This is a genomic window from Thomasclavelia ramosa DSM 1402 (genome assembly GCF_014131695.1).
GTDB lineage: Bacteria > Bacillota_I > Bacilli_A > Erysipelotrichales > Coprobacillaceae > Thomasclavelia > Thomasclavelia ramosa.
In genome coordinates, this window is record NZ_CP036346.1 from 2881819 (window position 1) to 2939489 (window position 57671).

Below are 57671 nucleotides of genomic sequence, written 5' to 3' on the forward strand. Positions count from 1 at the left end.
TGAGCATTCCTCTTGATAAAATATTAACCAGCCGTTTCTCTTCACAAGAAATCCTTGTTCTTTCACTTAAAATAGTATTATAATGCATGCCAATAATTTGTAGGATTTTTTGATTGAAATGAATAATTGATAGATTATTACGATAATCACTAAGACGCTGACTAACCACATCAATAACTTTTAAAATTCTTTTTAAATCAATAAACTCAACACTATCTAAATCTATTAATTCTTGAATTAAATTTGAAAATTTTGTATATGTTTTTTCTTCGAATAAGTCATCATTATGAAGTTCAACTAGAAAAGTAACTAAATCAATTACGCGTTTGCGGGCTTCAATAATAAAAATACTGTGGTTATTATTAAAAATATACTCCATTAAAATATTAACGATTTTATCTTTGTCGCTCTTTGTATAATTAACTATTTGACGATATAATCGTTCTTCTAAATAACCCACTTTAGCAGCCGAATCTCGTTTAATAAAATCTACATCGACAAGTGTTGTGAATTCAGCTGGAATTTCTCCTCGCAATGATAAAACCCCATCCATGACAGCATAAAATCCTAACTGTGCTGCTTCGGCACGGATAGTTGCTAGAGGCGGGTTTACTTTTGATGCTTCTTGAACATCATCAAAACCAACTACTTGAACATCTTCACCAATTCGAATCCCTCGTTCTTTTAAAACTTGATACGCATCAAAGGCAAGATTATCACTTGCACAAACAATAGCATCCAAATCAGGATTCAAATCCAATAATTTCTTGGCATATTCAGGATAACCACGTTCAAATGTTGCTGTATGAATAATTCTTTTTTCGTCAATGACGATTCCGTGACTTTTTAATGTTTTTTTATATGCAGCTAATCGCTCATCCGACCCTTTATTTTCATAAGGACCAGCAATCATCCCAATTTTACGACATTGCTGTTCTTGAATTAAACTAGTTACTGCATCCTCTATCCCTTTAGCATTATCAAATGTTACTAGTGAATTATTTCCAAATTTATGGTTTAAAGTAACAATTGGCACACCTTCAAATTCTTTTACGAATAATTCTTTTAAACGATTATTCCCATGAACGATACTTGAGACACTTATAATTAATAAATCTAAATCTTTTGTCTTGGAAAATTTATAAGTTGTATTTTTTTGAAACTCATACCTTGAATTCCCGTAGATGTTTGAGCTTCCTACAAATCCACCAAAAAATACAACTAAATTAACATCCAATTTTCCAGCTGCATAACTCGCTCCCCGCCAAATTTCAGTAGTAAAGATATTATCGCTATCATCTACCAGCAAGCCAATTTTTAATTTATTGTCCACAAATACCACCAGCCTAATTTACATACTTAGTAATGAAATTCGCTAATGTCTTTCTAAATTCATCGGTTTCTTCTAATTCATATAAATAACGTTCATCTTTTAAAACAAATAATACTTTGCTACCACGGTTCGCATTATATAATGGATAGACCATACTTAATGGTACAAAATCATCTTCTTTCATGTGGATATATAATGTTGGAATATCATTATGTTTGACCATTTCAGCATAATCTTCTTTAATATTAACTTTAATTTCCTGTTTAATCTTACGCCTAATTAAACGCATTGTTGGAAATTTTGGTACTTTATAATCCTTAATCATTCGATAGCCTAAAATATCATACACACTTGTATAGGCTCCATCACTAATAATAGCTTTAACATTTTTTAATAAATGTTTACTAGCTGCTTTTAAAATAGTATTAGCACCAGCTTCTTTACCATATAAAATTATTTCATGCTCTTTTCCGTATGTTTTTAACAAATATTCGTTCCAGCAAACAAGATCTTTTACATCTTTAATACCTAGTCCACGGATATATCCATCACTTTGACCATGGGCACAAGCATCAACTAATAAGATATTCCAATCAGGGTATCGTTCTTTAAAAAACGGTACATATAAAGTCATATCTTTAGCCTCCAGAGCAAATGGATGCAAGATTACTAAAGTTTTTTTCGCATCAACTGCTTCAATAAGGACACCTCTTAATCTAATACCTTGGTGATTTTTTATATAAATGCTTTGCGCATCATATTTTGTTTCTAAAATACTTGGTTTATCATCTTCTTTATGATGGCGGTATAACATTGCTTTAACGGTTTTATTAGCAAAGGCATTTAAAGCTCCAGCCCCGGATGCTAACCCAGCTAAAACTGCTAATGAGGTAACTACTTTTTTTCCTTTTTTATCCATTTTTACCATACTCCTTATAATTTTCCATTAATAATCGATTGATGTTACTAACTTGTTCAAAAGAGCTTAGACGGTACTCGTCATGTTCCATTCTTCCTGCATAGAAACGAATGGCTTTTTCTAACTCTTCACGAATTGGTTCACGATACTCTGGTGGGAAAGTAGAAATCGGGAAGCAAACAAAAACAAATGTATTATAATCTTTTGAAAATAAATTAATCAATAAATCATATCCTTCGTTTTGTACGATTGAATTTCCGATAGCTAATTGTAAATCATGATTTGCAAAAGTCAGCATATCATTCATCACAAAACGAATAACATCCATAGCAGCATTACGATAACCATCAGCATCACTTTCAAAAATTGCTTTTAAATATGGAATGACGATGTTACTGTCACCCTCCTTTTGAAAACGAGCATCAACATAATTAAAGATTGCTTTAGTAACCCGATAATGGGATAAAACCAAATTACCAAAATCTGTCATGATTGCAAAAGCAAAACGCTGTGAATTACATAAACGCCAAATTGCTTCTAATAATGGTTCCTTAACTTGATCATAGAAAATATCCAAGTCATCAAAAACCATCCTAATAATGATTCTAAAATAATATAAATGATATTGATATTGGGTATCTAAATATTTAGCCGTCGTACCATCCCATTCATACTCATAAATAATTTTATCTAATAAAAGATTCAATGAATCCATAAATCGTTTATAATTACCATTTCGTATCAACCTTTTTAAATAAGGCATAAAGAAATCATAAAACTCATCAATTGTCTCTTGATTAGTTCCACGATGATATTCTAAATAATCTAAAATATTACGATAATCTAATGGTTCTAACATATTCTCTGTATTTTTACTATTTATATAATGTTGAAAAACATGACAATGTAAAATTGTTCGATATTTATTGAAATAAATTATTTGCTTTAAAGCATCCTTAGTAATATATTCCTCTTCCTGTTCATGAAGATCAACTGAAAATACTGTCTTCACTTCTGGTCCCGCATAATCTAAAGTTACAAAGACATTGATTTCTCTAAATTGCGTATCACGAATATAATAATGGAACTTATGTTCAAATTTTTTTGTTTGAACACAACTATGACAGCGGTACTTACCTTGATAATTACTCTTATGCTCTTCTAAATATTTGTGTATACACTCACGTGCCATGACTTCACCTCCTAGTTCCTATGTAACATTTTACCACTTATGTACCAATAATTAAACCAATACGAAAAAATAAGTACCCAATTATTACAATTAAGTACTTATTAAATATTAGCTATGTTTTTTCATAATAACCGATACATCTTGTAAACCAAGTATTGTTAATAAAAGATAATTTTGATAATCAATATCCTCACCTGTCTTAACTGCAGTAACTAGTTCTCCCACTCCATCAGTTGATTAACCATAAAAAAGTATGATTCACTTCAATAATCTTTATCCAGATTGAAACTTCTTGATCTTCTTTTGTTCTTACAAAAAATTTCAATACTACCATTATATACTTAAACAACAGCATATAATATCTTATTTATGCTTGTAAATCATTAGCTATAATACCCTAAAATATTGTCGCTCCTTTATTAATTATTCGTGATAAAAGATGGAACCTAACGCTCTTAGATTCCATCCTTATTTACCTTTTTTAAATTCAGGTATATTAATTACATTTAATTTGTGACGCCATGCAAACTTCTCCAAAGCTTCAAAATCATCCTGATTGAAATCATCAGGACTATGCGCATCAATTCCAAGAATCACTTTACACCCTACCTCTCCAACAATATCAAAAAAGTGACTATTGGGATATGGATATTGGATTTCGTCCCCGACTTTACGATAGCCACGGCGAATCCCACCAGCATTAACTTCTAAAGGAACGTCTTTTTCTAATGCTTTTTGACATATTTCCCGGGTAATATTTTCACATAACTCGTCGAAATATACTTTTCCAACCATAAATAAGTCAGGATGAGCTACATAAGAAAATAAATTAGTATCTAATGCCTTCAACAAATCGTTTTTATAACTAATTATTTCTTCATCACTAATATCCATCTTACCATAATAACGAGTATGAACAGTGTACTTATTAAAGTGATTTCCTAAAATCAAATAATCTGCTTCTCCTGAATTTAATAATCCTTGATAATAATCTAAATATTCTTCAAAATACTCAGCTTCAAAACCTTGATATATTGTAATTTGATCACAATATTTTTCCTTTAGCCGCTTTACTTCTTCAAGATGTAACTGCTTATCTTTATATGGCATTCGCATTGCAGGACCATTAGTAATGATTGCTTTACAAGCAACCGCAAACGAACGAAAATGATTAAGAGTATAACGCATTCCTTTAAAGATATGTTTACGATAACGTGGTAAAGGAACATGCTCACTAAAGCCTAAAACTTCAATACCTTCTTCAATTGCTGATTTAACCATTGCTTCTTCATTGCCAACCGCATGACCGCAGCGGAATGTATGTGTATGAAAATTAGTTTTCATCATAAAACACCTCATGTAAGTATAGTCCCTGGGGCTTAGCCTTAAACAAACACTTCTGTTCACCTTTGCTATCTAATAACTCTTGTAATCGTTCTTTAGTAACCCGTTTTGCCCCAACTTGAATTAGTCCACCAACGATATGCCGAACCATATAACGTCTAAATCCATTTCCAACTAAAATAAATTTAATAATCCCCTTTTCATTAGTAATCGACAACTCATATAGTTCTCTAATTGTATTACCATACTGATCATAGCTACAAAATGATGCAAAATCATGCTCACCAATAAATATTTTAGCTGCTTCTCTCATCAATTCTAAATCTAATGGTCGTCCATATTGAAAAATATAATTCGTTTCAAATGGACTATATTCTTTTGTACTTAATAAATAATGATATTCTTTTTTTATTGCACTATAACGACTATGAAAATTCTCATCAACAAAGTATGAATCTAAGATATATATATCATTTGGTAAAAAATGATTAATTGCCCGTTTCCACTGCGCTTCAGGCATTTCTCTTGTAGTATCAAAATGAAAAACTTGTTTAGTTCCATGAACCTTTGCATCGGTTCTTCCTGAACCATGAATAATAATCTCTTCTTTGCATATATTTTTTAATGCCTTTTGGATCTCGCCCTGTACTGTTCGTAATTTATTTTGCACTTGAAAGCCATGAAATTTACTTCCGTCATAGCTTACACTACATTTAACCCTAACCATTACAAAACAAAGCTCATTATAATCACAGTACCGGAAACAACTATTGTAAGTGCAAAGGCCATTGTATCACTGGTCTGCCAGTTTAATGATTTATAACGAGTACGCGATGCTTCAGGATTATAATTACGACTTTCCATTGCATTGGCAAGATCCTCAGCTCGTTGAAAAGCAGAGATAAATAAGGGAATAATTAGAGAAACAATCGCTTTAATTTTTTCCGAAATAGTACCTTCATTAAAGTCAACACCGCGGCTTGCTTGAGCTTTCATGATACGCTTAGCTTCATCTAATAAATCTGGAATAAAACGTAAAGCAATTGATATCATCATCGCCAATTCATGAGCAGGGAAACCAAAACGCTTAAACGGATTCAATAGATTTTCAATTGCTAGTGTTAAATCGAGCGGTTTAGTTGAAGATGTTAAGATAGTTGTCAAAGTAATAATTAAAATTAAGCGAATAAAAATATACGCTGATTGAATCAATGCCCCCGAATAAATCTTAAGTGATCCAATTGTGAATAATACACTTCCTGTATTGATTAAAAAAATATTAAAAATCATTAAGAAGAGCATCATAAAAACCATCGGTTTAATTGCTTTTAAAATATGTTTAATAGAAATATTTGATAATCCTGCAACTAACAAAACAAATACTCCCATGATACCATATCCAATAAACCCTGCATCAAAGAAAATAGCAATTAAAAAGATTAGTAGAGCTCCTATTTTTAATCGGGGATCTAATTGATGGATTAAAGAATTAACAGGAATATATTTACCAAATGTCATATTATCCATTTAATTCACCGCCAATCGCTGCAATGAGCTGTTCAATATTATTAATTGAAGAATCAAGATTAAATCCTTGATTATTTAGTTTTATGATAAAATTAGTAATGATTGGTAAATCGATCCCCAAGCTATTTAAATACTCACTATCCTTAAAAACATTAGTGACTGTATCATGTTTTTCAACTTTCCCGTGATTCATTACTACTACTTCATCACAATATTGTAAAACATGATTCATATCATGAGTTACTAAAATAATAGTTTTACCACTTTCATTTATTCGTTTAAATAAACTCATCATTTCATTAGTCCCTTGCGGATCTAATCCAGCAGTTGGTTCGTCCAAAATTAAAATATCCGGATTCATTGCCAAAATTCCAGCAATTGCTACTCGGCGTTTTTGACCACCTGACAAATCAAAAGGCGATTTATTTAAATAGCTTTCGTCTAATCCTACCGTTTTGAGAACGTTATGAGCAATTTTTTTAGCCTCTTCTTCACTGACTCCAAAATTCATAGGTCCAAAAATAATATCCTTTTCGATTGTTTCTTCAAATAATTGATATTCAGGAAACTGAAAAACTAGCCCTGCTTTTTTACGAAGTGGTTTTAATTTACTTGGTTTGTCGGTTGCTGTAATTAGATATTCATCAATATTGATACTCCCGCTTGTAGGTAGTAACAAAGCATTGATATGTTGAATCAAAGTACTCTTTCCGCTACCGGTCTGTCCAATAATCGCTGTAAAGCTTTGATCAGTAATTTTTAAATTTACTCCTTTTAAAGCATGGTAAGCAAAAGGGGTATTTTCACTATAAATATGTTCTACTTCTTTAAATGTAATTGACATAATTCTGTAATTAATACCTCCTCTTGTAAAGACATGCTAGTCCTAATGTTTAATTTTTCTAAACCCTTAGCTACTTTTAAAGCAAATGGGATATCTAATTCATATTTGACCAAATTGGCTTCATCACTTAGGATATCCTTAGGATTACCACTTGCAACAACTTCACCAGCACTCAACATAATTACCTGATCAGCATTTTTAGCTTCTTCAATATCGTGAGTTATAGAAATAATCGTAATATCTTTTTCTTTATTTAATTCCTTAACTAGACTATTAATTTCACGCCGTCCCATTGGATCTAACATGCTTGTTGCTTCATCCAAAATAATGATTGTTGGAGCCATTGCTAAAATACCAGCAATTGCCACTCGCTGCTTTTGCCCCCCAGACAATTTAGTTGGCTCATGATCAAGAAAATCACTCATACCTACTTTAGCTGCATAAGTATTAATGATTTTATCCATATCACTTTGTGGTACACATGTGTTCTCTAAACCAAAGGCTATATCATCACGAACTGTTGCCCCAATGAACTGATTATCAGGATTTTGAAAAACAATTCCTATATTATCTCTGACTTTATATAAATTTTCCAAATTAAGTTCGTATCCATTAATAATAATTGAACCGCTCTTTTTTTCTAGTAGTCCAATTAGTAACTTTGCAATCGTACTTTTTCCGCTACCATTATGTCCTAAAATAGCAACATAATCTCCTTTATTTATATCAAAAGAAATATGATTGATCGTCTTTAGACCAGCTTCATATTCAAATGATAAATCTTTTATTTCAATGATTTTATCCATCTTTTTCACCACCCGTTTAACTACTCCTAAACATTCTATTATTATTACTTGACTTAGTCAAGCAAAGTAAAAGAAAAAAGACCCGAGGGTCTTTAACAATTAAACTAAAGCGATGATTGCCATTGGGGCATTGTCACCTTTACGGTTGTAAGTCTTTAAGATACGAGTGTATCCACCATTTACATCACTATATTTAGGTGCAACATCATCAAATAATTTTTGTACTGCAGTTTTTCCAGTTTCAGCATCAACTACATTGTGTAATACAGCAGCAGCTTGACGTCTAGCGTGTAAGTCACCGCGTTTACCTAAAGTAATTAATTCTTCAACAACAGAACGAACTTCTTTAGCTCTAGTTTCTGTAGTTTCTAATTTACCGTACATAATTACTTCTGTTGCAAGAGAACGTAACATTGATTTTCTAATATCAGAAGTACGTCCTAATTTTCTATTTTTAGCCATGAGATTAGCGCTCCTTCCTTCGTACTCGCGAATTAATCGATAGGTTTAAACCCTAACCCTAATTCAACTAATTTTTCTTTTACTTCTTTTAACGATTTCTTACCTAAGTTTCTTACTTTGATCATATCATCTTCAGATTTAGCGGCAAGATCTTGAACAGTTTGGATACCTGCTCTTTTTAAACAGTTGTATGAACGTACTGATAAATCTAATTCTTCAATCGTCATATCTAATACTTTATTAGTTGTATCACTTTGAGCTTCAGACATAACTTCCATATTCACAGCCATATCAGTTAACTCTACAAACATATTTAAATGTTCTACTAAAATCTTAGCAGCTAATGAAATAGCTTCATAAGGTTTTAAAGCTCCATTTGTTTCGATTTCTAAAGTTAATTGATCATATTTGGCACTTTCCCCAACACGAGTTGGTTCAACTGCATAAGATACTTTTTCAACTGGTGAATAAATTGAATCAGTAGGAATAATACCAATAGTATTAATTTCCTTCTTATTTTGATCAGCACTTACATAACCACGATCTTTTTTAGCATATAATTCCATGTATAAGTGAGCACCTTGAGCAACATGAGCAATTTCCATATCATTAGAAATCATTGTTACTTCTGAAGGGCATTGAATGTCAGCACCTGTTACAGTAGCAGGTCCCTCAACATCAATAATCATTGTAGCCGATTCATCACTATCCACATCAAAGACTAATTTCTTAAGATTTAAGATAATTGATGTAACATCTTCGACAACACCATCTACTGCAGAAAATTCATGGATAGCACCTTGAACTTTAATTGCATATACAGCAGATCCAGGTAAAGAAGATAGAAGAACTCGACGAAGTGAATTCCCCAAAGTTGTACCGAAACCTCTTTCTAAAGGTTCAATAACAAATTTACCATAATTATCTGTTTCATCATAATTAGCTATATTAAAATTTGCTTTTTCAAACTTTTGCATCTATTTCCCTCCTCACTAGGAATTATTATTTTTTTTGATCATACAATAATTATCCACGAGGACGTTTTGGTGGACGGCACCCGTTATGTGGAATTGGAGTAACATCATTGATTGCAGTTACTTCTAATCCAGCAGCTTGTAAAGCTCTAACAGCTGCTTCACGTCCTGGTCCAGGACCTTTAACACATACTTCTACAGATTTTACTCCGTGATCCATTGATGCTTTTGCAGCAGCTTCAGAAGCCATTTGCGCAGCAAATGGAGTAGATTTTCTTGAACCTTTAAATCCTAATGCACCAGCACTAGACCATGTTAATACATTACCATGTTCATCAGTAATTGTTACAATAGTATTATTGAAAGTTGAATGAACATGTGCTACACCTTTTGCGATATTCTTTTTTGCACGTTTTTTACCACGTACTTGTTTAACTTTTGCCATTTCTAGTTCAACCTCCTATCTATTTTTTCTTTCCTGCGATTGGTTTTGCCTTACCCTTACGAGTACGAGCATTTGTTTTAGTCTTTTGACCACGAACAGGAAGTCCTTTACGATGACGGATTCCTCTGTAGCTTCCAATTTCCATTAAGCGTTTAATGTTTAAAGCTACTTCTCGACGAAGGTCACCTTCAACTTTAATTGATTCTATTTCTTTTCTAATTGTACCGATTTCATCTTCAGTTAAATCTTTAACTCTAGTGTTCTCGTTAATTCCAACTTTTTTCAAAATTTCTTGAGCTGTTGGTTTACCGATACCATAGATATAAGTTAATGAGATAACCACACGTTTGTCACGTGGGATATCAACTCCAGCAATACGAGCCATTTTATTTCCTCCTAATTAACTACTAATTAACCTTGTCTTTGTTTATGTTTAGGGTTTTCGCAAATAACCATTACGCGCCCTTTTCTTTTAATTACTCTGCATTTATCACACATTGGTTTTACAGATGGTCTTACTTTCATCTTGTCTACCTCCTTTTGGAAGATTTAAGTTTTATTTATGTCTAAATGTAATTCGCCCACGTGTTAAATCGTATGGAGAAATTTCTACCGTAACCCTGTCCCCCGGTAAAATGCGAATGTAATGCATACGGATTTTACCAGAAACGTGAGCAAGGATTTCTACTCCATTTTCTAACGCTACTTTAAACATTGCATTTGGTAATGTTTCAAGTACCGTTGCTTCTACTTCAAGAACGTCATCTTTCTTTGCCATAGGTTTTCAACTCCCTTAAATTAAAGTTTTGTTAAGATTTCATACCCGTCATCAGTAATGACGATCGTATGTTCATAATGAGCCGCTAAAGAGCGGTCTTTTGTTACAACTGTCCAATCATCTTGTAATACTTCCGTTTCACATCCACCTAGATGTGCCATCGGTTCGATTGCAAGTGTCATACCTGCTTTAAGTCTTGGACCACGACCAGCTTGACCATAATTAGGAACAGCAGGATCTTCATGTACCTCAGTACCAATCCCATGCCCTGTATAATCTAACGGTGTAGTACATCCATGATCTTCAAGGTATACTTGCACAGCGTGAGAAATATCTGATAAGCGATTACCAGGTTTAACCTGTTCTAATCCAGCGTATAATGAAGCTTCACAAACTTCCATCAGCCGTTTAGCTTCATCGCTGATTTTACCGACTGCATAAGTCCACGCGCTATCTCCGTGATATCCTTTATAACAAGCCCCAACATCAACTGAAATGATGTCACCTTCTTCTAATTTTCGATCACTAGGAATTCCATGTACGACTACTTCATTAATTGAAGTACAAACACTGTTTGGAAATCCATATAAGTGAAGAAATGAAGGAGTTGCATTATTATCACGAATCACTTTTTCGCAAATCTCATCAATTTGTTTTGTCGTAATTCCTGGGACAATAACTTCTTTAAGCTTTTCATGCACTAATGCAACAATTCTTCCAGCTTCAGCCATCAATTCAATTTCTCTACGGTCTTTAGTAACAATCATTATTTAACCTCCAGGCTAGCTTTGATATCCTTAAAGACGTCTTCCATAGATTGATCACCATTTATATTAGTGATTTGTCCTTTCATTGTATAATAATCAATTAAAGGACTTGTTTGTTTTTCATAAGTATCCAGTCTGACTTTTACAGCATCTTCGCTTTCATCAGGCCGTTGATACAACTCACCACCACAAACATCACATACCCCTTCAACTTTAGGTGGATTATATTCGATGTGGTAACTTGCACCACATTCTTTACAAGTTCTTCTTCCAGAAAGTCTTGGTACTAAACGATCTAATTCGATATCTAAATTGATTACGGCATCAATTTCAAATCCAAATTCTTTAGCAATACTTTCTAACTCACGAGCTTGAATAATAGTACGAGGGAAACCATCAAGAATAAATCCATTTGGAAATTCATTTTCTTGAAGATATTCTCTAACCATTTGAATAGTATAATCATCAGGAACTAAGTGACCAAATTGCATGAAGTATTTTGCAATAACTCCATATTTAGTTTGCTCCTTAAGTGCTTTTCTAAAAATGTCTCCTGTTGAAATGTGAGTAAGTCCATACTCTTTCACTAAATTAGCTGCTTGAGTACCTTTTCCCGCTCCAGGTGGCCCCATTAGAATAATGTTCATATAATTGCCCCTTCTTTCTTATACTATCGACGAATATAACCGTGATATTCTTTTCTTGTAATATGAGTTTTAATTTGTTTTACAGTTTCTAGTGCAACCCCAGTAACGATGATTAAACCTGTACCACCAAGTGATAAAGATGCGTTTGCTGTTTGTGACCAGATAACTGGTGTAATAATTGGAATTGCTGCAATGATACATAACGATAATGATCCTACCACAGTTACTCTGTTTAAAATTGTCTTAATGTGTTTCATTGTATCAACTCCAGTTCTAACTCCCGGAATTGCTCCACCGTTTTTCTTTAAATCATCACTGATTTTTTCAGCATCAATTTGTAAGTTAGAATAAAAGAATGTAAATCCAATAATCATCAAGATATATAAGACGAATCCAACTGGTTCTTGATAATTAAAGATTGTATTGATCCATTTAGTAACATCGCTAGTTTCCATAAAACTAACTACTGTTCTTGGTGCTGCTAATACTGATGAAGCAAAGATAACTGGAATAACCCCTGAACTATTAATTTTAATAGGCATATGAGTTTGATCTTTAGTTCTCATTGTTGTATTAGAGCTTGTTGCATAAATTATTGGTATTTTTCTAACGGCACCTTCATTGAAAACAACAAAGATCACGATTGAAAGATAAACTACCACAAATAATGCATACCAGGCAATTCCAAGCCACATATCCCCAGCTTTACCAGAAGTATCAACTAAGTTGTTGAAAGTTGAAATAAAACTGCTCGGTAAGTTTGAAACAATCCCAGTGAAGATTAATAATGATACCCCATTACCAATCCCTTTATTTGTAATTTGATCCCCTAACCATACTGCTAACATACTACCTGCCATCATAATTAAGACAACATAGATATATGTCCAGATACTAGAATCTGCAAGAATCTTGTATCCATTATCGAAAGCGTAAGTTAATACGCCACCTTGTAATGCTGCTAAGAATAATGTTACATATCTTGTAACCCGGTCTTTTTTCTTTTTACCGGTATTACCTTCTTTACGCCATTGGCTCAATGCCGGAATAACATCCATTGACAATAATTCAATAATGATTGAAGAAGTGATGTAAGGTGAAACTCCTAGCGAGAATAGAGAGAATCTCTCTAATGTTCCCCCACCTAGTAAGTTCATAATCCCAAAAATCCCATTAGTGGCATCACTAGAACTTAATGCTCCAGTGTTGACACTCGGAATAGTAATTGCAGCTCCCAGACGATAAACAAATAGAATCCCCAGAGTGAAAATTACTTTTTGACGAAGTTCACCTTTTTTGAAAACATTTTTCAAAAATGTAAACATCTTAGATCACCTCGGTTTTTCCACCTGCAGCTTCGATTGCGGCAAGAGCAGATTTAGAAAACTTATGAGCTTTTACAGTAATAGCTTTTTCTAAAGTTCCATTACCTAATACTTTAACACCATCTAATTCTTTTTTGATTAACCCAGCTTCTTTTAATGCTTTAGGACATACAACAGTCCCTGCTTCAAAAGTATTTAACTGATCTAAATTAACAATAGCGTATTCTAATTTATTAAAGTTTGTAAATCCACGTTTTGGTAAACGCATGAATAATGGAGTTTGTCCCCCTTCGAATCCAGGTTTCTTTCCACCACCAGATCTAGCGCCTTGCCCTTTTTGTCCTCTACCAGCAGTTTTACCAGTACCAGAACTTGTACCACGTCCAACACGTTTTCTTGTTTTACGAGCACCTTCAGTGTATTGTAATTCGTGTAGTTTCATTAGTTTACACCTCCCTATTTTTCTTCTACTTTAATTAGGTGTCCAACAACTTTGATCATTCCTTGAATGAATTCGTTGTTTTCTTTTTCTACGGTTTTATTTACTTTTGTTAAACCTAACGCTTTAAGAGTAGCCCGTTGTTTTGGTAAACAACCAATTGGACTTTTTTTAAGCGTAATCATAACTGTTTTTGCCATTTTTTACGCCCTCCTATCCAAAAATTTCTTCTACTTTTTTATCTCTTAATTCAGCAACTTGGTTTACAGTTTTTAATGAAGCTAAACCTTCCATTGTAGCTCTAACCATGTTAATAGGTGTTCTAGAACCTAAAGATTTAGATAAAATATCACTATAACCAGCTAATTCTACAACAGCACGAACTGGTCCCCCAGCGATGATTCCAGTACCTTGAGAAGCAGGTTTAATAAATACTCTACCTGATCCATAAATACCAGTAACTTCATGAGGAATAGTTCCATGAACTGAAGGAACGTTGATAACATTTCTTTTTGCATTTTCAGAAGCTTTTCTGATTGCATCAGGTACTTCGTTTGCTTTACCAGTACCGAAACCAACTCTACCTTTTCTATCTCCGATTACAACTAATGCAGCAAAGCGGAATTTACGCCCACCTTTTACTACTTTAGTTACACGGTTAATAGTAACAACACGTTCTTCAAATTCTTTTTCTTCTCTTCTAGGTCCATTGTTTCTTTGACCTCTTCTAGGTCCGTTGTTTCTTGGTCCATTGTTTCTTGGTTTACGTTGTTCCATATTGACCTCCTTCTAGAATTCTAATCCAGCTTCTCTAGCAGCTTCAGCTAGGGCTTTTACACGACCATGATAAACGTATCCACCACGATCAAATACTACTTTTTTGATATTCTTTGCGATTGCCGCTTCTCCAACAGCTTTACCTACTGCAGTTGCAGCAGCGATGTTAGAACCGTTTTCTAATTTCATATCAACACTAGATGCACTTGCTAAAGTAACACCGTTAACATCATCAATAACTTGCGCATGAATATGAGCATTTGAACGGAACACGTTTAAACGTGGGCATTCAGGAGTTCCACTGATTTTAGCACGAACTCTAGCATGTCTTTTTAAACGAACATCATTACGAGATTGTAATTTTGACATCTTATTTTGCTCCTTTCGAAACTACTTCTTACCAGCAGTTTTTCCTTCTTTTCTGATGATTCTTTCATCACTATATTTAATCCCTTTACCTTTATAAGGTTCTGGTTTTCTTACTTCTCTAATTTGAGCAGCAACTTGACCAACACGTTCTTTTGAGATTCCAGATACAACGATTGTTGTATTGTTAGGAGTTTCAATTGTAACTCCTTCTTCAGCTTCAATCTCTACTTGATGAGAATATCCAATGTTTAACACTAAAGTATTCCCTTTCATTTGTCCACGATATCCAATCCCAACTATTTCTAATTGTTTTTTGAATCCTTCATGAACTCCTTCAATCATGTTTGCAAGCAATGCTCTTGTTGTACCATGTAATTGTTTATGAGTTTTTTGTTCACTACTTCTAGCAACAGTGATTACATTATCTTCTTTGTTAATTGTAATTACTGGTGAAAATTGTCTTACTAAAGTCCCTTTAGCTCCTGTAACAGTTACTGTATTATCAGCAGCGATATCAACTGTAACTCCTTCAGGTACATTAATAATTTTATTACCGACACGAGACATCAGTTTGCACCTCCTGAATTGTATTTTTTATTACCAAATATATGCAAGAACTTCGCCACCAACTTGTTTAGCGCGAGCTTCTTTATCTGTCATCAAACCTTGAGAAGTTGATAAGATTACGATACCTAAACCATTTAATACTTTAGGAATTTCGTTTACTTTAGCATATACACGTAATCCTGGTTTAGAAATTCTTTTTAAATCAGTGATTACTCTATCATTTCCTCTATATTTTAAAGTGATATTAATGTTTTTGATTGGACCTTCGCCCTCAACTTTATATCCTTTAATGAATCCTTCGTTTTTCAAAATTTCAGCAATATCAGCTTTTAATTTTGATGCAGGCACCATTACTGTTTCGTGATGTTGTCTATTTGCATTACGGATTCTTGTTAACATATCTGCAATTGGATCTGTCATAACCATTTGCTAATCCTCCTTCCATCTGGATAAAATCTAATTACCAGCTTGCTTTCTTTACACCTGGAATTTCACCTTTGTAAGCTAATTCGCGGAAGCAAATTCTACAAAGTTTGAATTTTCTAATTACTGAATGTGGTCTTCCACAACGTTCACAACGTGTGTATTCACGCACTTTGTATTTTTGAGGACGTTGTTGTTTCACTTTCATTGATGTTTTTGCCATATTTTTGTGAGTCCTCCTTATTTCTTGAACGGCATTCCTAATTGAGCTAATAACTCGCGACCTTCTTCATCGCTCTTAGCTGTAGTTACGAATACGATATCCATTCCTCTTAATTTGTTTACTTTATCGAAATTGATTTCTGGGAAAATTAATTGTTCTTTAATACCTAAAGTGTAATTTCCTCTTCCATCAAATGAGTTATTTGATACACCTCTAAAATCTCTTACACGTGGCAATGAGATATTTACTAATTTATCTAAAAATTCATACATTCTTTCACCACGTAAAGTTACCTTACATCCGATTGGAGCACCTTCACGTAATTTAAATCCAGCGATTGATTTTTTAGCTCTAGTGATAACTGGTTTTTGTCCAGTAATTAATGTTAATTCATTAACAGCTTCATCTAATAATTTAGAGTTAGAAACTGCATCACCAACACCGATATTTAAAACGATTTTTTCAACCTTTGGAGCTTGCATGCTAGAAGAATAATTGAATTTTTCTACCAATGATTTTACTACGTCGTTTTGATAACGTTCCATTAAACGGTTCATTCTTTATCCTCCTCCATTATTTCTTTTTCTTTTTATCTACTTCTGCTCCAGTTTTTTTGTTAACTCGAACTTTTGTTTTCTTACCGTCTTTTTCAACGATTTTATATCCAAGTTTAACAGGAGCTTTAGCTTTTGAATCATAGAATGCAACATTAGAAACATGAATAGGAGCTTCTCTTGTTACAATTCCACCTTCAGGATCTGCTTGTGAAGGTTTAATATGTTTAGTTACAGTATTAACTCCTTCAACGATTACTTTGTCTTGTTTTGCAAGAACTTGTAACACTTCACCTTGTTTTCCTTTATCTTTACCTGCGATAACTTCTACAGTATCACCTACACGGATTTTCATGTTTTAAGTTCCTCCTATAATACTTCTGGAGCTAATGATACGATTTTCATGAAATCAGCATCTCTTAACTCTCTTGCAACTGGTCCGAAGATACGAGTCCCTTTTGGAGATTTATCTTCTTTTATAATTACACAAGCGTTGTCATCAAATTTAATATAAGAACCGTTTTCTCTTCCGACTCCATATCTACTTCTTACGATAACCGCTCTTACTACTTCACCTTTTTTTACTGAACCACCTGGTGCTGCCTGTTTAACTGTTGCTACAACAACATCACCGATGTTACTAAATTTACGATTAGAACCACCTAAATTACGGATTACTAATACTTCTTTAGCTCCAGTGTTGTCAGCGACTTTAAGTCTACTTTCGTTTTGGATCATTCTTGGTTACCTCCTTTTAGAGTTTTAATATATATTAAACAGTTTCTGCTTTTTTAACGATTTCTACTAAACGGAAACGTTTTGTTGCAGATAATGGTCTTGTTGACATGATTTTTACTGTATCGCCAACACTAGCGATATTTTCTTCATCATGGGCATGAAACTTAGTTGTTGATTTCATACGTTTACCATATAATTTATGTTTTACATGTGTTTCTACTTGCACTGTAATAGTTTTATCCATTTTAGTAGATACAACTGTACCAGTATAAACTTTACGATTGTTTCTTTCCATTGTATCTCCTCCTATTGGTTCAATTCTCTTTCTCTAATAATTGTTTTAATTCTAGCGATAGATTTACGAACCGTTCTAATACGTGCTGTGTTTTCTAAACTTCCTGTAGCTTGTTGGAAACGAAGTCCAAATAGCTCTTTTTTGTATTCTTCTACTTTAGCAAGTAAAGCAGCGTTATCTAATTCTTTGATTTCTTGAACTGTCATGACTATTCACCCTTTCCAATGATTTTACATTTAATAGGTAATTTATGAGATGCAAGTCTTAAAGCTTCTCTAGCAAGTTCTTCATCAACACCTGCAACTTCGAAAAGAACACGACCAGTTTTAACAACTGCTACCCATTCTTCTGGAGAACCTTTCCCAGATCCCATACGTACTTCTAATGGTTTTTTAGTTTTAGCTAAGTGAGGGAAAATTCTAATCCATACTTGTCCACCACGGTTTAAACGACGGTTGATAGCAATACGAGCAGCTTCGATTTGACGAGAAGTGATCCAAGCACCTTCAGTTGCTTGTAAACCATATTCACCAAATGATACTTCAGTTCCGCCTTTAGCTTTACCTTCATATTTAACACGATGAGGTCTTCTGTATTTTGTTCTTTTAGGCATCAACATGATTATTTATCCCCTTTCTTCTTTTCAGGAAGGATTTCTCCCTTACAAATCCAAACTTTAACTCCTAATTTACCATAAGTAGTATCTGCTTCTGCAGTAGCATAATCAATATCAGCTCTTAAAGTATGAAGAGGGACATTCCCTTCAGAGTAACCTTCAGCACGAGCCATATCAGCTCCACCTAAACGTCCTGAAACACTTGTTTTAATTCCTTTAGCTCCAGCTCTCATTGCTCTTTGGATAGCACGTTTTTGAACTGTTCTAAAAGAAGCACGATTTTCTAATTGTTCCGCAATATTATTAGCAACTAATTGTGCTACAACATCAGGGTTTTTGATTTCCACAATATTGATAAACACTTGTTTATCTTTTACCATTTTACTAACTTCTTTTCTTAATGCATCAACTGCTTCACCATCTTTACCGATTACAACTCCTGGTCTAGATGTGTGAACAAAGATAGTAACACGATTTTTTGATCTTTCGATTTCAACTTTAGCTACAGATGCAGTCTTAAGTTTTTTTAATAGGTATTCACGAATCTTGATATCTTCATGTAATAAACCTGCGAAATCTTGATCGTTAGCATACCATCTTGAATCCCAATTACGGTTAACACCAACTCGTAATCCGATTGGACTTACTTTTTGACCCATAATGTGACCTCCTATCTTTCTTCTACCACACAAGTGATGTGGCTAGTTCTTTTTAAAATTCTTGTTCCGCTACCTTTAGCTCTTGCAGCGAATCTTTTTAATGTAGGACCTTCGTCTACATAGATTTCTTTAATATATAACTTTTCTGCTTCTGCACCTTCGTTATAAACAGCGTTTTGTGCAGCAGATTTTACAACTTTAATGATTGCAGGAGTTGCACTTTTATTTACGTATTCTAACATACCAAGTGCTTCTTTTACTTGCTTCCCTCTCACTAAGTCAACGACTAATCGAGCTTTTTGAGGTGAAACACGAATCATTTTAGCTTGTGCTCTTGCTTCCATGTTTTAAAATCTCCTCTCTCTATTTTCCAGCTTTTTTATCATCAGCCCCGTGACCGTGATAAGTTCTTGTTGGAGCGAATTCTCCTAATTTATGACCGACCATATCTTCAGTTACATAAACTGGGATATGTTCTCTTCCGTTATACACTGCAAATGTATGCTCAATAAATTGAGGGAAGATTGTTGAACGTCTAGACCAAGTTTTGATAACTTCTTTTTTACCAGCAGCGTTTAATGCTTCAACTTTTTTCATTAAGTGTCCATCAACAAATGGTCCCTTTTTTAAACTACGTGCCATTATTTCTTCCTCCTCTTATTATTTAGAATTTCTGCGACGTACAATTAATTTAGTAGACGCTTTCTTATTTTTTCTAGTTTTAACACCCATTGCTTTTTTACCCCAAGGTGTCATTGGAGCTTTACGTCCGATAGAAGTTCTACCTTCACCACCACCATGAGGGTGATCGTTAGGGTTCATTACAGAACCACGTACTGTAGGTTTAACACCTTTCCATCTCATACGTCCAGCTTTACCATAGTTAACTAATCCGTGGTCTTCGTTTCCAACAACCCCAACAGTAGCTCTACATACAGCTAATAATTTACGTACTTCACCAGATGCTAATCTTACGATTACATATCTTTCTTCTTTACCTAAGATCTGAGCAGACACACCAGCAGAACGTGCGATTTGTCCACCTTTACCAGGTTGCATTTCGATATTGTGGATTACAGTACCTTCAGGCATATTTCCCATTGGTAAAGCATTTCCTACTTTAATATCTGCGTTTTCACCAGATACGATCTTACTTCCAACTTCTAATCCTTTTGGAGCTAAAATATATCTTTTTTCACCATCTGCATAGTTAATTAATGCGATGTTTGCTGATCTATTTGGATCATATTCGATAGTTGCTACAGTTCCAACGATATCATCTTTATTACGTTTGAAGTCAATAATACGATATTTACGTTTATGTCCTCCACCATGATGACGTGTTGTAATAACACCTTGGTTATTACGTCCACCGTTTTTGCTTACTTTTGCAACTAAAGATTTCTCAGGTTTATTTGTTGTAATTTCTTCATAAGTTAATGAAGTCATATTACGACGACCATTCGTCACTGGCTTATAAGTTTTAATTGCCATCTTTAGTTTCCTCCTAGTTATCTGGAATTATGTATTCCAATATTTTAGTTAATTATTCCTCACCGAAATAATTGATTTCGTTACCTTCAGCTAATTTAACGATAGCTTTTCTTCTACGATTAGTTTTACCTTCGTATCTACCCATTCTCTTAGTTTTAGGTTTAACGTTCATAACATTAACACTTTCAACTTTCACACCAAACATTGCTTCAACAGCTTGTTTGATTTCAACTTTATTTGCATTAACATCTACATCAAACGTGTATTTGTTTTCGTTTGCTTGAAGAGTCATTGTTTTTTCAGTAAGTACTGGTTTTTTTAATACATCTGTAATGTGTGCCATTATCCTAGTACCTCCTCAACAGATTTAATAGCAGCTTCAGTCATGATTAACTTGTTGCTGTTTAAGATATCATAAACATTTACATGTTTTGCATCTAATAATTTAACGCCTGGGATGTTGTTAGCACTTCTAGCAACGTTTGGACAAATTTCGTCAACAACGATCAATGTCTTAACTGGTGCTTCTAAATTTGCTAATACTTTCACCATTTCTTTTGTTTTTGGAGCGTCGAATTTAATAGCTTCTAAAGCCATGAATTCATTATCGTTAATTTTAGTAGATAGTGCTGATTTAAGCGCTAATCTTCTAACTTTACGATTTAATTTAAATTTATAACTTCTAGGTGTTGGACCAAATACAACTCCTCCTCCACGCCATTGTGGTGCACGGATTGATCCTTGTCTAGCTCTACCAGTACCTTTTTGACGCCATGGTTTTTTACCACCACCACGAACTTCAGTACGGTTTTTTACTTTATGAGTACCTTGTCTTAATGATGCTCTTTGTAATAAGACCATATCAAATAATGCTTGTTTATTTGGTTCAATCCCAAATACAGCTTCATTTAATTCTAAATCTTTTACTTCAGAACCTTCTTGGTTATATACTTTAACTGTAAGCATATCGAATCCTCCTTCCCTAAATTATTCAGCTGCTTCAACTGGTGTTTCAGTTGCTGCATCTGCTTCTTTAGTTTCTTCTACTACTGGTGTAAAGTCTACTAATTCATGAGCTTCGTTTACTTTACCAGCTGCTTTAATTCCAGATTTTACAATTACTAATCCTTTTTTAGGTCCAGGTACTGACCCTTTGATTAATAATAAATTATTTTCTACATCAACAGCTACCACTTCTAAGTTTTGTACTGTTCTTGTTACATGTCCCATTTGTCCTGGTAATTTTTTACCTGGAGCAATTCTGTTTGGAGCGATTGGTCCCATTGAACCAACAATTCTATGAGCTCCTGAACCATGTCCTTTAGGACCGATTCTTTGACCATGTCTTTTAATAACACCTTGATAACCTTTACCTTTAGAAGTTCCAGTTACATCTACAACTTCACCTGCTACGAAGCTATCAACAGTAATTTTATCTCCAACTTCATAACTCATCATTTCGTCATAACGAAATTCTTTAATGAAGCGCTTAGGAGCTGTGTTAGCTTTTTTCACAATACCTAATTCAGCTTTATTAGCTAATTTTTCTCTCTTATCTTCGAATCCAACTTGGATTGCATCATATCCATCAGTAGCAACTGTTTTCTTTTGTAATACAACGTTAGCATCAGCTTCTACTACAGTTACTGGGATTAATAAACCATCAGTTGTGAAGACTTGAGTCATTCCAATCTTACGACCTAAGATTCCTTTCATGAGTTACACCTTTTACCTTTCTTATAATTTAATTTCGATGTCTACACCACTTGGTAATTCTAATCTTGTTAGAATGTCAACTGTTTCTTGTGTAGGATTCACAATGTCGATTAAACGTTTGTGAGTTCTGATTTCAAATTGTTCACGAGAATCTTTATACTTGTGAACCGCTCTTAATACTGTATAAATTTCTTTTTCAGTTGGTAGAGGTACAGGACCTACTACTTGAGCTCCAGATTTCTTAGCAGCACCAATAATTTTTTCTGCTGAGTTATCTAGAATTTTGTGATCAAATGATTTTAATCTAATTCTAATTTTGTTATTTGCCATGATTTTTCTCCTTTCAACTTATAGGATGTGACTTACTCAATACGAATTCCCTGAAACATGCCGTTTCATGACAACGCCTTTCGGTGTTTCAGCAACCTCGCACATCTTTGCAACGTCAACGGTAGTATTTTAACAAAAAAAAGCCCCTATTGCAAGGCTTTTTTTCATTTATTTTAATTAATTTTTCTTCATTTAATCATGCTATTTTTAATCTACTGAGCAACCTGTAAGTTATATTCAATCACTCGATATTCACCATGACAATCAATAATGGTGATCGAGCAATTAGCTGGACCATCCATATTAACAAAATTATGGTCAATGTTAACTACTGTATTTAAAATCGTGCCCCCGTGAGTCGCAATTAATATATTCTCGTCAGGATATTGAGCAGTTATCTCATCTAGTTTTGTGAAAATTCGTTTCGTAAAATCAAAACCGCTTTCTCCTTCTAAAGAAGTCCATCCTTCATTTAACAGTAATGATACAAAATTATCATGTTTCATTCCTTTAAATAACTGACTACCATCTTCACCTTCAACTACTCCAAAATCAATTTCTTTGAATTCTTTACATGGGTAGATCGGATATTTTCCACCAGTTGCATATGTCGCAGTATCCAATGTCCTTTCACTTGTTGAACAATAAACAGCTGCAAAATTTATTGTATCTAAATATTCCTTAACAGCTTTAGCCTGGGCTATTCCTTTAGCTGTTAATTTAGAATCACAACTTCCTTGGATTAGATTTTTTTGATTAAATAAAGTTTGCCCATGACGTAATAAATAAATTCGTGTCATTCTAATACTCCTATCTGATAAAATTAGTTGCTATTTTTAGTTCTGCATCAGGTAAACCATGTTTTTCTTTACCTAAAGCAATACTTTTGAGTAAGAATGCCATATTATTACCTAATACTTTCATTGTCTGCATTCCTTCAAAATCTTGTTTTACTTCTTCGGGTGTATTACCATGTACGCTATTCCAATATTGCGAAGATACAATCGGCATTTGAGCGATTGTAAAATATTTATTTAATTGATCAAAAGTAGCACTGGCACCGCCTCGGCGACAACTAACTACAGTGGCACCAACTTTAAAACGTTTATCGAATCTTGAAGCATAGAATAGACGATCCATAAAGGAAGCAATCATTCCAGAAGAGCTTGCATAATGAACAGGACTTCCTATCACAATTCCATCAGCAGCTTCAAATAGTTTTAAACACTCATTAACAGCATCACTGTTATCTATACATTCACCTTTCTCATGGCAAACACCACATCCCATGCAACCCCTAATAGCTTTTGTTCCAATATGAAATATTTCAGTATCAATACCATTAGTATTTAATGCTTTAGCAACTTCATTCAAAGCTGTAAAAGTACAGCCATTTCTTCTAAAACTTCCATTAATTAATAATACTTTCATACCACATCCTCCATCTTTAATAAATATAATAGCGCAATCTATAATAATTGCAAAGAAAAAAGGATACGCAGAGGTATCCGTAAATAAAAAAAGAACCGGCAGCTTGCTATTGTCGCACCTTGGTACTATCTTCGCCGTTATGATGCTTAACTTCTGTGTTCGGTATGGGAACAGGTGTGTCCATCATGCTATCGCTACCAGATCTTCTTTTCTAAGCAATTCCTTTCGAGAATCACTCAAAACTAGATAATAGTTTTCTTGCGTCTTTTGTCTTCCACTTTGTCTTCTTTCAGTTTCAAGCCTTAACCCTTTTTCTCTAGGTTAAGTCCTCGACCTATTAGTATCAGTCCGCTGAACATGTCGCCATGCTTACACTCCTGACCTATCAACCTTATCGTCTTTAAGGGGTCTTACTTACTTGCGTAATGGGAAGTCTCATCTTGAAGTGGGTTTCACACTTAGATGCCTTCAGCGTTTATCCCTTCCATATTTAGCTACCCAGCTGTGCCACTGGCGTGACAACTGGTGCACCATTGATATGTCCATCCCGGTCCTCTCGTACTGAGGACAGATCTTCTCAAACTTCCTACGCCCACGACAGATAGGGACCGAACTGTCTCACGACGTTCTGAACCCAGCTCGCGTACCGCTTTAATGGGCGAACAGCCCAACCCTTGGAACCGACTTCAGCTCCAGGATGCGATGAGCCGACATCGAGGTGCCAAACCTCCCCGTCGATGTGAACTCTTGGGGGAGATCAGCCTGTTATCCCCAGGGTAGCTTTTATCCGTTGAGCGACGGCCTTTCCATTCAGCACCGCCGGATCACTAAGCCCGACTTTCGTCCCTGCTCGACTTGTAGGTCTCGCAGTCAAACACCCTTATGCCTTTGCACTCTGCGCTTGATTTCCATCCAAGCTGAGGGTATCTTTGGGCGCCTCCGTTACTCTTTGGGAGGCGACCGCCCCAGTCAAACTGCCCACCTGACACTGTCCCGTTGCCAGTTCCATGGCATCCGGTTAGAACTCCAATACAAGAAGAGTAGTATCCCAACATTGACTCCTCACACACTGGCGTGCATGTCTCTCAGTCTCCTACCTATCCTGTACATCTTGCATCAAAGTCCAATATCAAGCTACAGTAAAGCTCCATGGGGTCTTTCCGTCTAGTCGCGGGTAACCTGCATCTTCACAGGTACTAAGACTTCACCGAGTCTACAGCTGAGACAGCGCCCAAATCGTTACGCCTTTCGTGCGGGTCAGAACTTACCTGACAAGGAATTTCGCTACCTTAGGACCGTTATAGTTACGGCCGCCGTTTACTGGGGCTTCAATTCAATGCTTCGCTTGCGCTGACACATCCTCTTAACCTTCCAGCACCGGGCAGGCGTCACCCCATATACGTCGTCTTTCGACTTAGCATAGAGCTGTGTTTTTGGTAAACAGTCGCTTGGGCCGTTTCACTGCGGCTCATATCTCTATGAGCACTCCTTATCCCTAAGTTACGGAGTCATTTTGCAGAGTTCCTTAGCTATAGTTCTCTCGCTCACCTTAGGATTCTCTCCTCACCCATGTGTGTCCATTTTCGGTACGGGTTACTGTATGATTATCACTAGAAGCTTTTCTTGGAAGCTGGCTTCACGGACTTCTGTACTTGCCGCAGCTTTCCATACGCCTCACGCCTTTGCCTTTCGACAGCCGGATTTGCCTGGCTGTCGGCTACCTCGCTTGCACCTGCATTTCCATCAGCAGGATCCGCTAGCCTTCTCCGTCACTCCATCATTCATACCGTAAGTACAGGAATCTCTACCTGTTGTCCATCGACTACGCCTCTCGGCCTCGCCTTAGGTCCCGACTTACCCAGAGCGGACGAACCTTCCTCTGGAAACCTTGGGTTTTCGGTGCGTGGGATTCTCACCCACGTTTCGCTACTCACACCGGCATTCTCTCTTCTATGCGCTCCACGGCTCCTTACGGTACCGCTTCTCCGCACATAGAACGCTCCCCTACCACTCACGCTTACGCGTAAATCCATAGCTTCGGTAATATACTTAGCCCCGGTAAATTATCGGCGCAGAGTCATTCGACTAGTGAGCTGTTACGCACTCTTTAAAGGATGGCTGCTTCTGAGCCAACCTCCTAGTTGTCTGGACATCTCCACATCCTTTTCCACTTAGTATATATTTTGGGACCTTAGCTGATGGTCTGGGCTGTTTCCCTTTTGACAATGGACCTTATCACCCACTGTCTGACTGCCGAGTATATCTTTGTGACATTCGGAGTTTGATTATGTTCAGTACCCCGAGATGGGGCCATCACATATTCAGTGCTCTACCTTCACACGACTTTACCTCGACGCTAGCCCTAAAGCTATTTCGGGGAGAACCAGCTATCTCCGAGTTCGATTGGAATTTCACCCCTAGCCACAACTCATCCGCCAACGTTTCAACGGGGGTCGGTTCGGTCCTCCATCGGGTTTTACCCCAACTTCAACCTGGTCATGGCTAGATCACTCGGTTTCGGGTCTACGACATGCAACTTTCGCCCTGTTAAGACTCGCTTTCGCTTCGGCTCCGCATATCCTGCTTAACCTCGCTCCATATCGTAACTCGCCGGTTCATTCTACAAAAGGCACGCTATCACCCTTTAACGGGCTCTAACTTCTTGTAAGCATATGGTTTCAGGTTCTATTTCACTCCCCTCCCGGGGTTCTTTTCACCTTTCCCTCACGGTACTGGTTCACTATCGGTCACAGAGGAGTATTTAGCCTTACCAGATGGTCCTGGTGGATTCCGACAGGATTCCTCGTGTCCCGCCGTACTCAGGTGCTGTCTCGTGCTTCTTCACTATTTCGGCTACGGGGCTGTCACCCTGTTTCGCCGGACTTCCCATTCCGTTCGCCTATAATGATTTCTTGCTCTTTGCCGACAGTCCTACAACCCCGATCCTAAGATCGGTTTGGGCTCTTCCCCTTTCGCTCGCCGCTACTTAGGGAATCATTCGTTTATTTTCTCTTCCTTCAGGTACTTAGATGTTTCAGTTCCCTGAGTCTCGCCTCTCTGAAGCTATTTATTCACTTCAGGATACCTGGTCTCTACTCCAGGTGGGTTCCCCCATTCGGACATCGACGGATCGTTGCATGCTTACTGCTAACCGTCGCATTTCGCTGTTTGCTGCGTCCTTCTTCGCCTCTCTGTGCCTAGGCATCCGCCATACGCTCTTTCTTACTTTACCTATTTTGGTGTTTGCTTGATTACTATTTTCAACTATTTACTAAAATCCATCCATCCGTTTCGATTTATGTTTTTTAGTGATGAAAATTCTTAGTTTTCGACTTTTCTAGAAAGACCTCAATAATAACAATTACTATTTCGATCTCATTTTCTATTTCTATCGCAATTTATTTTCTATTATCCAGTTTTCAATGATCTCTGAGTCATACCTGAGTATCACTCAAAACTAAACAGTATCTTCGAAACATCACTTCTCTTGTGCATCATCTTCGATCATGCGTTTCTCCTTAGAAAGGAGGTGATCCATCCCCACGTTCCCGTAGGGATACCTTGTTACGACTTCACCCCAATCATCAATCCCACCTTAGACAGCTCCTTCCTTGCGGTTAGGCCACCGGCTTCGGGTGTTATCAACTCTCGTGGTGTGACGGGCGGTGTGTACAAGGCCCGAGAACGTATTCACCGCGACATGCTGATTCGCGATTACTAGCGATTCCAACTTCATGTAGTCGAGTTGCAGACTACAATCCGAACTGAGAATGGTTTTATGGGTTTTGCTTCACCTCGCGGCTTCGCTTCCCTCTGCACCATCCATTGTAGCACGTGTGTAGCCCAGGTCATAAGGGGCATGATGATTTGACGTCATCCCCGCCTTCCTCCAGCTTGTCACTGGCAGTCTCGCTAGAGTCCCCAACTTAATGATGGTAACTAACGATAAGGGTTGCGCTCGTTGCGGGACTTAACCCAACATCTCACGACACGAGCTGACGACAACCATGCACCACCTGTATCTCATATAGCTATCTCTCCATCTCTGGAGCCTTTATGAGTATGTCAAGACCTGGTAAGGTTCTTCGCGTTGCTTCGAATTAAACCACATGCTCCACCGCTTGTGCGGGCCCCCGTCAATTCCTTTGAGTTTCATTCTTGCGAACGTACTACTCAGGCGGAGTACTTATTGCGTTAACTGCAGCACTGAACTTTGACATCCAACACTTAGTACTCATCGTTTACGGCGTGGACTACTAGGGTATCTAATCCTATTTGCTCCCCACGCTTTCGGGACTGAGCGTCAGTTGCAGGCCAGATCGTCGCCTTCGCCACTGGTGTTCCTCCATATATCTACGCATTTCACCGCTACACATGGAATTCCACGATCCTCTCCTGCACTCTAGCTGCCTGGTTTCTATGGCTTACTGAAGTTAAGCTTCAGGCTTTCACCACAGACCCTTGCTGCCGCCTGCTCCCTCTTTACGCCCAATAATTCCGGATAACGCTTGCCACCTACGTATTACCGCGGCTGCTGGCACGTAGTTAGCCGTGGCTTTCTAATAAAGTACCGTCACTCGGCTACCATTTCCTGTAGCCGCCGTTCTTCCTTTATAACAGAAGTTTACAATCCGAAAACCTTCTTCCTTCACGCGGCGTTGCTCGGTCAGGGTTTCCCCCATTGCCGAAAATTCCCTACTGCTGCCTCCCGTAGGAGTCTGGGCCGTGTCTCAGTCCCAGTGTGGCCGGTCACCCTCTCAGGTCGGCTACGCATCGTCGCCTTGGTGGGCCGTTACCCCGCCAACCAGCTAATGCGCCATAAGTCCATCCTCTACCAGTGCTTTGAGGCACTTTTAATACGGTCACCATGCAGTGTCCGTACCTATGCGGTCTTAGCTATCGTTTCCAATAGTTATCCCCCTGTCTAGGGCAGGTTACTTATGTATTACTCACCCGTTCGCCACTCGAGCACAAGTGCTCGCGTTCGACTTGCATGTATTAGGCACGCCGCCAGCGTTCATCCTGAGCCAGGATCAAACTCTCCATTGTTTATTTAAACAACTCTTCGTTTGTTTAGCTCTTTTTTCTTTTTTATCCTTCTGGATATTGACGTGTGTTTCTTAATTCTGTTTAGTTTTCAATGATCTCTCCAGCTTCTTTTGCCGACTTGAATATCTTACACTCTTTTCGCTTTTTAGTCAATCTTTTTTTAACTTTTTTTGCTTTTTCTCTCCGGTCCTTACGTCCCTTTCCTCGAGTGCCTATTTAATTTACCATATCCCTTTTGTCTTGTAAAGAGTTATTTTCACATTATTTTGTGACTTCCCTTTTTTCTCCCATTTTTTCGACTCTTTTCTGATTTTATTTTTTTATTAAATACAGCTATTTTATTAACCGTCCCTTCTTTTTTTTAAAGAATTAAAAACAGGTCTATTTTTCAATACAACGCAAAAACATCATGTCTGCTGATATTTTATCTGATTCTTCGCCAAACGCTCTTATTTTAAATAAAATGCCTGTACCAGCTCTGTTAGAGTTTACTTTATCGCCTGCACGATCATAAATATTTTTACCTGCCTTAGATAATCTATCCTGATCCTGCAGGAAAAATCACAACAGCTGTTATTATCTTAATAACAGCTGATAACCCGGGCTAATTAAAACTATAGCAGTAAGTCGATGATAGACGACATAATTCATCCAGAACTGCTTATATTAAAGCCGGATATAAAATAAAAAAAGGATACGCAGAGGTATCCGTAAATAAAAAAAGAACCGGCAGCTTGCTATTGTCGCACCTTGGTACTATCTTCGCCGTTATGATGCTTAACTTCTGTGTTCGGTATGGGAACAGGTGTGTCCATCATGCTATCGCTACCAGATCTTCTTTTCTAAGCAATTCCTTTCGAGAATCACTCAAAACTAGATAATAGTTTTCTTGCGTCTTTTGTCTTCCACTTTGTCTTCTTTCAGTTTCAAGCCTTAACCCTTTTTCTCTAGGTTAAGTCCTCGACCTATTAGTATCAGTCCGCTGAACATGTCGCCATGCTTACACTCCTGACCTATCAACCTTATCGTCTTTAAGGGGTCTTACTTACTTGCGTAATGGGAAGTCTCATCTTGAAGTGGGTTTCACACTTAGATGCCTTCAGCGTTTATCCCTTCCATATTTAGCTACCCAGCTGTGCCACTGGCGTGACAACTGGTGCACCATTGATATGTCCATCCCGGTCCTCTCGTACTGAGGACAGATCTTCTCAAACTTCCTACGCCCACGACAGATAGGGACCGAACTGTCTCACGACGTTCTGAACCCAGCTCGCGTACCGCTTTAATGGGCGAACAGCCCAACCCTTGGAACCGACTTCAGCTCCAGGATGCGATGAGCCGACATCGAGGTGCCAAACCTCCCCGTCGATGTGAACTCTTGGGGGAGATCAGCCTGTTATCCCCAGGGTAGCTTTTATCCGTTGAGCGACGGCCTTTCCATTCAGCACCGCCGGATCACTAAGCCCGACTTTCGTCCCTGCTCGACTTGTAGGTCTCGCAGTCAAACACCCTTATGCCTTTGCACTCTGCGCTTGATTTCCATCCAAGCTGAGGGTATCTTTGGGCGCCTCCGTTACTCTTTGGGAGGCGACCGCCCCAGTCAAACTGCCCACCTGACACTGTCCCGTTGCCAGTTCCATGGCATCCGGTTAGAACTCCAATACAAGAAGAGTAGTATCCCAACATTGACTCCTCACACACTGGCGTGCATGTCTCTCAGTCTCCTACCTATCCTGTACATCTTGCATCAAAGTCCAATATCAAGCTACAGTAAAGCTCCATGGGGTCTTTCCGTCTAGTCGCGGGTAACCTGCATCTTCACAGGTACTAAGACTTCACCGAGTCTACAGCTGAGACAGCGCCCAAATCGTTACGCCTTTCGTGCGGGTCAGAACTTACCTGACAAGGAATTTCGCTACCTTAGGACCGTTATAGTTACGGCCGCCGTTTACTGGGGCTTCAATTCAATGCTTCGCTTGCGCTGACACATCCTCTTAACCTTCCAGCACCGGGCAGGCGTCACCCCATATACGTCGTCTTTCGACTTAGCATAGAGCTGTGTTTTTGGTAAACAGTCGCTTGGGCCGTTTCACTGCGGCTCATATCTCTATGAGCACTCCTTATCCCTAAGTTACGGAGTCATTTTGCAGAGTTCCTTAGCTATAGTTCTCTCGCTCACCTTAGGATTCTCTCCTCACCCATGTGTGTCCATTTTCGGTACGGGTTACTGTATGATTATCACTAGAAGCTTTTCTTGGAAGCTGGCTTCACGGACTTCTGTACTTGCCGCAGCTTTCCATACGCCTCACGCCTTTGCCTTTCGACAGCCGGATTTGCCTGGCTGTCGGCTACCTCGCTTGCACCTGCATTTCCATCAGCAGGATCCGCTAGCCTTCTCCGTCACTCCATCATTCATACCGTAAGTACAGGAATCTCTACCTGTTGTCCATCGACTACGCCTCTCGGCCTCGCCTTAGGTCCCGACTTACCCAGAGCGGACGAACCTTCCTCTGGAAACCTTGGGTTTTCGGTGCGTGGGATTCTCACCCACGTTTCGCTACTCACACCGGCATTCTCTCTTCTATGCGCTCCACGGCTCCTTACGGTACCGCTTCTCCGCACATAGAACGCTCCCCTACCACTCACGCTTACGCGTAAATCCATAGCTTCGGTAATATACTTAGCCCCGGTAAATTATCGGCGCAGAGTCATTCGACTAGTGAGCTGTTACGCACTCTTTAAAGGATGGCTGCTTCTGAGCCAACCTCCTAGTTGTCTGGACATCTCCACATCCTTTTCCACTTAGTATATATTTTGGGACCTTAGCTGATGGTCTGGGCTGTTTCCCTTTTGACAATGGACCTTATCACCCACTGTCTGACTGCCGAGTATATCTTTGTGACATTCGGAGTTTGATTATGTTCAGTACCCCGAGATGGGGCCATCACATATTCAGTGCTCTACCTTCACACGACTTTACCTCGACGCTAGCCCTAAAGCTATTTCGGGGAGAACCAGCTATCTCCGAGTTCGATTGGAATTTCACCCCTAGCCACAACTCATCCGCCAACGTTTCAACGGGGGTCGGTTCGGTCCTCCATCGGGTTTTACCCCAACTTCAACCTGGTCATGGCTAGATCACTCGGTTTCGGGTCTACGACATGCAACTTTCGCCCTGTTAAGACTCGCTTTCGCTTCGGCTCCGCATATCCTGCTTAACCTCGCTCCATATCGTAACTCGCCGGTTCATTCTACAAAAGGCACGCTATCACCCTTTAACGGGCTCTAACTTCTTGTAAGCATATGGTTTCAGGTTCTATTTCACTCCCCTCCCGGGGTTCTTTTCACCTTTCCCTCACGGTACTGGTTCACTATCGGTCACAGAGGAGTATTTAGCCTTACCAGATGGTCCTGGTGGATTCCGACAGGATTCCTCGTGTCCCGCCGTACTCAGGTGCTGTCTCGTGCTTCTTCACTATTTCGGCTACGGGGCTGTCACCCTGTTTCGCCGGACTTCCCATTCCGTTCGCCTATAATGATTTCTTGCTCTTTGCCGACAGTCCTACAACCCCGATCCTAAGATCGGTTTGGGCTCTTCCCCTTTCGCTCGCCGCTACTTAGGGAATCATTCGTTTATTTTCTCTTCCTTCAGGTACTTAGATGTTTCAGTTCCCTGAGTCTCGCCTCTCTGAAGCTATTTATTCACTTCAGGATACCTGGTCTCTACTCCAGGTGGGTTCCCCCATTCGGACATCGACGGATCGTTGCATGCTTACTGCTAACCGTCGCATTTCGCTGTTTGCTGCGTCCTTCTTCGCCTCTCTGTGCCTAGGCATCCGCCATACGCTCTTTCTTACTTTACCTATTTTGGTGTTTGCTTGATTACTATTTTCAACTATTTACTAAAATCCATCCATCCGTTTCGATTTATGTTTTTTAGTGATGAAAATTCTTAGTTTTCGACTTTTCTAGAAAGACCTCAATAATAACAATTACTATTTCGATCTCATTTTCTATTTCTATCGCAATTTATTTTCTATTATCCAGTTTTCAATGATCTCTGAGTCATACCTGAGTATCACTCAAAACTAAACAGTATCTTCGAAACATCACTTCTCTTGTGCATCATCTTCGATCATGCGTTTCTCCTTAGAAAGGAGGTGATCCATCCCCACGTTCCCGTAGGGATACCTTGTTACGACTTCACCCCAATCATCAATCCCACCTTAGACAGCTCCTTCCTTGCGGTTAGGCCACCGGCTTCGGGTGTTATCAACTCTCGTGGTGTGACGGGCGGTGTGTACAAGGCCCGAGAACGTATTCACCGCGACATGCTGATTCGCGATTACTAGCGATTCCAACTTCATGTAGTCGAGTTGCAGACTACAATCCGAACTGAGAATGGTTTTATGGGTTTTGCTTCACCTCGCGGCTTCGCTTCCCTCTGCACCATCCATTGTAGCACGTGTGTAGCCCAGGTCATAAGGGGCATGATGATTTGACGTCATCCCCGCCTTCCTCCAGCTTGTCACTGGCAGTCTCGCTAGAGTCCCCAACTTAATGATGGTAACTAACGATAAGGGTTGCGCTCGTTGCGGGACTTAACCCAACATCTCACGACACGAGCTGACGACAACCATGCACCACCTGTATCTCATATAGCTATCTCTCCATCTCTGGAGCCTTTATGAGTATGTCAAGACCTGGTAAGGTTCTTCGCGTTGCTTCGAATTAAACCACATGCTCCACCGCTTGTGCGGGCCCCCGTCAATTCCTTTGAGTTTCATTCTTGCGAACGTACTACTCAGGCGGAGTACTTATTGCGTTAACTGCAGCACTGAACTTTGACATCCAACACTTAGTACTCATCGTTTACGGCGTGGACTACTAGGGTATCTAATCCTATTTGCTCCCCACGCTTTCGGGACTGAGCGTCAGTTGCAGGCCAGATCGTCGCCTTCGCCACTGGTGTTCCTCCATATATCTACGCATTTCACCGCTACACATGGAATTCCACGATCCTCTCCTGCACTCTAGCTGCCTGGTTTCTATGGCTTACTGAAGTTAAGCTTCAGGCTTTCACCACAGACCCTTGCTGCCGCCTGCTCCCTCTTTACGCCCAATAATTCCGGATAACGCTTGCCACCTACGTATTACCGCGGCTGCTGGCACGTAGTTAGCCGTGGCTTTCTAATAAAGTACCGTCACTCGGCTACCATTTCCTGTAGCCGCCGTTCTTCCTTTATAACAGAAGTTTACAATCCGAAAACCTTCTTCCTTCACGCGGCGTTGCTCGGTCAGGGTTTCCCCCATTGCCGAAAATTCCCTACTGCTGCCTCCCGTAGGAGTCTGGGCCGTGTCTCAGTCCCAGTGTGGCCGGTCACCCTCTCAGGTCGGCTACGCATCGTCGCCTTGGTGGGCCGTTACCCCGCCAACCAGCTAATGCGCCATAAGTCCATCCTCTACCAGTGCTTTGAGGCACTTTTAATACGGTCACCATGCAGTGTCCGTACCTATGCGGTCTTAGCTATCGTTTCCAATAGTTATCCCCCTGTCTAGGGCAGGTTACTTATGTATTACTCACCCGTTCGCCACTCGAGCACAAGTGCTCGCGTTCGACTTGCATGTATTAGGCACGCCGCCAGCGTTCATCCTGAGCCAGGATCAAACTCTCCATTGTTTATTTAAACAACTCTTCGTTTGTTTAGCTCTTTTTTCTTTTTTATCCTTCTGGATATTGACGTGTGTTTCTTAATTCTGTTTAGTTTTCAATGATCTCTCCGGCTTCTTTTGCCGACTTGAATATCTTACACTCTTTTCGCTTTTTAGTCAATCTTTTTTTTAACTTTTTTTGCTTTTTCTCTCCGGTCCTTACGTCCCTTTCCTCGAGTGCCTATTTAATTTACCATATCCCTTTTGTCTTGTAAAGAGTTATTTTCACATTATTTTGTGACTTCCCTTTTTTCTCCCATTTTTTCGACTCTTTTCTGATTTTATTTTTTATTAAATACAGCTATTTTATTAACCGTCCCTTCTTTTTTTTAAAGAATTAAAAACAGGTCTATTTTTCAATACAACGCAAAAACATCATGTCTGCTGATATTTTATCTGATTCTTCGCCAAACGCTCTTATTTTAAATAAAATGCCTGTACCAGCTCTGTTAGAGTTTACTTTATCGCCTGCACGATCATAAATATTTTTACCTGGTATATTGTAATTGACTCATTTAATAGTCATCTACAAATATACCTTCTCCTTTCTATCAACCATTTAAACCGTGGTTGATTACGGTTAAGTTAATTTGTAAAATATTTAATATGTAAATGTGGATTTGTATTTTTTCACCTTGTAGCATGACTACTTTAGGCAGGCCCTTACCACAACCTTATTCCTAAATAATGATTAGTTATATGAGTCTTGAATTCGTATTTTGCACCAGGTTTTGTGGTCTAAGTGTTGTGGATACCTTTTCACATATTTTTATCAAGAAAGGATCTTTTATTATGAAATTAGTTGGTATCGATATTGAAAAAAAACACTTCTTTTGTATTATGGACAAAGATAGTGGTGAAGTTTTACTTCAACCTTCTTCTTTTTCCAATACTAAAGATGGATTTGATTCTCTAATCCAAAAACTTAGTTCTTATTCTAAGGACTCTATATTGATTGGTATGGAAGACACCGGGCATTATCATTTTGCTTTATTAAAGTATCTTTTAGAAAAAAATTTTACTGTTGCTCTTATCAACCCTAAAACTACTGATTACACTCGTAAAATACAGAACGGCATCACTAAGAATGATAAACTTGACACTCTTACTATCTGTGATGTTTTGGATACTCCTGTACGAAAAAAGCAGTATCGTATTACAAAAGTCAACAGCTTCGATCTTTATGAACAAAAGCAATTAACTAGACATCATCACAATTTAAAAGAAGAACTCAATGTTTATACAAACCGCCTACAAAAATGCATTGATATTGTTTTCCCTGAATTCAACAGCTTATTTTCATCTAAATACGGCATTATCTACATGAATGTACTTAAAACATTTGGCAGTGCTGAAAATATCGCTAGTACTGATATTAGAACTATTCGCAAATGTTTTGAAATAAAAGGCCGAGGGAACCGCATATCTCTAACTGCACAGCAGCTTAAAGACTCTGCTAAATCTTCTATTGGAATTTCATCAGCAGCAGAAGTAATCAAAATCAAACATCTGATAAGTCAGATTGAACTTATCAATGAACAGTTAGCTGAAACAGATAAAAAAATAGAAGAGTTTTCCATCCAAAATAACTCTCCTATCCTATCCATCCCAGGGATTTCTCATTTCTTTGGTACTTCTATTTTAGCCGAATTAGGAGAGATAAGCAACTATTCTAAGCCATCTAAGATAATAAAAGCAGCTGGTGTTGCTCCTTATCATTACGAATCAAGTCAATACAACGCACAACATACTGCTATTACCAAGAAAGGTTCACCATATTTGAGAAAGACTTTATATCAGATCATATTGCCTGTGATTAATAATAATCCGGTATTTAAACAATATTATGATTTAAAGATTTCTCAAGGTAAAGGTCATCGTTGTGCTTGTGGACATTGTGTTAGAAAATTGCTTAGAATTATTTATCATCTTTCAAGTACCAATCAACAATTTGATGATGCACTTTTAAGATAAAATAAATGCATTAAAATTAAAAAAAGGCCAATTTTGGTTCTTTTCGTCATGCCCAAAAATTACAAATCATTATTCACATTTCAAGGATCTATACTACTTAACATATAAAATCATTTATTTTAACATTTTCAAACTTTTTCATAAAAACACTTGAATTTTATATAGTTACCTGCCTTAGATAATCTATCCTGATCCTGCAGGAAAAATCACAACAGCTGTTATTATCTTAATAACAGCTGATAACCCGGGCTAATTAAAACTATAGCAGTAAGTCGATGATAGACGACATAATTCATCCAGAACTGCTTATATTAAAGCCGGATATAAAATAAAAAAAGGATACGCAGAGGTATCCGTAAATAAAAAAAGAACCGGCAGCTTGCTATTGTCGCACCTTGGTACTATCTTCGCCGTTATGATGCTTAACTTCTGTGTTCGGTATGGGAACAGGTGTGTCCATCATGCTATCGCTACCAGATCTTCTTTTCTAAGCAATTCCTTTCGAGAATCACTCAAAACTAGATAATAGTTTTCTTGCGTCTTTTGTCTTCCACTTTGTCTTCTTTCAGTTTCAAGCCTTAACCCTTTTTCTCTAGGTTAAGTCCTCGACCTATTAGTATCAGTCCGCTGAACATGTCGCCATGCTTACACTCCTGACCTATCAACCTTATCGTCTTTAAGGGGTCTTACTTACTTGCGTAATGGGAAGTCTCATCTTGAAGTGGGTTTCACACTTAGATGCCTTCAGCGTTTATCCCTTCCATATTTAGCTACCCAGCTGTGCCACTGGCGTGACAACTGGTGCACCATTGATATGTCCATCCCGGTCCTCTCGTACTGAGGACAGATCTTCTCAAACTTCCTACGCCCACGACAGATAGGGACCGAACTGTCTCACGACGTTCTGAACCCAGCTCGCGTACCGCTTTAATGGGCGAACAGCCCAACCCTTGGAACCGACTTCAGCTCCAGGATGCGATGAGCCGACATCGAGGTGCCAAACCTCCCCGTCGATGTGAACTCTTGGGGGAGATCAGCCTGTTATCCCCAGGGTAGCTTTTATCCGTTGAGCGACGGCCTTTCCATTCAGCACCGCCGGATCACTAAGCCCGACTTTCGTCCCTGCTCGACTTGTAGGTCTCGCAGTCAAACACCCTTATGCCTTTGCACTCTGCGCTTGATTTCCATCCAAGCTGAGGGTATCTTTGGGCGCCTCCGTTACTCTTTGGGAGGCGACCGCCCCAGTCAAACTGCCCACCTGACACTGTCCCGTTGCCAGTTCCATGGCATCCGGTTAGAACTCCAATACAAGAAGAGTAGTATCCCAACATTGACTCCTCACACACTGGCGTGCATGTCTCTCAGTCTCCTACCTATCCTGTACATCTTGCATCAAAGTCCAATATCAAGCTACAGTAAAGCTCCATGGGGTCTTTCCGTCTAGTCGCGGGTAACCTGCATCTTCACAGGTACTAAGACTTCACCGAGTCTACAGCTGAGACAGCGCCCAAATCGTTACGCCTTTCGTGCGGGTCAGAACTTACCTGACAAGGAATTTCGCTACCTTAGGACCGTTATAGTTACGGCCGCCGTTTACTGGGGCTTCAATTCAATGCTTCGCTTGCGCTGACACATCCTCTTAACCTTCCAGCACCGGGCAGGCGTCACCCCATATACGTCGTCTTTCGACTTAGCATAGAGCTGTGTTTTTGGTAAACAGTCGCTTGGGCCGTTTCACTGCGGCTCATATCTCTATGAGCACTCCTTATCCCTAAGTTACGGAGTCATTTTGCAGAGTTCCTTAGCTATAGTTCTCTCGCTCACCTTAGGATTCTCTCCTCACCCATGTGTGTCCATTTTCGGTACGGGTTACTGTATGATTATCACTAGAAGCTTTTCTTGGAAGCTGGCTTCACGGACTTCTGTACTTGCCGCAGCTTTCCATACGCCTCACGCCTTTGCCTTTCGACAGCCGGATTTGCCTGGCTGTCGGCTACCTCGCTTGCACCTGCATTTCCATCAGCAGGATCCGCTAGCCTTCTCCGTCACTCCATCATTCATACCGTAAGTACAGGAATCTCTACCTGTTGTCCATCGACTACGCCTCTCGGCCTCGCCTTAGGTCCCGACTTACCCAGAGCGGACGAACCTTCCTCTGGAAACCTTGGGTTTTCGGTGCGTGGGATTCTCACCCACGTTTCGCTACTCACACCGGCATTCTCTCTTCTATGCGCTCCACGGCTCCTTACGGTACCGCTTCTCCGCACATAGAACGCTCCCCTACCACTCACGCTTACGCGTAAATCCATAGCTTCGGTAATATACTTAGCCCCGGTAAATTATCGGCGCAGAGTCATTCGACTAGTGAGCTGTTACGCACTCTTTAAAGGATGGCTGCTTCTGAGCCAACCTCCTAGTTGTCTGGACATCTCCACATCCTTTTCCACTTAGTATATATTTTGGGACCTTAGCTGATGGTCTGGGCTGTTTCCCTTTTGACAATGGACCTTATCACCCACTGTCTGACTGCCGAGTATATCTTTGTGACATTCGGAGTTTGATTATGTTCAGTACCCCGAGATGGGGCCATCACATATTCAGTGCTCTACCTTCACACGACTTTACCTCGACGCTAGCCCTAAAGCTATTTCGGGGAGAACCAGCTATCTCCGAGTTCGATTGGAATTTCACCCCTAGCCACAACTCATCCGCCAACGTTTCAACGGGGGTCGGTTCGGTCCTCCATCGGGTTTTACCCCAACTTCAACCTGGTCATGGCTAGATCACTCGGTTTCGGGTCTACGACATGCAACTTTCGCCCTGTTAAGACTCGCTTTCGCTTCGGCTCCGCATATCCTGCTTAACCTCGCTCCATATCGTAACTCGCCGGTTCATTCTACAAAAGGCACGCTATCACCCTTTAACGGGCTCTAACTTCTTGTAAGCATATGGTTTCAGGTTCTATTTCACTCCCCTCCCGGGGTTCTTTTCACCTTTCCCTCACGGTACTGGTTCACTATCGGTCACAGAGGAGTATTTAGCCTTACCAGATGGTCCTGGTGGATTCCGACAGGATTCCTCGTGTCCCGCCGTACTCAGGTGCTGTCTCGTGCTTCTTCACTATTTCGGCTACGGGGCTGTCACCCTGTTTCGCCGGACTTCCCATTCCGTTCGCCTATAATGATTTCTTGCTCTTTGCCGACAGTCCTACAACCCCGATCCTAAGATCGGTTTGGGCTCTTCCCCTTTCGCTCGCCGCTACTTAGGGAATCATTCGTTTATTTTCTCTTCCTTCAGGTACTTAGATGTTTCAGTTCCCTGAGTCTCGCCTCTCTGAAGCTATTTATTCACTTCAGGATACCTGGTCTCTACTCCAGGTGGGTTCCCCCATTCGGACATCGACGGATCGTTGCATGCTTACTGCTAACCGTCGCATTTCGCTGTTTGCTGCGTCCTTCTTCGCCTCTCTGTGCCTAGGCATCCGCCATACGCTCTTTCTTACTTTACCTATTTTGGTGTTTGCTTGATTACTATTTTCAACTATTTACTAAAATCCATCCATCCGTTTCGATTTATGTTTTTAGTGATGAAAATTCTTAGTTTTCGACTTTTCTAGAAAGACCTCAATAATAACAATTACTATTTCGATCTCATTTTCTATTTCTATCGCAATTTATTTTCTATTATCCAGTTTTCAATGATCTCTGAGTCATACCTGAGTATCACTCAAAACTAAACAGTATCTTCGAAACATCACTTCTCTTGTGCATCATCTTCGATCATGCGTTTCTCCTTAGAAAGGAGGTGATCCATCCCCACGTTCCCGTAGGGATACCTTGTTACGACTTCACCCCAATCATCAATCCCACCTTAGACAGCTCCTTCCTTGCGGTTAGGCCACCGGCTTCGGGTGTTATCAACTCTCGTGGTGTGACGGGCGGTGTGTACAAGGCCCGAGAACGTATTCACCGCGACATGCTGATTCGCGATTACTAGCGATTCCAACTTCATGTAGTCGAGTTGCAGACTACAATCCGAACTGAGAATGGTTTTATGGGTTTTGCTTCACCTCGCGGCTTCGCTTCCCTCTGCACCATCCATTGTAGCACGTGTGTAGCCCAGGTCATAAGGGGCATGATGATTTGACGTCATCCCCGCCTTCCTCCAGCTTGTCACTGGCAGTCTCGCTAGAGTCCCCAACTTAATGATGGTAACTAACGATAAGGGTTGCGCTCGTTGCGGGACTTAACCCAACATCTCACGACACGAGCTGACGACAACCATGCACCACCTGTATCTCATATAGCTATCTCTCCATCTCTGGAGCCTTTATGAGTATGTCAAGACCTGGTAAGGTTCTTCGCGTTGCTTCGAATTAAACCACATGCTCCACCGCTTGTGCGGGCCCCCGTCAATTCCTTTGAGTTTCATTCTTGCGAACGTACTACTCAGGCGGAGTACTTATTGCGTTAACTGCAGCACTGAACTTTGACATCCAACACTTAGTACTCATCGTTTACGGCGTGGACTACTAGGGTATCTAATCCTATTTGCTCCCCACGCTTTCGGGACTGAGCGTCAGTTGCAGGCCAGATCGTCGCCTTCGCCACTGGTGTTCCTCCATATATCTACGCATTTCACCGCTACACATGGAATTCCACGATCCTCTCCTGCACTCTAGCTGCCTGGTTTCTATGGCTTACTGAAGTTAAGCTTCAGGCTTTCACCACAGACCCTTGCTGCCGCCTGCTCCCTCTTTACGCCCAATAATTCCGGATAACGCTTGCCACCTACGTATTACCGCGGCTGCTGGCACGTAGTTAGCCGTGGCTTTCTAATAAAGTACCGTCACTCGGCTACCATTTCCTGTAGCCGCCGTTCTTCCTTTATAACAGAAGTTTACAATCCGAAAACCTTCTTCCTTCACGCGGCGTTGCTCGGTCAGGGTTTCCCCCATTGCCGAAAATTCCCTACTGCTGCCTCCCGTAGGAGTCTGGGCCGTGTCTCAGTCCCAGTGTGGCCGGTCACCCTCTCAGGTCGGCTACGCATCGTCGCCTTGGTGGGCCGTTACCCCGCCAACCAGCTAATGCGCCATAAGTCCATCCTCTACCAGTGCTTTGAGGCACTTTTAATACGGTCACCATGCAGTGTCCGTACCTATGCGGTCTTAGCTATCGTTTCCAATAGTTATCCCCCTGTCTAGGGCAGGTTACTTATGTATTACTCACCCGTTCGCCACTCGAGCACAAGTGCTCGCGTTCGACTTGCATGTATTAGGCACGCCGCCAGCGTTCATCCTGAGCCAGGATCAAACTCTCCATTGTTTATTTAAACAACTCTTCGTTTGTTTAGCTCTTTTTTCTTTTTTATCCTTCTGGATATTGACGTGTGTTTCTTAATTCTGTTTAGTTTTCAATGATCTCTCCAGCTTCTTTTGCCGACTTGAATATCTTACACTCTTTTCGCTTTTTAGTCAATCTTTTTTTAACTTTTTTTGCTTTTTCTCTCCGGTCCTTACGTCCCTTTCCTCGAGTGCCTATTTAATTTACCATATCCCTTTTGTCTTGTAAAGAGTTATTTTCACATTATTTTGTGACTTCCCTTTTTTCTCCCATTTTTTCGACTCTTTTCTGATTTTATTTTTTTATTAAATACAGCTATTTTATTAACCGTCCCTTCTTTTTTTTAAAGAATTAAAAACAGGTCTATTTTTCAATACAACGCAAAAACATCATGTCTGCTGATATTTTATCTGATTCTTCGCCAAACGCTCTTATTTTAAATAAAATGCCTGTACCAGCTCTGTTAGAGTTTACTTTATCGCCTGCACGATCATAAATATTTTTACCTGCCTTAGATAATCTATCCTGATCCTGCAGGAAAAATCACAACAGCTGTTATTATCTTAATAACAGCTGATAACCCGGGCTAATTAAAACTATAGCAGTAAGTCGATGATAGACGACATAATTCATCCAGAACTGCTTATATTAAAGCCGGATATAAAATAAAAAAAGGATACGCAGAGGTATCCGTAAATAAAAAAAGAACCGGCAGCTTGCTATTGTCGCACCTTGGTACTATCTTCGCCGTTATGATGCTTAACTTCTGTGTTCGGTATGGGAACAGGTGTGTCCATCATGCTATCGCTACCAGATCTTCTTTTCTAAGCAATTCCTTTCGAGAATCACTCAAAACTAGATAATAGTTTTCTTGCGTCTTTTGTCTTCCACTTTGTCTTCTTTCAGTTTCAAGCCTTAACCCTTTTTCTCTAGGTTAAGTCCTCGACCTATTAGTATCAGTCCGCTGAACATGTCGCCATGCTTACACTCCTGACCTATCAACCTTATCGTCTTTAAGGGGTCTTACTTACTTGCGTAATGGGAAGTCTCATCTTGAAGTGGGTTTCACACTTAGATGCCTTCAGCGTTTATCCCTTCCATATTTAGCTACCCAGCTGTGCCACTGGCGTGACAACTGGTGCACCATTGATATGTCCATCCCGGTCCTCTCGTACTGAGGACAGATCTTCTCAAACTTCCTACGCCCACGACAGATAGGGACCGAACTGTCTCACGACGTTCTGAACCCAGCTCGCGTACCGCTTTAATGGGCGAACAGCCCAACCCTTGGAACCGACTTCAGCTCCAGGATGCGATGAGCCGACATCGAGGTGCCAAACCTCCCCGTCGATGTGAACTCTTGGGGGAGATCAGCCTGTTATCCCCAGGGTAGCTTTTATCCGTTGAGCGACGGCCTTTCCATTCAGCACCGCCGGATCACTAAGCCCGACTTTCGTCCCTGCTCGACTTGTAGGTCTCGCAGTCAAACACCCTTATGCCTTTGCACTCTGCGCTTGATTTCCATCCAAGCTGAGGGTATCTTTGGGCGCCTCCGTTACTCTTTGGGAGGCGACCGCCCCAGTCAAACTGCCCACCTGACACTGTCCCGTTGCCAGTTCCATGGCATCCGGTTAGAACTCCAATACAAGAAGAGTAGTATCCCAACATTGACTCCTCACACACTGGCGTGCATGTCTCTCAGTCTCCTACCTATCCTGTACATCTTGCATCAAAGTCCAATATCAAGCTACAGTAAAGCTCCATGGGGTCTTTCCGTCTAGTCGCGGGTAACCTGCATCTTCACAGGTACTAAGACTTCACCGAGTCTACAGCTGAGACAGCGCCCAAATCGTTACGCCTTTCGTGCGGGTCAGAACTTACCTGACAAGGAATTTCGCTACCTTAGGACCGTTATAGTTACGGCCGCCGTTTACTGGGGCTTCAATTCAATGCTTCGCTTGCGCTGACACATCCTCTTAACCTTCCAGCACCGGGCAGGCGTCACCCCATATACGTCGTCTTTCGACTTAGCATAGAGCTGTGTTTTTGGTAAACAGTCGCTTGGGCCGTTTCACTGCGGCTCATATCTCTATGAGCACTCCTTATCCCTAAGTTACGGAGTCATTTTGCAGAGTTCCTTAGCTATAGTTCTCTCGCTCACCTTAGGATTCTCTCCTCACCCATGTGTGTCCATTTTCGGTACGGGTTACTGTATGATTATCACTAGAAGCTTTTCTTGGAAGCTGGCTTCACGGACTTCTGTACTTGCCGCAGCTTTCCATACGCCTCACGCCTTTGCCTTTCGACAGCCGGATTTGCCTGGCTGTCGGCTACCTCGCTTGCACCTGCATTTCCATCAGCAGGATCCGCTAGCCTTCTCCGTCACTCCATCATTCATACCGTAAGTACAGGAATCTCTACCTGTTGTCCATCGACTACGCCTCTCGGCCTCGCCTTAGGTCCCGACTTACCCAGAGCGGACGAACCTTCCTCTGGAAACCTTGGGTTTTCGGTGCGTGGGATTCTCACCCACGTTTCGCTACTCACACCGGCATTCTCTCTTCTATGCGCTCCACGGCTCCTTACGGTACCGCTTCTCCGCACATAGAACGCTCCCCTACCACTCACGCTTACGCGTAAATCCATAGCTTCGGTAATATACTTAGCCCCGGTAAATTATCGGCGCAGAGTCATTCGACTAGTGAGCTGTTACGCACTCTTTAAAGGATGGCTGCTTCTGAGCCAACCTCCTAGTTGTCTGGACATCTCCACATCCTTTTCCACTTAGTATATATTTTGGGACCTTAGCTGATGGTCTGGGCTGTTTCCCTTTTGACAATGGACCTTATCACCCACTGTCTGACTGCCGAGTATATCTTTGTGACATTCGGAGTTTGATTATGTTCAGTACCCCGAGATGGGGCCATCACATATTCAGTGCTCTACCTTCACACGACTTTACCTCGACGCTAGCCCTAAAGCTATTTCGGGGAGAACCAGCTATCTCCGAGTTCGATTGGAATTTCACCCCTAGCCACAACTCATCCGCCAACGTTTCAACGGGGGTCGGTTCGGTCCTCCATCGGGTTTTACCCCAACTTCAACCTGGTCATGGCTAGATCACTCGGTTTCGGGTCTACGACATGCAACTTTCGCCCTGTTAAGACTCGCTTTCGCTTCGGCTCCGCATATCCTGCTTAACCTCGCTCCATATCGTAACTCGCCGGTTCATTCTACAAAAGGCACGCTATCACCCTTTAACGGGCTCTAACTTCTTGTAAGCATATGGTTTCAGGTTCTATTTCACTCCCCTCCCGGGGTTCTTTTCACCTTTCCCTCACGGTACTGGTTCACTATCGGTCACAGAGGAGTATTTAGCCTTACCAGATGGTCCTGGTGGATTCCGACAGGATTCCTCGTGTCCCGCCGTACTCAGGTGCTGTCTCGTGCTTCTTCACTATTTCGGCTACGGGGCTGTCACCCTGTTTCGCCGGACTTCCCATTCCGTTCGCCTATAATGATTTCTTGCTCTTTGCCGACAGTCCTACAACCCCGATCCTAAGATCGGTTTGGGCTCTTCCCCTTTCGCTCGCCGCTACTTAGGGAATCATTCGTTTATTTTCTCTTCCTTCAGGTACTTAGATGTTTCAGTTCCCTGAGTCTCGCCTCTCTGAAGCTATTTATTCACTTCAGGATACCTGGTCTCTACTCCAGGTGGGTTCCCCCATTCGGACATCGACGGATCGTTGCATGCTTACTGCTAACCGTCGCATTTCGCTGTTTGCTGCGTCCTTCTTCGCCTCTCTGTGCCTAGGCATCCGCCATACGCTCTTTCTTACTTTACCTATTTTGGTGTTTGCTTGATTACTATTTTCAACTATTTACTAAAATCCATCCATCCGTTTCGATTTATGTTTTTTAGTGATGAAAATTCTTAGTTTTCGACTTTTCTAGAAAGACCTCAATAATAACAATTACTATTTCGATCTCATTTTCTATTTCTATCGCAATTTATTTTCTATTATCCAGTTTTCAATGATCTCTGAGTCATACCTGAGTATCACTCAAAACTAAACAGTATCTTCGAAACATCACTTCTCTTGTGCATCATCTTCGATCATGCGTTTCTCCTTAGAAAGGAGGTGATCCATCCCCACGTTCCCGTAGGGATACCTTGTTACGACTTCACCCCAATCATCAATCCCACCTTAGACAGCTCCTTCCTTGCGGTTAGGCCACCGGCTTCGGGTGTTATCAACTCTCGTGGTGTGACGGGCGGTGTGTACAAGGCCCGAGAACGTATTCACCGCGACATGCTGATTCGCGATTACTAGCGATTCCAACTTCATGTAGTCGAGTTGCAGACTACAATCCGAACTGAGAATGGTTTTATGGGTTTTGCTTCACCTCGCGGCTTCGCTTCCCTCTGCACCATCCATTGTAGCACGTGTGTAGCCCAGGTCATAAGGGGCATGATGATTTGACGTCATCCCCGCCTTCCTCCAGCTTGTCACTGGCAGTCTCGCTAGAGTCCCCAACTTAATGATGGTAACTAACGATAAGGGTTGCGCTCGTTGCGGGACTTAACCCAACATCTCACGACACGAGCTGACGACAACCATGCACCACCTGTATCTCATATAGCTATCTCTCCATCTCTGGAGCCTTTATGAGTATGTCAAGACCTGGTAAGGTTCTTCGCGTTGCTTCGAATTAAACCACATGCTCCACCGCTTGTGCGGGCCCCCGTCAATTCCTTTGAGTTTCATTCTTGCGAACGTACTACTCAGGCGGAGTACTTATTGCGTTAACTGCAGCACTGAACTTTGACATCCAACACTTAGTACTCATCGTTTACGGCGTGGACTACTAGGGTATCTAATCCTATTTGCTCCCCACGCTTTCGGGACTGAGCGTCAGTTGCAGGCCAGATCGTCGCCTTCGCCACTGGTGTTCCTCCATATATCTACGCATTTCACCGCTACACATGGAATTCCACGATCCTCTCCTGCACTCTAGCTGCCTGGTTTCTATGGCTTACTGAAGTTAAGCTTCAGGCTTTCACCACAGACCCTTGCTGCCGCCTGCTCCCTCTTTACGCCCAATAATTCCGGATAACGCTTGCCACCTACGTATTACCGCGGCTGCTGGCACGTAGTTAGCCGTGGCTTTCTAATAAAGTACCGTCACTCGGCTACCATTTCCTGTAGCCGCCGTTCTTCCTTTATAACAGAAGTTTACAATCCGAAAACCTTCTTCCTTCACGCGGCGTTGCTCGGTCAGGGTTTCCCCCATTGCCGAAAATTCCCTACTGCTGCCTCCCGTAGGAGTCTGGGCCGTGTCTCAGTCCCAGTGTGGCCGGTCACCCTCTCAGGTCGGCTACGCATCGTCGCCTTGGTGGGCCGTTACCCCGCCAACCAGCTAATGCGCCATAAGTCCATCCTCTACCAGTGCTTTGAGGCACTTTTAATACGGTCACCATGCAGTGTCCGTACCTATGCGGTCTTAGCTATCGTTTCCAATAGTTATCCCCCTGTCTAGGGCAGGTTACTTATGTATTACTCACCCGTTCGCCACTCGAGCACAAGTGCTCGCGTTCGACTTGCATGTATTAGGCACGCCGCCAGCGTTCATCCTGAGCCAGGATCAAACTCTCCATTGTTTATTTAAACAACTCTTCGTTTGTTTAGCTCTTTTTTCTTTTTTATCCTTCTGGATATTGACGTGTGTTTCTTAATTCTGTTTAGTTTTCAATGATCTCTCCGGCTTCTTTTGCCGACTTGAATATCTTACACTCTTTTCGCTTTTTAGTCAATCTTTTTTTTAACTTTTTTTGCTTTTTCTCTCCGGTCCTTACGTCCCTTTCCTCGAGTGCCTATTTAATTTACCATATCCCTTTTGTCTTGTAAAGCCTTTTTTGTCTTTTTTTGTAAAAAAATACCACTCCTTCAAAAAGGAATGGTATTTATTCACCTAACTAGTAAAATTACCCGATTTTTTTGTAAACATCAATAAATTCTTGAGCTAAGTCAATAACTACCAAAGCAGTCATTAAGTGGTCTTGAGCATGTACCATTAATAAGTTTAATGGTGCTTTTTCTCCACGAATTTCAGCTTGAATTAATTCTGTTTGAGAATGATGAGCTTCGTTTACTGTTTCTTTAGCTTGTTGTAATGATTCATCAGCTTTTGCTAAGTCACCAGCTTTTGCATATTGAATTGCTTCAATTGCAGAGCTACGAGCACTACCACTGTTTACAATTAGGTTAATTACGATTTGTTCTTGTTCATCCATTTTGATATCTCCTTATAACAATGAATTTTCAGATTTATATCTGCTCTTATATTATACCTAAGTGAAGGGTGCTTTTCAAGCGGTTTCAATTATTTTCAAAATGTAAAAAAAGAAAGCCACTAATGTGACTTTCCAAATTTCTGTAATTATTATTCAATAATATCAGAGATATTTCCAGAACCTACAGTTCTACCACCTTCACGGATTGAGAATTTAGTTCCTTTTTCAATTGCAATTGGAGCAATTAATTCTACAGTTAATTCAACGTTATCCCCAGGCATAACCATTTCTACACCTTCTGGTAATTCAATAACACCAGTTACGTCAGTAGTTCTGAAGTAGAATTGTGGTCTATAGTTAGCGAAGAAAGGAGTATGACGTCCACCTTCATCTTTACTTAAGATATACACTTGAGATTTGAATTTTTTGTGTGGATTAACTGATCCAGGTTTAGCTAATACTTGTCCACGTTGAATTTCTTCACGGTTAACACCTCTTAATAAAACCCCTACGTTATCTCCAGATTCAGCGTAATCTAATAACTTACGGAACATTTCGATACCTGTAGCAACAGTGTTTTTAGTTTCATGAATACCAACGATTTCAAGTGGATCATTTAAGTTTAATTGTCCACGTTCAACACGTCCAGTAGCAACTGTACCACGTCCAGTGATTGTGAATACGTCTTCAACTGGCATTAAGAATGGTTTATCAGTATCTCTAGTTGGAGTTGGAATATAAGAATCAACAGCTTCCATTAATTCATGAATAGCTGGAACCCATTTTGGATCTCCTTCTAAAGCTTTTAAAGCAGAACCACGGATAACTGGAGTGTCATCACCTGGGAAGTCATATTCATTTAATAATTCACGAACTTCCATTTCTACTAAGTCTAATAATTCTTCGTCATCAACCATATCACATTTATTTAAGAATACGATGATGTAAGGTACACCTACTTGACGAGATAATAAGATATGTTCTCTTGTTTGAGGCATTGGTCCATCTGTAGCAGCAACTACTAAGATAGCACCGTCCATTTGTGCAGCACCAGTGATCATGTTTTTGATGTAGTCAGCATGGCCTGGACAGTCAACGTGTGCATAGTGACGAGTTGCAGTTTGGTATTCAACGTGTGCAGTGTTGATTGTGATACCACGTTCTTTTTCTTCTGGAGCAGCATCGATAGCAGCATAATCCATTGCTTGAGCTTGTCCATCTTTTGATAATACTGTTGTAATAGCAGCAGTTAAAGTTGTTTTACCATGGTCAACGTGACCAATAGTTCCGATATTTACATGCGCTTTTGAGCGGTCAAATTTTTCCTTAGCCATTTAAGGTTCCTCCTAGTTTATATTTTTGTACATATACATTCTAATTTATTTAGTTGAAAAAATCAATAAGATTTTGATTGGATACTAGTTGTTTCCACCGTTTTTCTTAATAATTTCTTCTCTAATAGATTTAGGTACTGGTTCATAACGATCGAAGATCATTGTGTAGTTACCACGACCTTGTGTAAATGATCTTAAATCAGTAGCATATCCGAACATTTCTGATAAAGGAATACTAGCTTGCACTGTAACAGCATTTCCTCTTTCTTCTTGTCCTTCAATCATACCACGACGTGAAGATACGTCACCCATTACACTACCTAAGTATTCAGCAGGTGCAGTTACTTCTACAGCCATGATTGGCTCTAAGATAACTGGATCACATTTTTTACCAGCAGCTTTTAATGCCATACTTGCAGCAACTTTATATGCCATTTCTGATGAATCGACATCATGGTAAGAACCATCAAATAATGTCGCTTTAACATCTAATACTGGATATCCAGCAATCATCCCAGTTGCAAGAGCATCTTCAAGACCTACTTTAACAGAGTTAATGTATTCTCTTGGAACAGATCCCCCAACGATAGCATCAACGAATTCAAATCCTTTACCTTCATTAGGTTCAAATTTGATCCATACGTGACCGTATTGTCCACGACCACCAGATTGTTTAACATATTTACCTTCACATTCAGCAGCTGTTTTGATTGTTTCACGATAAGCTACTTGTGGAGCACCTACGTTAGCTTCTACTTTGTATTCTCTTCTTAAACGGTCAACGATTACATCTAAGTGTAATTCACCCATACCTGCGATAACTGTATCACCAGTTTCAGGGTTTGTAAATGTTCTGAAAGTTGGATCTTCTTCAGCTAATTTAGATAATCCAACACCTAATTTATCTTGATCTTGTTTTGTTTTTGGTTCAATAGCAAGTTCAATAACTGGTTCAGGGAATTCCATTTTTTCAAGAATAACGAAATTCTTTTCGTCACAGATAGTATCCCCAGTAGTTGTATTTTTAAACCCTACAGCAGCTGCGATATCCCCAGCATAAACTGTTTGGATTTCATTACGTTTATTGGCATGCATTTGAAGAATACGTCCTAAACGTTCTTTCTTATCTTTTGTTGAATTTAATACATACGATCCAGAATCAACAGTTCCTGAATATACACGGAAGAAAGTTAATCTTCCTACAAATGGGTCAGCCATAATTTTGAACGCTAATGCAGCAAACGGTTCTTCGTCTGAAGCATGTTTTTCAATTTCATTACCATCTTCATCAATCCCCTTAATTGAAGGAATATCAGTAGGAGCAGGTAAGAAATCAATAACTGCATCTAACATTGGTTGAACCCCTTTGTCTTTATAAGCAGAACCACATAATACTGGGAATAATTCTACAGCCAATACACCTTTACGGATAGCAGCTTTAACTTCTTCTTCAGTTGGTTCTTCTTCTTCTAAAACTTTCATCATTAGATCATCATCATAAGATGCAGCAGCATCTAACATTTTAGCATGATATTCGTTTGCTTGATCTAAATATTCCTCAGGGATATCTTTGTAAATTACGTTTTCACCTTTAGTCCCTTCGAAGTAAACAGCTTTCATCTTAATTAAGTCGATGATTCCTTCGAAAGTATCTTCAGCACCGATTGGTAATTGAAGTGCAACACCATGTACCCCTAATCTTTTTTCTAAAGATTCTAAAGACATAATGAAGTCAGCACCAGTAGCATCCATTTTATTACAGAATACAATACGTGGTACTCCATAAGTAGTTGCTTGACGCCAAACTGTTTCAGTTTGAGGTTCAACACCTGCTTTTGAGTCTAATACAGTAACCGCACCATCTAATACACGTAATGAACGTTCAACTTCTACAGTGAAGTCTACATGGCCCGGTGTATCGATGATATTAACACGGTATCCATTCCATTGTGCAGTTGTTGCTGCAGAAGTGATTGTAATACCACGTTCTTGTTCTTGTTCCATCCAGTCCATTTGAGAAGCACCTTCATGTGTTTCTCCAATTTTATGAATCTTACCTGTGTAATAAAGGACACGTTCAGTAGTTGTTGTTTTACCAGCATCGATATGAGCCATGATTCCGATATTACGAGTTTTCTCTAATGAGAATTCACGAGACATAATTTTTCTCCTTTCGTTATCATTTGTTGGATATTACCAACGGAAATGAGCAAATGCTTTATTAGCTTCTGCCATTTTATGAGTATCTTCTTTCTTCTTAACAGAAGCACCAGCTCCGTTAGAAGCATCAATAATTTCGTTAGCTAAACGATCAACCATTGTATTTTCGTTTCTTAAACGAGAATAATTTACTAACCATCTTAACCCTAAAGTCATTCTTCTTTCACCAGATACTTCTACTGGTACTTGGTAGTTAGCCCCACCAATACGTCTAACTTTAAGTTCAAGAACTGGCATAATGTTGTTGATTGCTTGATCAAAAACTTCCATTGCTGGGTTTCCAGTTTTCTCTTCTACTTTTTTAAATGCATCATATAAGATGTTTTGAGCAACACCTTTTTTACCATCAAGCATAATGTTGTTGATTAATTTAGATACAGTTTTAGAATTGTACACTGGATCAGGTAGAACGTCTCTTTTAGCAACTTGACCTTTTCTTGCCATTTAATTTTCCTCCTATACTTGATTTTTCTTAAGCTTTTGGTTTTTTAGCACCGTATCTTGAACGGCCTTGTTTACGATCATTAACACCAGCACAGTCCATTGTACCACGTACGATGTGATAACGAACCCCTGGTAAATCTTTAACACGACCACCACGAATTAAAACAACACTATGTTCTTGTAAGTTGTGTCCAATTCCTGGGATATATGCAGTTACTTCCATTCCATTTGATAATCTAACACGGGCATATTTACGTAAAGCCGAGTTAGGTTTTTTAGGTGTCATAGTAGCAACACGTGTACAAACACCACGTTTTTGAGGTGAATTAGTCGTTGTTGGTTTCTTAGCTAATGAGTTAAAACCTCTGTTTAACGCTGGTGATTTTGATTTTGTGGTTTTGTCGTTACGACCTTGTCTAACTAATTGATTAATTGTAGGCATTCCTTGTTCTCCTTTCTTCCATACTTAAACACACGATTCCGGGTGTTTCATATTTCGTAATAAACAACGCGCCCCTATGCGGGCACCGTAGTTCATATTATTACAAAAATATAAATATGTCAATAATTTTATTTGTTTTTTTTAAAAAAATTGATTATATCATTAATAAACAAAATAAAAACCATTTAAACGCTTTTTATATTTAAACAGTTTTTACTCTTTCTTTAATTTTATATCTACTGAATCTAAATAACGCTTTAAAGTATTCATAAATGCTTCTAAATCATCTCTTGTCTTAACAACCATTAAAATTCGTTCTGATTTATTTCGAGACTCAACTACCGTTATCGTTTGCCTTTTTTCAATTGCTCCAGCAATTCGTCGGAAAATCGAATTCATCTCTAAATCTACATTTTTATGTAAATAGACTGCATCCGTTATCAATTCAGCAATCTCTTGGTAGGTAATCACTTCGTCCAATTTTCTTGGTTGACCGAAAACCCGCAGCATTGCTGCATAGGTAGTTAACCAGACATCTCCACTTTTACGAATTTCCGCTGGCAAGAATTTATTTCTTTCAACCGCCTTACGAATCGTATTGCCATTAGCAAATCCCCATTTATCTGCCGCTTCAGTAAACGTCATCACTTGATTCAAATCAATCACATTTACCAACCTCCATTTTTATTATTATAGAACTTTTATGTGTGGTTGTATAGACTTTACAATGCAAGAATATCCGCTAATGCTTTAGCACCATTCATCGTTCCAAATGTTCTCATATCGATAGCTGCTACCGGGGTATTATACTTTGCAAATATTTTTTGAATTGTCGGCAACATAAAACGTTCTTGCGGAGCAATCCATATACTTGAAATTTTTTCACCTAAATTATATTCCCTAATACAACGTTCTTTTAAAAACTCAGCCGGTCCATAAGCTAAAATTATCTCATATTTATTATCATACTCATCATAATTCTTTAATACTGTAAAAATATCTTCCACTGTAGTTGGAACCTTAGAGGCATCCCCAATCTTTTTACAAAATAAGCTTGATGTTGCCCCACCAGCACAACAAATATATACTAACATTTTATTTTCTCCTCTATAAATTTGTTTATTTCTTCTGCAAAAACATCTACTTGATCCTCAAAAACAGCATCCCCACAATCAGCAAATAAAAGATATCGAATTAATTCATTTTTTATTAGTTCGATTTGCTGATTAAGATTTTGATAAGCACAAATCGGATTTTCTTTTTCCTGCATGATTAACGTCAAAACTATTAAATTATCAAATAGGAAACCAAAATAATAACAATAAAACCAGTCGCTCATCGCAGTAATATGTTGCAATGAATTAGAGGTATTAAGCGAGCTAAAGACAAATTCTTGAGTTGATGATAATGAAAAAAAACTCTTCTGGTGCTAATCTTGCTGCTGTAGGAACTTTATCGGTAGAACAAACTTTATTTGCATAAAAAGATTTCATTAAAAAAAGAATTCTACTGGCTGTTGATGATTAAAAATAATCGCCGAGCTGCTTAAAAACAAGACCCGTAAACGATTGATAAAAACATACTATACATAAGCAGGCCAAATAACCTCAAAACGATCCACCCAAAGAACCACAGTTTTTCTATATCCCATTGTTTTTCATTACCTCTACAACAGCAAATACATCGGTGGTAATTTGTTCAATTGTTAAGCCGTTACGGAGATCATATTCTGACTTGCCACTACCACGTTGATCAAAATAAAAACATTGCTACCATTTCTCAAGTTCTTGAAAAGGCGATAACTGCATAAGTGCATGTGCCCCACTGCCAGGACTACCATGAAAAAATAAAATCCCTATTTTACTACACAATTGTGATTTACCATAAAGAGTCAAAATACATCCCTAATTCAAGATTTGAGATTCATTCATAACCGCTCTTTGTCACTATATAGTGACAAGTTTATATTAACACTTAGTAACTAGCATTGCAAGTAAATTTATTAACATAAAAAACAAGCAGGGATTAACCTGCTTGTTCCATCATTTCTATTTCATTGTCATTATCAATTAAATCATCCATATCTTCTTGACTCGCTAACATTGCTTCTTCAGCTTCGCGCGCTAATCTTTCCGGTGATTTAAGAGCTCCACGAAGACCAGTCCCTGCTGGCAATAGCTTACCAATTAATACGTTTTCTTTCAATCCTAATAAATGATCTTTCTTACCTTTGATTGAAGCATCGGTCAAGATCTTAGTAGTTTCTTGGAATGATGCTGCAGATAAGAATGATTCAGTTTCAAGAGATGCTTTTGTAATCCCTAGTAATACTGGACGAGCTACTGCTGGATGCTTACCATCTTTTAAAACTTGTTTATTTAATTCAGTAAAGGCGTTTACATTAATATTTGTACCAGGTAGACAACCTGTTTCCCCACCTTCAACTACTTTCATTTTTCTTAGCATTTGTTTAACGATGATTTCGATATGTTTATCAGAAATTTCGATACCTTGAATTCGATATACCTTTTGAACCTCTTTAATAATATAGTTTTCAACTGCTTCAACATCAGCAACTGATAATAATTCCTTTGGATCAATTGAACCTTTAGTGATTTTAGCTCCAATATTGACATGATCACCAACGTTCACCCGGATTTTAGCACCGTATGGCGCTAAATAACTACGCGTTTCTAAATCATTAGTAATAACGACTTCCATTCTTCCAGCGTTATCAATAATATTAGTAACCTCTCCTTCGATTTCACTAATAATAGATTTTGCTTTTGGATTACGAGCTTCGAATAACTCTTGGATACGAGGTAACCCTTGAGTAATATCGGCACCACCGGCAACCCCACCATCATGGAATGTACGCATTGTTAATTGGGTACCAGGTTCCCCAATTGATTGAGCCGCCATAATACCTACAGCTTCTCCTAATTCAACCACATCCCCTGTAGCTAAGTTACGTCCGTAACATTTACGACATACTCCACCTTTAGCATTACACCCTAAAACAGAACGAATCTCTACAGCAGTGATTCCAGCATTAACAATTTCATCAGCTAATGCTTCAGTAATTAATTCTCCACCAGCAATAATTAATTCTTTAGTTTCTGGATGGAAAATATCTTTTTGTGAATAACGACCAACCAAACGGTCATGTAATGGTACAATGACTGATTTATCATCATTATTGTATAATTCTGTAACTACAAAGCCACGATCAGTTCCACAGTCTTCTTCAGAAATAATTACTTCTTGAGCAACATCAACTAAACGTCTTGTTAAATATCCAGAATCGGCAGTTTTTAAAGCTGTATCGGTAGAACCTTTACGAGCACCATGGGTAGAGATAAAGAATTCTGATGCTGTTAAACCTTCCCTAAATGAAGACTTGATTGGCAACTCAATTGTTTCCCCTTTTGGATTTGACATTAATCCACGCATACCTACTAATTGCGTAAAGTTAGATAATGATCCACGGGCTCCAGAATCAGACATGATGAAGATCGGGTTACGATCATCAGCTTCGAACTCTAAACGTACAACTTCTTGAACTTCGTCTTTAACGTCAGTCCATAATTTAATTACATTTTGATATCTTTCTGATTCAGTTAATTTACCTTTATTATAGAACTTTTTAATTTGCTCTAGTTTTTCATCAGCTTTTTCAAAAATTTCATATTTAGCTTCTGGCACTTGGATATCGTATACAGATACAGTTGTACCAGCAATTGTTGAGTAATAGAAACCTTGGTCTTTTAATTTATCAAGCATTAAACTTGTATCAGACATTGCTGAATGTTTAAACACTTCATCAATGATCTTTCCTAAAGATTTTTTATTTAAAGGTTTAATAATCTTTTGATTTCTAATGTGTTCTTTAATATCTGTTCCCATTGGAACAAAATATTTATCTGGAGTAGCGATTAAGTTTTCACTGCTTGGATCATTAATAAATGGGAATTTACCATCAAAGATGTCATTAAATAAAATTTTCCCAACAGATGTGATTAAATAACAATCATTTTGTGCTTTAGTGAAAGTTTCATTCTTTAATGCTGACGCTTTGATTGCTACACGAGTGTGTAATTCTACTGTTTTAGCAAAATAAGCATGATCAACTTCATTACGATCAGCAAAGACAGTTCCTTCTCCTAAGCCACCTTCATCTTCAAGTGTTAAATAATAATTTCCTAATACCATGTCCTGAGATGGTGTAACGATTGGTTTTCCATCTTTTGGACCTAAGATATTATTTGAACCTAGCATTAATTGACGAGCTTCTTGAATTGCTTCTTCACCTAATGGTACATGGACCGCCATTTGGTCACCATCGAAATCGGCATTGAACGCTGGAGTAACCAGTGGATGTAGACGAATTGCTCGCCCTTCAACTAGTTTTGGTTCGAATGCCTGGATTCCTAATCTATGCAATGTAGGTGCACGGTTAAGTAACACTGGATGTTGTTGAATAACTTCTTCAACAATTGGCCAGATCCGATCATCCATTTTATCAATTAATCTTTCAGCAGCTTTAATATTTGTTGCTAATTGATCCCTAACGAGACCATTAATAACGAATGGTTTGAATAGATTCAATGCCATTTCACGTGGAATCCCGCATTGATACATTTTTAAATCGGGACCAACTGCGATTACAGAACGTCCTGAGTAATCAACACGTTTACCAAGTAAGTTTTGACGGAAACGACCTTGTTTACCTTTTAGAGTATGGCTTAATGACTTTAATGCACGTCCACCAGCACCAGTAATCGGTTTTGAACGACGACCATTATCAATCAAAGCATCAACAGCTTCTTGCAACATTCTCTTTTCGTTTTGCACGATAATAGAAG

The 57671-nt window shown here is 39.4% G+C and carries 50 protein-coding genes and 12 rRNA genes (2 of these 62 only partly in view); 1 reads left to right on the top strand and 61 read right to left on the bottom strand.

Features of this window, described 5'->3' with window-relative positions; translation table 11 throughout:
• The 46 genes from EYR00_RS13745 to EYR00_RS13970 form a co-directional block, all read right to left on the bottom strand.
• A protein-coding gene (locus tag EYR00_RS13745) for a diguanylate cyclase domain-containing protein (protein ID WP_003536873.1) crosses the window boundary here: on the bottom strand, positions 1–1333 show its 5' portion. It extends 887 nt beyond the left edge of the window; 1333 of the gene's 2220 nt are visible here — the first part of the coding sequence; it begins with the start codon at positions 1331–1333; its stop codon lies beyond the left edge, outside the window.
• 13 nt (positions 1334–1346) lie between these two features.
• On the bottom strand, positions 1347–2252 hold the full coding sequence (locus tag EYR00_RS13750) for an alpha/beta hydrolase (RefSeq protein WP_040434242.1): 906 nt from the start codon (positions 2250–2252) through the stop codon (positions 1347–1349).
• Positions 2245–3444 carry a hypothetical protein gene (locus EYR00_RS13755; protein WP_003536870.1) on the bottom strand — a complete coding sequence of 400 codons (1200 nt, stop codon included), beginning with the start codon at positions 3442–3444 and terminating at the stop codon, positions 2245–2247. Before EYR00_RS13755 ends, EYR00_RS13750 begins: the two co-directional genes overlap by 8 nt.
• A gap of 468 nt (positions 3445–3912) precedes the next feature.
• Positions 3913–4788: a histidinol-phosphatase gene (locus tag EYR00_RS13760; protein ID WP_009009683.1), complete on the bottom strand. Its 876-nt coding sequence runs from the start codon at positions 4786–4788 to the stop codon at positions 3913–3915.
• Positions 4778–5515, bottom strand: coding sequence for a tRNA pseudouridine(38-40) synthase TruA (gene truA, locus EYR00_RS13765; protein WP_003536862.1), 738 nt, complete (start codon positions 5513–5515; stop codon positions 4778–4780). The genes EYR00_RS13760 and truA overlap by 11 nt, the downstream gene beginning before the upstream one ends.
• On the bottom strand, positions 5515–6315 hold the full coding sequence (locus tag EYR00_RS13770; RefSeq protein ID WP_003536861.1) for an energy-coupling factor transporter transmembrane component T family protein: 801 nt from the start codon (positions 6313–6315) through the stop codon (positions 5515–5517). Before EYR00_RS13770 ends, truA begins: the two co-directional genes overlap by 1 nt.
• Positions 6308–7159: an energy-coupling factor transporter ATPase gene (locus tag EYR00_RS13775; protein WP_003536860.1), complete on the bottom strand. Its 852-nt coding sequence runs from the start codon at positions 7157–7159 to the stop codon at positions 6308–6310. Before EYR00_RS13775 ends, EYR00_RS13770 begins: the two co-directional genes overlap by 8 nt.
• Positions 7135–7965 carry an energy-coupling factor transporter ATPase gene (locus tag EYR00_RS13780; RefSeq protein WP_003536859.1) on the bottom strand — a complete coding sequence of 277 codons (831 nt, stop codon included), beginning with the start codon at positions 7963–7965 and terminating at the stop codon, positions 7135–7137. The genes EYR00_RS13775 and EYR00_RS13780 overlap by 25 nt, the downstream gene beginning before the upstream one ends.
• 99 nt (positions 7966–8064) lie before the next feature.
• Positions 8065–8427, bottom strand: coding sequence for a 50S ribosomal protein L17 (gene rplQ, locus EYR00_RS13785; protein ID WP_003536858.1), 363 nt, complete (start codon positions 8425–8427; stop codon positions 8065–8067).
• 32 nt (positions 8428–8459) lie between these two features.
• Entirely contained in the window at positions 8460–9404 is a 945-nt protein-coding gene (locus EYR00_RS13790) for a DNA-directed RNA polymerase subunit alpha (RefSeq protein ID WP_003536857.1), read from the bottom strand.
• A gap of 49 nt (positions 9405–9453) precedes the next feature.
• A complete protein-coding gene (gene rpsK, locus EYR00_RS13795; protein WP_003536855.1) occupies positions 9454–9846 on the bottom strand; it encodes a 30S ribosomal protein S11 in 393 nt (130 codons plus the stop codon).
• Positions 9847–9865: 19 nt separating this feature from the next.
• A complete protein-coding gene (rpsM, locus tag EYR00_RS13800) occupies positions 9866–10231 on the bottom strand; it encodes a 30S ribosomal protein S13 (RefSeq protein WP_003536853.1) in 366 nt (121 codons plus the stop codon).
• Positions 10232–10257: 26 nt separating this feature from the next.
• Positions 10258–10371: a 50S ribosomal protein L36 gene (gene rpmJ, locus EYR00_RS13805; protein ID WP_008793112.1), complete on the bottom strand. Its 114-nt coding sequence runs from the start codon at positions 10369–10371 to the stop codon at positions 10258–10260.
• Positions 10372–10402: 31 nt separating this feature from the next.
• On the bottom strand, positions 10403–10624 hold the full coding sequence (gene infA, locus EYR00_RS13810; protein WP_003536851.1) for a translation initiation factor IF-1: 222 nt from the start codon (positions 10622–10624) through the stop codon (positions 10403–10405).
• Between the two features lie 20 nt (positions 10625–10644).
• Entirely contained in the window at positions 10645–11391 is a 747-nt protein-coding gene (gene map, locus EYR00_RS13815) for a type I methionyl aminopeptidase (RefSeq protein WP_003536849.1), read from the bottom strand.
• Positions 11391–12038 carry an adenylate kinase gene (locus EYR00_RS13820; RefSeq protein ID WP_003536847.1) on the bottom strand — a complete coding sequence of 216 codons (648 nt, stop codon included), beginning with the start codon at positions 12036–12038 and terminating at the stop codon, positions 11391–11393. Before EYR00_RS13820 ends, map begins: the two co-directional genes overlap by 1 nt.
• Before the next feature lie 23 nt (positions 12039–12061).
• Positions 12062–13363: a preprotein translocase subunit SecY gene (gene secY / locus EYR00_RS13825; protein WP_003536845.1), complete on the bottom strand. Its 1302-nt coding sequence runs from the start codon at positions 13361–13363 to the stop codon at positions 12062–12064.
• Between the two features lies 1 nt (position 13364).
• Positions 13365–13805 (bottom strand): 50S ribosomal protein L15, encoded by a 441-nt coding sequence (rplO, locus tag EYR00_RS13830; RefSeq protein WP_003536843.1) that lies wholly within the window; start codon positions 13803–13805, stop codon positions 13365–13367.
• A 14-nt stretch (positions 13806–13819) separates the two neighbouring features.
• Positions 13820–14002, bottom strand: coding sequence for a 50S ribosomal protein L30 (gene rpmD, locus EYR00_RS13835; protein ID WP_003536841.1), 183 nt, complete (start codon positions 14000–14002; stop codon positions 13820–13822).
• A gap of 13 nt (positions 14003–14015) precedes the next feature.
• Positions 14016–14579 (bottom strand): 30S ribosomal protein S5, encoded by a 564-nt coding sequence (gene rpsE / locus EYR00_RS13840; RefSeq protein ID WP_003536838.1) that lies wholly within the window; start codon positions 14577–14579, stop codon positions 14016–14018.
• 12 nt (positions 14580–14591) lie between these two features.
• Positions 14592–14948 (bottom strand): 50S ribosomal protein L18, encoded by a 357-nt coding sequence (gene rplR, locus EYR00_RS13845; protein ID WP_003536837.1) that lies wholly within the window; start codon positions 14946–14948, stop codon positions 14592–14594.
• A 21-nt stretch (positions 14949–14969) separates the two neighbouring features.
• Positions 14970–15515, bottom strand: a complete 546-nt coding sequence (gene rplF / locus EYR00_RS13850; RefSeq protein ID WP_003536836.1) for a 50S ribosomal protein L6 — start codon at positions 15513–15515, stop codon at positions 14970–14972.
• Positions 15516–15545: 30 nt separating this feature from the next.
• Complete coding sequence (rpsH, locus tag EYR00_RS13855) at positions 15546–15941, bottom strand: 30S ribosomal protein S8 (protein WP_003536835.1); 396 nt, start codon at positions 15939–15941, stop codon at positions 15546–15548.
• Positions 15942–15975: 34 nt separating this feature from the next.
• The gene (locus EYR00_RS13860) at positions 15976–16161 is read right to left on the bottom strand and encodes a type Z 30S ribosomal protein S14 (protein WP_003536834.1); all 186 of its coding nucleotides are present in this window, start codon (positions 16159–16161) and stop codon (positions 15976–15978) included.
• 17 nt (positions 16162–16178) lie between these two features.
• The gene (rplE, locus tag EYR00_RS13865) at positions 16179–16718 is read right to left on the bottom strand and encodes a 50S ribosomal protein L5 (RefSeq protein WP_008793116.1); all 540 of its coding nucleotides are present in this window, start codon (positions 16716–16718) and stop codon (positions 16179–16181) included.
• 16 nt (positions 16719–16734) lie between these two features.
• Complete coding sequence (gene rplX / locus EYR00_RS13870) at positions 16735–17070, bottom strand: 50S ribosomal protein L24 (protein ID WP_003536823.1); 336 nt, start codon at positions 17068–17070, stop codon at positions 16735–16737.
• 14 nt (positions 17071–17084) lie between these two features.
• Positions 17085–17453, bottom strand: a complete 369-nt coding sequence (gene rplN / locus EYR00_RS13875) for a 50S ribosomal protein L14 (protein ID WP_003536822.1) — start codon at positions 17451–17453, stop codon at positions 17085–17087.
• A 34-nt stretch (positions 17454–17487) separates the two neighbouring features.
• Positions 17488–17748 carry a 30S ribosomal protein S17 gene (gene rpsQ / locus EYR00_RS13880; RefSeq protein WP_003536821.1) on the bottom strand — a complete coding sequence of 87 codons (261 nt, stop codon included), beginning with the start codon at positions 17746–17748 and terminating at the stop codon, positions 17488–17490.
• An 11-nt stretch (positions 17749–17759) separates the two neighbouring features.
• The gene (gene rpmC / locus EYR00_RS13885; RefSeq protein ID WP_003536820.1) at positions 17760–17954 is read right to left on the bottom strand and encodes a 50S ribosomal protein L29; all 195 of its coding nucleotides are present in this window, start codon (positions 17952–17954) and stop codon (positions 17760–17762) included.
• 2 nt (positions 17955–17956) lie between these two features.
• Positions 17957–18367: a 50S ribosomal protein L16 gene (gene rplP / locus EYR00_RS13890; RefSeq protein ID WP_003536819.1), complete on the bottom strand. Its 411-nt coding sequence runs from the start codon at positions 18365–18367 to the stop codon at positions 17957–17959.
• A 2-nt stretch (positions 18368–18369) separates the two neighbouring features.
• The gene (rpsC, locus tag EYR00_RS13895) at positions 18370–19023 is read right to left on the bottom strand and encodes a 30S ribosomal protein S3 (protein WP_003536818.1); all 654 of its coding nucleotides are present in this window, start codon (positions 19021–19023) and stop codon (positions 18370–18372) included.
• An 11-nt stretch (positions 19024–19034) separates the two neighbouring features.
• Positions 19035–19367, bottom strand: a complete 333-nt coding sequence (gene rplV / locus EYR00_RS13900) for a 50S ribosomal protein L22 (protein WP_003536817.1) — start codon at positions 19365–19367, stop codon at positions 19035–19037.
• 19 nt (positions 19368–19386) lie between these two features.
• On the bottom strand, positions 19387–19665 hold the full coding sequence (gene rpsS, locus EYR00_RS13905; RefSeq protein ID WP_003536816.1) for a 30S ribosomal protein S19: 279 nt from the start codon (positions 19663–19665) through the stop codon (positions 19387–19389).
• A gap of 18 nt (positions 19666–19683) precedes the next feature.
• Positions 19684–20517: a 50S ribosomal protein L2 gene (rplB, locus tag EYR00_RS13910; protein WP_003536814.1), complete on the bottom strand. Its 834-nt coding sequence runs from the start codon at positions 20515–20517 to the stop codon at positions 19684–19686.
• A 52-nt stretch (positions 20518–20569) separates the two neighbouring features.
• On the bottom strand, positions 20570–20860 hold the full coding sequence (rplW, locus tag EYR00_RS13915) for a 50S ribosomal protein L23 (protein ID WP_003536811.1): 291 nt from the start codon (positions 20858–20860) through the stop codon (positions 20570–20572).
• Positions 20860–21483 (bottom strand): 50S ribosomal protein L4, encoded by a 624-nt coding sequence (rplD, locus tag EYR00_RS13920; protein ID WP_003536810.1) that lies wholly within the window; start codon positions 21481–21483, stop codon positions 20860–20862. The genes rplW and rplD overlap by 1 nt, the downstream gene beginning before the upstream one ends.
• A 21-nt stretch (positions 21484–21504) precedes the next feature.
• The gene (rplC, locus tag EYR00_RS13925) at positions 21505–22233 is read right to left on the bottom strand and encodes a 50S ribosomal protein L3 (protein ID WP_003536808.1); all 729 of its coding nucleotides are present in this window, start codon (positions 22231–22233) and stop codon (positions 21505–21507) included.
• Positions 22234–22254: 21 nt separating this feature from the next.
• Positions 22255–22563: a 30S ribosomal protein S10 gene (rpsJ, locus tag EYR00_RS13930; protein WP_003536806.1), complete on the bottom strand. Its 309-nt coding sequence runs from the start codon at positions 22561–22563 to the stop codon at positions 22255–22257.
• 212 nt (positions 22564–22775) lie between these two features.
• Entirely contained in the window at positions 22776–23363 is a 588-nt protein-coding gene (locus EYR00_RS13935) for a histidine phosphatase family protein (RefSeq protein ID WP_003536803.1), read from the bottom strand.
• Positions 23364–23373: 10 nt separating this feature from the next.
• Positions 23374–23994, bottom strand: a complete 621-nt coding sequence (locus tag EYR00_RS13940; protein WP_003536800.1) for a flavodoxin family protein — start codon at positions 23992–23994, stop codon at positions 23374–23376.
• 93 nt (positions 23995–24087) lie between these two features.
• Positions 24088–24196: ribosomal RNA gene (gene rrf / locus EYR00_RS13945) — 5S ribosomal RNA — on the bottom strand.
• A gap of 115 nt (positions 24197–24311) precedes the next feature.
• Positions 24312–27226, bottom strand: a 23S ribosomal RNA gene (locus tag EYR00_RS13950).
• 290 nt (positions 27227–27516) lie between these two features.
• A 16S ribosomal RNA gene (locus tag EYR00_RS13955) occupies positions 27517–29043 on the bottom strand.
• Positions 29044–29767: 724 nt separating this feature from the next.
• Positions 29768–29876 (bottom strand): 5S ribosomal RNA (gene rrf / locus EYR00_RS13960).
• Between the two features lie 115 nt (positions 29877–29991).
• Positions 29992–32906: ribosomal RNA gene (locus EYR00_RS13965) — 23S ribosomal RNA — on the bottom strand.
• A gap of 290 nt (positions 32907–33196) precedes the next feature.
• Positions 33197–34723 (bottom strand): 16S ribosomal RNA (locus EYR00_RS13970).
• Together the 16S, 23S and 5S rRNA genes form the textbook arrangement of a ribosomal RNA operon.
• A gap of 824 nt (positions 34724–35547) precedes the next feature.
• Between EYR00_RS13970 and EYR00_RS13975 the strand changes: the two genes are divergently transcribed.
• Positions 35548–36729 (top strand): IS110 family RNA-guided transposase, encoded by a 1182-nt coding sequence (locus tag EYR00_RS13975; protein ID WP_040433989.1) that lies wholly within the window; start codon positions 35548–35550, stop codon positions 36727–36729.
• A 369-nt stretch (positions 36730–37098) separates the two neighbouring features.
• On the opposite strand, the gene rrf (EYR00_RS13980) is transcribed toward EYR00_RS13975, so the two are convergent.
• From rrf (EYR00_RS13980) to rpoC, 15 genes are all read right to left on the bottom strand, one after another.
• Positions 37099–37207: ribosomal RNA gene (rrf, locus tag EYR00_RS13980) — 5S ribosomal RNA — on the bottom strand.
• 115 nt (positions 37208–37322) lie between these two features.
• Positions 37323–40237, bottom strand: a 23S ribosomal RNA gene (locus EYR00_RS13985).
• A gap of 289 nt (positions 40238–40526) precedes the next feature.
• A 16S ribosomal RNA gene (locus EYR00_RS13990) occupies positions 40527–42053 on the bottom strand.
• 724 nt (positions 42054–42777) lie between these two features.
• Positions 42778–42886: ribosomal RNA gene (rrf, locus tag EYR00_RS13995) — 5S ribosomal RNA — on the bottom strand.
• 115 nt (positions 42887–43001) lie between these two features.
• A 23S ribosomal RNA gene (locus EYR00_RS14000) occupies positions 43002–45916 on the bottom strand.
• Positions 45917–46206: 290 nt separating this feature from the next.
• A 16S ribosomal RNA gene (locus EYR00_RS14005) occupies positions 46207–47733 on the bottom strand.
• 324 nt (positions 47734–48057) lie between these two features.
• Complete coding sequence (locus EYR00_RS14010) at positions 48058–48366, bottom strand: PTS lactose/cellobiose transporter subunit IIA (RefSeq protein WP_003539662.1); 309 nt, start codon at positions 48364–48366, stop codon at positions 48058–48060.
• 149 nt (positions 48367–48515) lie between these two features.
• Positions 48516–49700 (bottom strand): elongation factor Tu, encoded by a 1185-nt coding sequence (gene tuf / locus EYR00_RS14015; protein ID WP_003539660.1) that lies wholly within the window; start codon positions 49698–49700, stop codon positions 48516–48518.
• 84 nt (positions 49701–49784) lie between these two features.
• Positions 49785–51860 (bottom strand): elongation factor G, encoded by a 2076-nt coding sequence (fusA, locus tag EYR00_RS14020; protein WP_003539659.1) that lies wholly within the window; start codon positions 51858–51860, stop codon positions 49785–49787.
• Between the two features lie 33 nt (positions 51861–51893).
• Positions 51894–52364 carry a 30S ribosomal protein S7 gene (gene rpsG / locus EYR00_RS14025; protein WP_003539656.1) on the bottom strand — a complete coding sequence of 157 codons (471 nt, stop codon included), beginning with the start codon at positions 52362–52364 and terminating at the stop codon, positions 51894–51896.
• Positions 52365–52392: 28 nt separating this feature from the next.
• Positions 52393–52806 carry a 30S ribosomal protein S12 gene (gene rpsL, locus EYR00_RS14030; protein WP_003539653.1) on the bottom strand — a complete coding sequence of 138 codons (414 nt, stop codon included), beginning with the start codon at positions 52804–52806 and terminating at the stop codon, positions 52393–52395.
• A gap of 213 nt (positions 52807–53019) precedes the next feature.
• Entirely contained in the window at positions 53020–53472 is a 453-nt protein-coding gene (locus EYR00_RS14035) for a helix-turn-helix domain-containing protein (protein ID WP_003539652.1), read from the bottom strand.
• Between the two features lie 56 nt (positions 53473–53528).
• The gene (locus EYR00_RS14040) at positions 53529–53900 is read right to left on the bottom strand and encodes a PTS sugar transporter subunit IIB (RefSeq protein ID WP_003539651.1); all 372 of its coding nucleotides are present in this window, start codon (positions 53898–53900) and stop codon (positions 53529–53531) included.
• Positions 53894–54076, bottom strand: a complete 183-nt coding sequence (locus EYR00_RS15935) for a hypothetical protein (protein WP_003539650.1) — start codon at positions 54074–54076, stop codon at positions 53894–53896. Before EYR00_RS15935 ends, EYR00_RS14040 begins: the two co-directional genes overlap by 7 nt.
• A gap of 755 nt (positions 54077–54831) precedes the next feature.
• Positions 54832–57671: the 3' portion of a DNA-directed RNA polymerase subunit beta' gene (gene rpoC, locus EYR00_RS14050; protein ID WP_003539646.1), read on the bottom strand. It continues 829 nt past the right edge of the window; only the last 2840 of its 3669 coding nucleotides appear in the window; its start codon lies off the right edge, out of view; it ends in the stop codon at positions 54832–54834.

Coding starts and splice junctions, on each gene's coding strand:
- EYR00_RS13750 (WP_040434242.1), bottom strand. CDS start 2,252: ATGGATAAAAAAGGAAAAAAAGTAGTTACCTCATTAGCAGTTTTAGCT.
- EYR00_RS13755 (WP_003536870.1), bottom strand. CDS start 3,444: ATGGCACGTGAGTGTATACACAAATATTTAGAAGAGCATAAGAGTAAT.
- EYR00_RS13760 (WP_009009683.1), bottom strand. CDS start 4,788: ATGAAAACTAATTTTCATACACATACATTCCGCTGCGGTCATGCGGTT.
- truA (WP_003536862.1), bottom strand. CDS start 5,515: ATGGTTAGGGTTAAATGTAGTGTAAGCTATGACGGAAGTAAATTTCAT.
- EYR00_RS13770 (WP_003536861.1), bottom strand. CDS start 6,315: ATGGATAATATGACATTTGGTAAATATATTCCTGTTAATTCTTTAATC.
- EYR00_RS13775 (WP_003536860.1), bottom strand. CDS start 7,159: ATGTCAATTACATTTAAAGAAGTAGAACATATTTATAGTGAAAATACC.
- EYR00_RS13780 (WP_003536859.1), bottom strand. CDS start 7,965: ATGGATAAAATCATTGAAATAAAAGATTTATCATTTGAATATGAAGCT.
- rplQ (WP_003536858.1), bottom strand. CDS start 8,427: ATGGCTAAAAATAGAAAATTAGGACGTACTTCTGATATTAGAAAATCA.
- EYR00_RS13790 (WP_003536857.1), bottom strand. CDS start 9,404: ATGCAAAAGTTTGAAAAAGCAAATTTTAATATAGCTAATTATGATGAA.
- rpsK (WP_003536855.1), bottom strand. CDS start 9,846: ATGGCAAAAGTTAAACAAGTACGTGGTAAAAAACGTGCAAAAAAGAAT.
- rpsM (WP_003536853.1), bottom strand. CDS start 10,231: ATGGCTCGTATTGCTGGAGTTGATATCCCACGTGACAAACGTGTGGTT.
- rpmJ (WP_008793112.1), bottom strand. CDS start 10,371: ATGAAAGTAAGACCATCTGTAAAACCAATGTGTGATAAATGCAGAGTA.
- infA (WP_003536851.1), bottom strand. CDS start 10,624: ATGGCAAAGAAAGATGACGTTCTTGAAGTAGAAGCAACGGTACTTGAA.
- map (WP_003536849.1), bottom strand. CDS start 11,391: ATGATTGTTACTAAAGACCGTAGAGAAATTGAATTGATGGCTGAAGCT.
- EYR00_RS13820 (WP_003536847.1), bottom strand. CDS start 12,038: ATGAACATTATTCTAATGGGGCCACCTGGAGCGGGAAAAGGTACTCAA.
- secY (WP_003536845.1), bottom strand. CDS start 13,363: ATGTTTACATTTTTGAAAAATGTTTTCAAAAAAGGTGAACTTCGTCAA.
- rplO (WP_003536843.1), bottom strand. CDS start 13,805: ATGAAACTACACGAATTACAATACACTGAAGGTGCTCGTAAAACAAGA.
- rpmD (WP_003536841.1), bottom strand. CDS start 14,002: ATGGCAAAAACAGTTATGATTACGCTTAAAAAAAGTCCAATTGGTTGT.
- rpsE (WP_003536838.1), bottom strand. CDS start 14,579: ATGGAACAACGTAAACCAAGAAACAATGGACCAAGAAACAACGGACCT.
- rplR (WP_003536837.1), bottom strand. CDS start 14,948: ATGTCAAAATTACAATCTCGTAATGATGTTCGTTTAAAAAGACATGCT.
- rplF (WP_003536836.1), bottom strand. CDS start 15,515: ATGTCTCGTGTCGGTAATAAAATTATTAATGTACCTGAAGGAGTTACA.
- rpsH (WP_003536835.1), bottom strand. CDS start 15,941: ATGGTTATGACAGATCCAATTGCAGATATGTTAACAAGAATCCGTAAT.
- EYR00_RS13860 (WP_003536834.1), bottom strand. CDS start 16,161: ATGGCAAAAACATCAATGAAAGTGAAACAACAACGTCCTCAAAAATAC.
- rplE (WP_008793116.1), bottom strand. CDS start 16,718: ATGAACCGTTTAATGGAACGTTATCAAAACGACGTAGTAAAATCATTG.
- rplX (WP_003536823.1), bottom strand. CDS start 17,070: ATGAAAATCCGTGTAGGTGATACTGTAGAAGTTATCGCAGGTAAAGAT.
- rplN (WP_003536822.1), bottom strand. CDS start 17,453: ATGATCCAAAACGAAAGTAGACTTAAAGTCGCTGACAACACTGGAGCT.
- rpsQ (WP_003536821.1), bottom strand. CDS start 17,748: ATGGAAAGAAACAATCGTAAAGTTTATACTGGTACAGTTGTATCTACT.
- rpmC (WP_003536820.1), bottom strand. CDS start 17,954: ATGACAGTTCAAGAAATCAAAGAATTAGATAACGCTGCTTTACTTGCT.
- rplP (WP_003536819.1), bottom strand. CDS start 18,367: ATGTTGATGCCTAAAAGAACAAAATACAGAAGACCTCATCGTGTTAAA.
- rpsC (WP_003536818.1), bottom strand. CDS start 19,023: ATGGGTCAAAAAGTAAGTCCAATCGGATTACGAGTTGGTGTTAACCGT.
- rplV (WP_003536817.1), bottom strand. CDS start 19,367: ATGGAAGCAAGAGCACAAGCTAAAATGATTCGTGTTTCACCTCAAAAA.
- rpsS (WP_003536816.1), bottom strand. CDS start 19,665: ATGGCACGTAGTTTAAAAAAGGGACCATTTGTTGATGGACACTTAATG.
- rplB (WP_003536814.1), bottom strand. CDS start 20,517: ATGGCAATTAAAACTTATAAGCCAGTGACGAATGGTCGTCGTAATATG.
- rplW (WP_003536811.1), bottom strand. CDS start 20,860: ATGGCACACATTACAGATGTATTAAAAAAACCAGTACTTACTGAAAAA.
- rplD (WP_003536810.1), bottom strand. CDS start 21,483: ATGCTTACAGTTAAAGTATATAACCAAGAAGGTTCTGAAGTAAAAGAT.
- rplC (WP_003536808.1), bottom strand. CDS start 22,233: ATGAAAGGAATCTTAGGTCGTAAGATTGGAATGACTCAAGTCTTCACA.
- rpsJ (WP_003536806.1), bottom strand. CDS start 22,563: ATGGCAAATAACAAAATTAGAATTAGATTAAAATCATTTGATCACAAA.
- EYR00_RS13935 (WP_003536803.1), bottom strand. CDS start 23,363: ATGACACGAATTTATTTATTACGTCATGGGCAAACTTTATTTAATCAA.
- EYR00_RS13940 (WP_003536800.1), bottom strand. CDS start 23,994: ATGAAAGTATTATTAATTAATGGAAGTTTTAGAAGAAATGGCTGTACT.
- EYR00_RS13975 (WP_040433989.1), top strand. CDS start 35,548: ATGAAATTAGTTGGTATCGATATTGAAAAAAAACACTTCTTTTGTATT.
- EYR00_RS14010 (WP_003539662.1), bottom strand. CDS start 48,366: ATGGATGAACAAGAACAAATCGTAATTAACCTAATTGTAAACAGTGGT.
- tuf (WP_003539660.1), bottom strand. CDS start 49,700: ATGGCTAAGGAAAAATTTGACCGCTCAAAAGCGCATGTAAATATCGGA.
- fusA (WP_003539659.1), bottom strand. CDS start 51,860: ATGTCTCGTGAATTCTCATTAGAGAAAACTCGTAATATCGGAATCATG.
- rpsG (WP_003539656.1), bottom strand. CDS start 52,364: ATGGCAAGAAAAGGTCAAGTTGCTAAAAGAGACGTTCTACCTGATCCA.
- rpsL (WP_003539653.1), bottom strand. CDS start 52,806: ATGCCTACAATTAATCAATTAGTTAGACAAGGTCGTAACGACAAAACC.
- EYR00_RS14040 (WP_003539651.1), bottom strand. CDS start 53,900: ATGTTAGTATATATTTGTTGTGCTGGTGGGGCAACATCAAGCTTATTT.
- EYR00_RS15935 (WP_003539650.1), bottom strand. CDS start 54,076: ATGCAGGAAAAAGAAAATCCGATTTGTGCTTATCAAAATCTTAATCAG.